The sequence below is a fragment of the Ralstonia mannitolilytica genome, from assembly GCF_905397375.1.
GTDB lineage: Bacteria > Pseudomonadota > Gammaproteobacteria > Burkholderiales > Burkholderiaceae > Ralstonia > Ralstonia mannitolilytica.
Window position 1 is genome coordinate 225,888 of sequence record NZ_CAJPVG010000003.1, and the last position, 55,623, is coordinate 281,510.

General features: G+C 65.7%; 54 protein-coding genes and 1 pseudogene (2 of these 55 running past the window's edge). 16 read left to right on the forward strand and 39 right to left on the reverse strand.

Annotated elements, in window-relative coordinates:
• Positions 1-24: the start of a sterol desaturase family protein gene (locus tag KHN96_RS09145; protein WP_045786814.1), read on the reverse strand. The gene continues 879 nt to the left of window position 1, outside the view; the window shows 24 of its 903 coding nt (coding positions 1-24); its start codon is at positions 22-24; its stop codon lies beyond the left edge, outside the window.
• 106 nt (positions 25-130) lie between these two features.
• On the opposite strand from KHN96_RS09145, the gene KHN96_RS09150 reads away from it, so the two are divergent.
• On the forward strand, positions 131-1,036 hold the full coding sequence (locus tag KHN96_RS09150) for a LysR family transcriptional regulator (protein WP_062739196.1): 906 nt from the start codon (positions 131-133) through the stop codon (positions 1,034-1,036).
• Here the strand turns inward: KHN96_RS09150 and KHN96_RS09155 are convergent.
• Together KHN96_RS09155 and KHN96_RS09160 are read right to left on the reverse strand one after the other, a co-directional pair.
• Positions 1,026-1,478 (reverse strand): GNAT family N-acetyltransferase, encoded by a 453-nt coding sequence (locus tag KHN96_RS09155; protein WP_045786812.1) that lies wholly within the window; start codon positions 1,476-1,478, stop codon positions 1,026-1,028. The two genes, KHN96_RS09150 and KHN96_RS09155, sit on opposite strands and share 11 nt — an antisense overlap.
• A 39-nt stretch (positions 1,479-1,517) precedes the next feature.
• Entirely contained in the window at positions 1,518-2,504 is a 987-nt protein-coding gene (locus tag KHN96_RS09160; protein ID WP_045786811.1) for an alpha/beta hydrolase, read from the reverse strand.
• Between the two features lie 101 nt (positions 2,505-2,605).
• On the opposite strand from KHN96_RS09160, the gene KHN96_RS09165 reads away from it, so the two are divergent.
• The gene (locus tag KHN96_RS09165; protein ID WP_045786810.1) at positions 2,606-3,754 is read left to right on the forward strand and encodes an iron-containing alcohol dehydrogenase; all 1,149 of its coding nucleotides are present in this window, start codon (positions 2,606-2,608) and stop codon (positions 3,752-3,754) included.
• Between the two features lie 10 nt (positions 3,755-3,764).
• Here the strand turns inward: KHN96_RS09165 and KHN96_RS09170 are convergent, their stop codons facing one another.
• The 12 genes from KHN96_RS09170 to KHN96_RS09225 all read right to left on the reverse strand — a co-directional run bounded on the left by KHN96_RS09170 (position 3,765) and on the right by KHN96_RS09225 (position 17,497).
• A complete protein-coding gene (locus tag KHN96_RS09170) occupies positions 3,765-4,691 on the reverse strand; it encodes an alpha/beta fold hydrolase (protein WP_062739195.1) in 927 nt (308 codons plus the stop codon).
• Between the two features lie 28 nt (positions 4,692-4,719).
• Positions 4,720-5,622 carry an SDR family oxidoreductase gene (locus KHN96_RS09175; RefSeq protein WP_045786808.1) on the reverse strand — a complete coding sequence of 301 codons (903 nt, stop codon included), beginning with the start codon at positions 5,620-5,622 and terminating at the stop codon, positions 4,720-4,722.
• Between the two features lie 52 nt (positions 5,623-5,674).
• Positions 5,675-6,631, reverse strand: coding sequence for a glutathione S-transferase family protein (locus tag KHN96_RS09180; RefSeq protein WP_115043933.1), 957 nt, complete (start codon positions 6,629-6,631; stop codon positions 5,675-5,677).
• 30 nt (positions 6,632-6,661) lie between these two features.
• On the reverse strand, positions 6,662-7,510 hold the full coding sequence (locus KHN96_RS09185) for a class II aldolase/adducin family protein (RefSeq protein WP_045786806.1): 849 nt from the start codon (positions 7,508-7,510) through the stop codon (positions 6,662-6,664).
• Positions 7,511-7,612: 102 nt separating this feature from the next.
• A complete protein-coding gene (locus KHN96_RS09190; protein ID WP_062739193.1) occupies positions 7,613-8,623 on the reverse strand; it encodes an NADP-dependent oxidoreductase in 1,011 nt (336 codons plus the stop codon).
• A 44-nt stretch (positions 8,624-8,667) separates the two neighbouring features.
• Positions 8,668-10,059: a serine hydrolase domain-containing protein gene (locus tag KHN96_RS09195; protein WP_045786804.1), complete on the reverse strand. Its 1,392-nt coding sequence runs from the start codon at positions 10,057-10,059 to the stop codon at positions 8,668-8,670.
• A 90-nt stretch (positions 10,060-10,149) separates the two neighbouring features.
• Positions 10,150-10,584, reverse strand: a complete 435-nt coding sequence (locus KHN96_RS09200) for a PaaI family thioesterase (RefSeq protein WP_045786803.1) — start codon at positions 10,582-10,584, stop codon at positions 10,150-10,152.
• 32 nt (positions 10,585-10,616) lie between these two features.
• Positions 10,617-11,399, reverse strand: a complete 783-nt coding sequence (locus KHN96_RS09205) for an SDR family oxidoreductase (RefSeq protein WP_062739192.1) — start codon at positions 11,397-11,399, stop codon at positions 10,617-10,619.
• A gap of 33 nt (positions 11,400-11,432) precedes the next feature.
• Positions 11,433-13,301, reverse strand: coding sequence for an acyl-CoA dehydrogenase (locus KHN96_RS09210; RefSeq protein WP_062739191.1), 1,869 nt, complete (start codon positions 13,299-13,301; stop codon positions 11,433-11,435).
• Between the two features lie 203 nt (positions 13,302-13,504).
• A complete protein-coding gene (locus KHN96_RS09215) occupies positions 13,505-14,683 on the reverse strand; it encodes an acetyl-CoA C-acyltransferase (protein WP_045786800.1) in 1,179 nt (392 codons plus the stop codon).
• Between the two features lie 57 nt (positions 14,684-14,740).
• Positions 14,741-15,382 carry a bifunctional nicotinamidase/pyrazinamidase gene (pncA, locus tag KHN96_RS09220; RefSeq protein WP_062739190.1) on the reverse strand — a complete coding sequence of 214 codons (642 nt, stop codon included), beginning with the start codon at positions 15,380-15,382 and terminating at the stop codon, positions 14,741-14,743.
• Positions 15,383-15,415: 33 nt separating this feature from the next.
• Entirely contained in the window at positions 15,416-17,497 is a 2,082-nt protein-coding gene (locus tag KHN96_RS09225; RefSeq protein ID WP_115043935.1) for a 3-hydroxyacyl-CoA dehydrogenase NAD-binding domain-containing protein, read from the reverse strand.
• Positions 17,498-17,855: 358 nt separating this feature from the next.
• Here KHN96_RS09225 and KHN96_RS09230 point away from each other — a divergent pair, with 358 nt between their 5' ends.
• Positions 17,856-19,394, forward strand: a complete 1,539-nt coding sequence (locus tag KHN96_RS09230) for an amino acid permease (RefSeq protein WP_062739188.1) — start codon at positions 17,856-17,858, stop codon at positions 19,392-19,394.
• 74 nt (positions 19,395-19,468) lie between these two features.
• Entirely contained in the window at positions 19,469-21,019 is a 1,551-nt protein-coding gene (locus tag KHN96_RS09235) for an amino acid permease (protein WP_062739187.1), read from the forward strand.
• Between the two features lie 79 nt (positions 21,020-21,098).
• On the opposite strand, the gene KHN96_RS09240 is transcribed toward KHN96_RS09235, so the two are convergent.
• The 7 genes from KHN96_RS09240 to KHN96_RS09265 all read right to left on the reverse strand — a co-directional run bounded on the left by KHN96_RS09240 (position 21,099) and on the right by KHN96_RS09265 (position 26,979).
• Complete coding sequence (locus KHN96_RS09240; protein WP_045786795.1) at positions 21,099-22,721, reverse strand: ABC-F family ATPase; 1,623 nt, start codon at positions 22,719-22,721, stop codon at positions 21,099-21,101.
• Positions 22,722-22,830: 109 nt separating this feature from the next.
• Positions 22,831-23,757, reverse strand: a complete 927-nt coding sequence (gene ldcA, locus KHN96_RS09245) for a muramoyltetrapeptide carboxypeptidase (protein WP_062739186.1) — start codon at positions 23,755-23,757, stop codon at positions 22,831-22,833.
• Positions 23,754-24,302 carry a tRNA adenosine(34) deaminase TadA gene (gene tadA, locus KHN96_RS09250; RefSeq protein ID WP_045786793.1) on the reverse strand — a complete coding sequence of 183 codons (549 nt, stop codon included), beginning with the start codon at positions 24,300-24,302 and terminating at the stop codon, positions 23,754-23,756. The genes ldcA and tadA overlap by 4 nt, the downstream gene beginning before the upstream one ends.
• Positions 24,303-24,321: 19 nt before the next feature.
• On the reverse strand, positions 24,322-24,798 hold the full coding sequence (gene queD / locus KHN96_RS09255) for a 6-carboxytetrahydropterin synthase QueD (protein WP_009238193.1): 477 nt from the start codon (positions 24,796-24,798) through the stop codon (positions 24,322-24,324).
• 78 nt (positions 24,799-24,876) lie between these two features.
• A complete protein-coding gene (queE, locus tag KHN96_RS09260) occupies positions 24,877-25,515 on the reverse strand; it encodes a 7-carboxy-7-deazaguanine synthase (RefSeq protein WP_062739185.1) in 639 nt (212 codons plus the stop codon).
• Positions 25,516-25,636: 121 nt separating this feature from the next.
• The gene (locus KHN96_RS22925) at positions 25,637-25,765 is read right to left on the reverse strand and encodes a hypothetical protein (RefSeq protein WP_258558383.1); all 129 of its coding nucleotides are present in this window, start codon (positions 25,763-25,765) and stop codon (positions 25,637-25,639) included.
• Positions 25,762-26,979, reverse strand: coding sequence for an MFS transporter (locus KHN96_RS09265; RefSeq protein ID WP_062739184.1), 1,218 nt, complete (start codon positions 26,977-26,979; stop codon positions 25,762-25,764). Before KHN96_RS09265 ends, KHN96_RS22925 begins: the two co-directional genes overlap by 4 nt.
• Positions 26,980-27,127: 148 nt before the next feature.
• Here KHN96_RS09265 and KHN96_RS09270 point away from each other — a divergent pair, with 148 nt between their 5' ends.
• The 3 genes from KHN96_RS09270 (at position 27,128) to KHN96_RS09280 (ending at position 30,187) form a co-directional block, all read left to right on the forward strand.
• Positions 27,128-28,072 (forward strand): LysR substrate-binding domain-containing protein, encoded by a 945-nt coding sequence (locus KHN96_RS09270; RefSeq protein WP_062739183.1) that lies wholly within the window; start codon positions 27,128-27,130, stop codon positions 28,070-28,072.
• 65 nt (positions 28,073-28,137) lie between these two features.
• Positions 28,138-28,824, forward strand: a complete 687-nt coding sequence (locus tag KHN96_RS09275) for a 2-hydroxychromene-2-carboxylate isomerase (protein WP_062739182.1) — start codon at positions 28,138-28,140, stop codon at positions 28,822-28,824.
• A 160-nt stretch (positions 28,825-28,984) separates the two neighbouring features.
• Entirely contained in the window at positions 28,985-30,187 is a 1,203-nt protein-coding gene (locus KHN96_RS09280) for an MFS transporter (protein WP_062739181.1), read from the forward strand.
• Here the strand turns inward: KHN96_RS09280 and KHN96_RS09285 are convergent.
• Positions 30,180-31,082, reverse strand: coding sequence for a LysR family transcriptional regulator (locus KHN96_RS09285; protein ID WP_062739180.1), 903 nt, complete (start codon positions 31,080-31,082; stop codon positions 30,180-30,182). The genes KHN96_RS09280 and KHN96_RS09285 overlap by 8 nt on opposite strands.
• A 109-nt stretch (positions 31,083-31,191) precedes the next feature.
• On the opposite strand from KHN96_RS09285, the gene KHN96_RS09290 reads away from it, so the two are divergent.
• Together KHN96_RS09290 and KHN96_RS09295 are read left to right on the forward strand one after the other, a co-directional pair.
• Entirely contained in the window at positions 31,192-32,073 is an 882-nt protein-coding gene (locus tag KHN96_RS09290) for an MBL fold metallo-hydrolase (RefSeq protein ID WP_062739179.1), read from the forward strand.
• Positions 32,074-32,098: 25 nt separating this feature from the next.
• Positions 32,099-32,794 (forward strand): DsbA family protein, encoded by a 696-nt coding sequence (locus tag KHN96_RS09295; RefSeq protein WP_062739178.1) that lies wholly within the window; start codon positions 32,099-32,101, stop codon positions 32,792-32,794.
• Between the two features lie 11 nt (positions 32,795-32,805).
• Here the strand turns inward: KHN96_RS09295 and thpR are convergent, their stop codons facing one another.
• From thpR to pcaH, 3 genes are all read right to left on the reverse strand, one after another.
• Positions 32,806-33,474: an RNA 2',3'-cyclic phosphodiesterase gene (thpR, locus tag KHN96_RS09300; protein ID WP_082062967.1), complete on the reverse strand. Its 669-nt coding sequence runs from the start codon at positions 33,472-33,474 to the stop codon at positions 32,806-32,808.
• 61 nt (positions 33,475-33,535) lie between these two features.
• Positions 33,536-34,231, reverse strand: a complete 696-nt coding sequence (gene pcaG / locus KHN96_RS09305; RefSeq protein WP_004626744.1) for a protocatechuate 3,4-dioxygenase subunit alpha — start codon at positions 34,229-34,231, stop codon at positions 33,536-33,538.
• Complete coding sequence (gene pcaH, locus KHN96_RS09310) at positions 34,231-34,980, reverse strand: protocatechuate 3,4-dioxygenase subunit beta (RefSeq protein WP_062739176.1); 750 nt, start codon at positions 34,978-34,980, stop codon at positions 34,231-34,233. Before pcaH ends, pcaG begins: the two co-directional genes overlap by 1 nt.
• A gap of 93 nt (positions 34,981-35,073) precedes the next feature.
• Here pcaH and pcaQ point away from each other — a divergent pair, with 93 nt between their 5' ends.
• Positions 35,074-36,018 carry a pca operon transcription factor PcaQ gene (gene pcaQ / locus KHN96_RS09315; RefSeq protein ID WP_045786783.1) on the forward strand — a complete coding sequence of 315 codons (945 nt, stop codon included), beginning with the start codon at positions 35,074-35,076 and terminating at the stop codon, positions 36,016-36,018.
• Between the two features lie 62 nt (positions 36,019-36,080).
• On the opposite strand, the gene KHN96_RS09320 is transcribed toward pcaQ, so the two are convergent.
• Positions 36,081-37,469, reverse strand: coding sequence for an L-cystine transporter (locus KHN96_RS09320; protein ID WP_045786782.1), 1,389 nt, complete (start codon positions 37,467-37,469; stop codon positions 36,081-36,083).
• A 111-nt stretch (positions 37,470-37,580) separates the two neighbouring features.
• On the opposite strand from KHN96_RS09320, the pseudogene KHN96_RS23005 reads away from it, so the two are divergent.
• Positions 37,581-37,688, forward strand: a pseudogene (locus KHN96_RS23005) (altronate hydrolase); the annotation flags it as partial.
• Positions 37,689-38,016: 328 nt separating this feature from the next.
• Here the strand turns inward: KHN96_RS23005 and KHN96_RS09325 are convergent.
• Positions 38,017-38,895, reverse strand: coding sequence for an SDR family oxidoreductase (locus KHN96_RS09325; protein ID WP_062739175.1), 879 nt, complete (start codon positions 38,893-38,895; stop codon positions 38,017-38,019).
• Positions 38,896-38,977: 82 nt separating this feature from the next.
• Between KHN96_RS09325 and KHN96_RS09330 the strand changes: the two genes are divergently transcribed.
• The gene (locus KHN96_RS09330) at positions 38,978-39,883 is read left to right on the forward strand and encodes a helix-turn-helix transcriptional regulator (RefSeq protein ID WP_062739174.1); all 906 of its coding nucleotides are present in this window, start codon (positions 38,978-38,980) and stop codon (positions 39,881-39,883) included.
• A 229-nt stretch (positions 39,884-40,112) separates the two neighbouring features.
• Here the strand turns inward: KHN96_RS09330 and guaA are convergent, their stop codons facing one another.
• From guaA to guaB, 3 genes are all read right to left on the reverse strand, one after another.
• Positions 40,113-41,732: a glutamine-hydrolyzing GMP synthase gene (gene guaA, locus KHN96_RS09335; protein WP_045786779.1), complete on the reverse strand. Its 1,620-nt coding sequence runs from the start codon at positions 41,730-41,732 to the stop codon at positions 40,113-40,115.
• Positions 41,707-42,285 carry a hypothetical protein gene (locus tag KHN96_RS09340; RefSeq protein ID WP_045786778.1) on the reverse strand — a complete coding sequence of 193 codons (579 nt, stop codon included), beginning with the start codon at positions 42,283-42,285 and terminating at the stop codon, positions 41,707-41,709. Before KHN96_RS09340 ends, guaA begins: the two co-directional genes overlap by 26 nt.
• Positions 42,286-42,407: 122 nt before the next feature.
• Positions 42,408-43,871, reverse strand: a complete 1,464-nt coding sequence (guaB, locus tag KHN96_RS09345; RefSeq protein ID WP_045786777.1) for an IMP dehydrogenase — start codon at positions 43,869-43,871, stop codon at positions 42,408-42,410.
• Positions 43,872-44,052: 181 nt separating this feature from the next.
• On the opposite strand from guaB, the gene KHN96_RS09350 reads away from it, so the two are divergent.
• A complete protein-coding gene (locus tag KHN96_RS09350; RefSeq protein ID WP_062739160.1) occupies positions 44,053-44,994 on the forward strand; it encodes a DMT family transporter in 942 nt (313 codons plus the stop codon).
• Positions 44,995-45,148: 154 nt separating this feature from the next.
• Complete coding sequence (locus KHN96_RS09355; RefSeq protein WP_062739159.1) at positions 45,149-45,685, forward strand: DUF4124 domain-containing protein; 537 nt, start codon at positions 45,149-45,151, stop codon at positions 45,683-45,685.
• A 7-nt stretch (positions 45,686-45,692) separates the two neighbouring features.
• Here the strand turns inward: KHN96_RS09355 and KHN96_RS09360 are convergent, their stop codons facing one another.
• Entirely contained in the window at positions 45,693-46,046 is a 354-nt protein-coding gene (locus KHN96_RS09360; RefSeq protein WP_045786774.1) for an RnfH family protein, read from the reverse strand.
• On the reverse strand, positions 46,033-46,470 hold the full coding sequence (locus KHN96_RS09365) for a type II toxin-antitoxin system RatA family toxin (RefSeq protein ID WP_045786773.1): 438 nt from the start codon (positions 46,468-46,470) through the stop codon (positions 46,033-46,035). Before KHN96_RS09365 ends, KHN96_RS09360 begins: the two co-directional genes overlap by 14 nt.
• 133 nt (positions 46,471-46,603) lie before the next feature.
• Between KHN96_RS09365 and smpB the strand changes: the two genes are divergently transcribed.
• On the forward strand, positions 46,604-47,050 hold the full coding sequence (smpB, locus tag KHN96_RS09370) for an SsrA-binding protein SmpB (RefSeq protein WP_045786772.1): 447 nt from the start codon (positions 46,604-46,606) through the stop codon (positions 47,048-47,050).
• Between the two features lie 27 nt (positions 47,051-47,077).
• Here smpB and KHN96_RS09375 read toward each other — a convergent pair whose 3' ends face one another.
• The 3 genes from KHN96_RS09375 to ppsA all read right to left on the reverse strand — a co-directional run bounded on the left by KHN96_RS09375 (position 47,078) and on the right by ppsA (position 51,006).
• Positions 47,078-48,004, reverse strand: coding sequence for an SPFH domain-containing protein (locus tag KHN96_RS09375; RefSeq protein WP_045786771.1), 927 nt, complete (start codon positions 48,002-48,004; stop codon positions 47,078-47,080).
• Between the two features lie 29 nt (positions 48,005-48,033).
• The gene (locus KHN96_RS09380; protein ID WP_062739158.1) at positions 48,034-48,459 is read right to left on the reverse strand and encodes an NfeD family protein; all 426 of its coding nucleotides are present in this window, start codon (positions 48,457-48,459) and stop codon (positions 48,034-48,036) included.
• 159 nt (positions 48,460-48,618) lie between these two features.
• The gene (ppsA, locus tag KHN96_RS09385; RefSeq protein ID WP_062739157.1) at positions 48,619-51,006 is read right to left on the reverse strand and encodes a phosphoenolpyruvate synthase; all 2,388 of its coding nucleotides are present in this window, start codon (positions 51,004-51,006) and stop codon (positions 48,619-48,621) included.
• Positions 51,007-51,234: 228 nt separating this feature from the next.
• Between ppsA and ppsR the strand changes: the two genes are divergently transcribed.
• On the forward strand, positions 51,235-52,098 hold the full coding sequence (gene ppsR, locus KHN96_RS09390; RefSeq protein WP_045786768.1) for a posphoenolpyruvate synthetase regulatory kinase/phosphorylase PpsR: 864 nt from the start codon (positions 51,235-51,237) through the stop codon (positions 52,096-52,098).
• 63 nt (positions 52,099-52,161) lie between these two features.
• Here the strand turns inward: ppsR and KHN96_RS09395 are convergent, their stop codons facing one another.
• The 3 genes in view from KHN96_RS09395 to KHN96_RS09405 are tightly spaced (at most 32 nt apart) and all read right to left on the reverse strand, a layout consistent with a single transcriptional unit that may run on beyond the window.
• Entirely contained in the window at positions 52,162-53,058 is an 897-nt protein-coding gene (locus tag KHN96_RS09395; protein WP_062739156.1) for a metal-dependent hydrolase, read from the reverse strand.
• 32 nt (positions 53,059-53,090) lie between these two features.
• Positions 53,091-54,890, reverse strand: a complete 1,800-nt coding sequence (locus tag KHN96_RS09400; protein WP_062739155.1) for an SDR family oxidoreductase — start codon at positions 54,888-54,890, stop codon at positions 53,091-53,093.
• Positions 54,891-54,908: 18 nt separating this feature from the next.
• Positions 54,909-55,623: the 3' portion of a M24 family metallopeptidase gene (locus KHN96_RS09405; RefSeq protein ID WP_045786765.1), read on the reverse strand. 161 nt of this gene lie beyond the right edge of the window; only the last 715 of its 876 coding nucleotides appear in the window; its start codon lies beyond the right edge, outside the window; its stop codon occupies positions 54,909-54,911.

A 55,623-nucleotide genomic window follows, 5' to 3' on the forward strand; every position in this document is an offset into this window, starting at 1 on the left:
GGCGTGCTCCACCTGGGAACTCATCGCGGTGTCTCCTCACGTTGAATGGTTGTGAAGACGATGCTAGGCGTGGCGCTTCAATGCGTCTAATGCATAATCGACATCTGCTCAATGCACGGAACGCAATGCCATGGATCTACGCCGCCTGGGCCATGTCGTCGCCTTGGCCGACACGCTGCACTTTGCACGGGCGGCGGAGCAGGTCCACCTCAGCCAGCCGGCCTTCAGCCGCAGCATCCAGGCGGTGGAAGACGATCTCGGCATCCGCCTGTTCGACCGCGAGACCGGCGACGTACGTCCCACGCCTGCGGGCGCCTTCGTCATCAAGCGCGCGCGCCAACTGCTGTTCGAGGCGCGTTGCCTGCAGCGCGATGTTGAGCTCTACCGTGACAGCCATCTGGGCGACACCGCCTTCGGGGTCGGGCCGCTGTTGACGGCCACGCTGATGCCGCAGGCGCTGCGCGAGTTGCGCCAGCAGCATCCGCAGGTGGCGCTGCGCATGGAGGTGGGCAACTGGGCGCAGCTGCTCCAACGCCTGCGCAGCGAGAACATCGAGTTCTTTGCCGCGGACGTGCGCGACATGCCGGCAGACGCCGCGCTGGATGTCCAGCCGATCGGCGGCCAGCCGCCGCATCTGTATGCGCGGGCGGGCCATCCGCTGGCCGGGCGCAAGGCGACGCTGCGCGAGGTGTGGGAATACGGCGTTGCCGTGCCCAAGCTGCTGAGCCCATCCAAGATGGATCTGGCGAAGCTGCTCGGGCTGCCAGCGGGCCAGCAGGCGACCATCGCGCTGGAATGCGACAACTACGGCGTGCTGAAGACGGTGGCGCTCACCACCGACACCATCCTGGGCGCCACGGATGCCGCCGTGCGCGAAGAGCTGGAGGCCGGCACGCTAGTCCGGCTCACGGTGAAGGGCTGGCTCTCGCAGCCGTCCACCACGGGCATCGTGCGCTTGCGCGGCAGGACGGCATCACCCGCAGCGCAGGCGGCCATCGCAGCCATCGTGCGGGCCGCCGAGGCCATCAACGTGTGAGCACGCGGCGCATGGTCCGGTGCGGGATGCCGGCTTCTTCAAATTCCCCGCCCTCGGCCGTGAAGCCGGCGCGCGCATAGAACGGCATGGCGTGCGTTTGCGCGTTGAGGATCAGCTCCCGATACCCGAGCGACTGTGCCTTCGCGATCAGCGCTTCGAGCACGCGCGCGCCCACGCCCGTACCGCGCGCCTCCTTGCGCACCGCCATGCGGCCGATATGCCCGTCGGGCAGCAGGCGGCCGGTGGCCACGGCGCGCCCGGCGGTATCGCGCGCCAGTGCGTGCCAGCATTGGTCATCCCACTCGTCCCATTCCAGCTCGACGGGCACGCCCTGCTCGATGACGAACACGTCGTAGCGGATGGCGCGGGCTTCTTCGCGCACGGCGTCCCAGCGGTCGACTTCTACGCCGGCCAGCGGGCGGACAGATTCAGGAGCAGTCATGTTCGGGTTTCAATACTTGAACGTTGAAGAGGGGTTCGGCTATTCGGTCTCAGTGCCGAAGGCGCGGCGCAGCGCGCTGGCGGCATCGCGGTGCGCATCTTCCACGGCCGGCACGAAGCGGCCGATCTTGAAGAAGTCGTGGATCATGCCTGCATACAGCTTGAGTTCGACCGGCACCTCGGCCGCGCGCAGCTTGTTGGCGTAGCCGATGCCGGCGTCGCGGATGGGGTCGAAGCCGGCCACGGCAATCCACGCGGGGCACACGCCGGTCACATCGGCGCCGTGGCCGCCGGCGTCGAGCGGGGCGAAGCGCCAGTCGTCGCGGTCGGCGTCGCTGCGCAGGTATTGCGAGAAGAACCAGCGGATCATCTCCTGCGTGAGCAGGTAGCCCTCGGCGAATTCGCGGTGCGAAGGCGTGCTCTCTCGCGCCGTGGTGCCGGGGTAGATCAGCAGCTGCAGCACGGGAGCGAGGCCCCGGTTGCGCGCCTCGATGGCGCACACGGCGGCGAGCGTGCCGCCCGCGCTGTCGCCACCGAAGGCAATGCGCGCCGGGTCTGCGCCGATGCTGGCGGCTTCATCGAAGACCCACTGCATCACGTCGAAGGCGTCCTCGGCGGCGGTGGGGAACTTCCACTCGGGCGCGAGCCGGTAATCGACCGACAGCACCATCGCCCCGGATTTGGCGGCGAGCGACCGGCACAGCTGGTCGTGCGTCTTGATGCTGCCGACCGTGAAGCCGCCACCGTGGAAGTACACGAGCAGCGGCAGCGGGTCGGCCCAGCTTGCCGCGCGGGCAGCGTACGTGCGAATGGGAATCGGGAAACCATCGCGCGCCGTGACCGTCAGGTCGTGCACCGACTCCAACGGAATGGCCGGGATGTCGACAATGGGGCTGCTCTTTTCGTAGGCGATCTTGGCGTCGGCCGGGTCGAGCGCATTGAGCGGCGGACGCTTGGCACGCGCCACGAGATCAAGCAACTGGGCGACGTGCGGGTCGAGATGCGGGTGCGGCGTTGGGTGCTGCATGCAGGGGAACTGAACGATCGTTCTAATATGGCTATCATCGGAGTATCCATCGAACCACGCCCGCGCCACAAGACGGGCACACAGACACCACCGGAGACAGCATGGCCCTCATCTACTACCTCACCCACGTCCACCTCGGCTTTGGCACGATCGACGAACTGAAAAGCGAATGCGCGCGCGTGGGCATCCGCCGCCCGATGGTCGTGACCGACAAGGGCGTGGCCGCCGCCGGGCTGGCGCAGCGGGCCATCGACGCCACGGGCGGGCTGCCCGTCACCGTATTCGACGAGACGCCGTCCAACCCCACCGAAGCGATGGTGATGAAGGCCACCGCGCAATACAAGGACGCCGGCTGCGATGGGCTGATCGCCATTGGCGGCGGTTCGTCGATCGACCTCGCCAAGGGCATCGCGATTGCCGCAACGCACCCGGAGCCGCTCACCACGTACGCCACCATCGAAGGCGGCAGTGGCAAGATCACGGAAGCCGCGGCGCCGCTGATCGCCATTCCCACGACGGCCGGCACCGGCAGCGAAGTGGCGCGCGGCGCGATCATCATCCTGGAAGACGGCCGCAAGCTCGGTTTCCACTCGTGGCACCTGTTGCCAAAGTCGGCGATCTGCGATGCAGAACTGACGCTGGGCCTGCCGCCGATGCTGACCGCCGCCACGGGGATGGACGCCATCGCGCATTGCATCGAGACTTTCCTCGCGCCAGCCTTCAATCCGCCTGCCGACGGCATCGCGCTGGACGGTCTGGAACGGGCGTGGGCGAACATCGAGCGCGCCACGCGTGATGGCGCCGACCGCGATGCGCGGCTGAACATGATGAGCGCGTCGATGCAGGGCGCGATGGCGTTTCAGAAGGGGCTCGGGTGCGTGCATTCGCTGTCGCACCCGCTGGGCGGCGTGAAGGTCGACGGCAAGACGGGGCTGCATCACGGCACGCTCAATGCGGTGGTGTTGCCGGCGGTGCTGCGCTTCAACGAGACGGCAGAGACGGTCGTGCGCGACAACCGCTATGCCCGCATGCGCCGCGTGATGAACCTGCCGGCCGGCGCTGACCTTGCGCAGGCGGTGCATGACCTCACCGCGCGCCTGGGCCTGCCCACGGGCCTGCGCCAGATGGGCGTGCCGGAAGACGCGCTCGAACACGTGGTCGAGGGCGCCCTGCTCGACCACTGCCACAAGACCAACCCGCGCATCGCCACGGCGGACGACTACCGCCGCATGCTGGCGGAATCGATGTAACGCGGGCGGGTCAAGAAACGAACGACCGGATCAGCGCGGCAATGCGCTCCGGTTGTTCGTGCACGACCCAGTGCGTGCCGTCGGGAATGCGCTCCAGGCGCATGTCCGGAATGAACCGCTCTAGCCCGTTGAGCAGGCTTTTCGGCAGCGCCATGTCCATCTCGCCCCAGATCACGAGTGTGGGCACCTTGACGACGAACGCCTCGGGCGGCATCTGGTCGATGCGCAGCGGCGCCGTGCCTTCGGTGGGCGGGTGCAGCGGCGAGGCGCGGTAGTAATTCACGCCGCCTGTCAGGCCATGCGAGCCGCCTTCGCCCGGCCGGCTCCAGGCCGCGTGATAGCGCGCCCGCACCTCGGGCGTGAACCATTCGGCCACGGGCTGGCCCATGCCGCTGAAGAAGCCTTCGAGCTTTTCGAAGTCGTTGGCGGCCAGCGCCTCTTCCGAGCCGGGCTTGCGCAGCCAGTTCATATACGCCGACGAAGCCTGCTGTGCCGGATCGCTCAGCAGCGCATTCGCAAACACCCAAGGGTGTGGCGAGTTGATGATGACCAGCCGCTCCACCCGCTCCGGATGCTGGATGGCAAGGTTCCAGCAGATCGCCCCGCCCCAGTCGTGCGCGACCACGATCGCGCGCTCATAGCCCAGCGCCGCGATGAACTGCTCCAGATCCTGCACGAGCATCTTCGGGCGGTACGCATCGACCGCGGCCGGCTTGCTCGACAGGTTGAAGCCGCGCATGTCGGGGGCCACCGCAAAGTGCGTGTCACCAAACGCGGCGAGCTGCGCCTCCCACTCGTACCAGAACTCCGGGAAGCCATGGACAAACAGCATGAGCGGCGCACCGCGCTGGCCGGCGCTGGCGTAATGCAGCCGCGTGCCGTTGGGCAGGTCGGCGAATTGCGATTCGGTGATGGCGGCAGTGGGTGCGGCGGTCATGGCAGTCCCGGAAGTCTTGGAGGTGTGATCACCCGCGCAGGGCATCGACCAGACGCGCACGCACGTCGGGCTTGCCATCGAACGGGTCCGACGGGTTGCGCTGCGAGATGATGTCTTCAAAGCGGCGCTGCACCGGTGCCAGCGCGTGCGGGTGCGAATAGATGTAGAAGCCCGCGTTGCGGATGGCGTCGAAGGTCATCTTGCCGACCTGCTCGGCCGTCACCTTGCCGGAACTGACAGCCTTCTCCGACATGGCGCGCGAGACGAGCTGCGACTTGGTGGGCGGCGCCGTATTGGCGAGATCCTGCGGGCGGTTGCGGTCCGACTGCGTGATGCCGGTCGGCACGAAATACGGGCACAGCACCGAGCAATGAATCTGCTCGGTCACCAGGCTCAGATCCTGGTACAGCGATTCGGACAGCGCCACCACCGCATGCTTGGACACGTTGTAGATGCCCATGGCCGGCGCATTCAGCAGCCCCGCCATCGACGCCGTATTGACGATATGGCCCTCGTACGACGGATCCTTCCTGGCGGCTTCGAGCATGAGCGGCGTGAAGATGCGCACGCCGTGGATCACGCCATGCAGGTTCACACCAAGCACCCAGTCCCAGTCGCGCTCGGTGTTCTCCCAGATCAGACCGCCCGCGCCCACGCCCGCGTTGTTGAACAGCAGGTTCACCTTGCCGAACGTCTTCATGGCCGCATCGGCCAGCGCCTGCACGTCTTCCACCTTCGACACGTCGACGCGCAGCCCGATCACTTCCACGCCCTGCGCCGTGAACTCGGCCACGGCGGCATCCAGCGCATCCTGCTGGATATCGGCCAGCACCAGCTTCATGCCCAACCCGGCCGCGTTCTTGGCGAACTCCTTGCCGAAACCCGACGCACCGCCCGTGATGACGGCCACACCGCCTGCGAATTGCTTCATACGTGTCTCTCTCGTGTTGTTGTCATGAAATGCGATGGCGTTGGCAACGCCGTCAGTCTGCCGTCTCGACCTTGCGCACGGCGTAACCCACGCGCGGGAAATGCACCACCACCTGCCCGACACGCGCATCTTCACGCAGCACGCCCACGGCGTCGCGCGTGGAGACGATCAGCTCGCCTTCGAGCGGGTCCACGCCGTAATCGACAGCGGCCACCGTCACGCGTGTGCCCTTGGGCAGGCCGTAGCGGTCGTCGAAGGCCGCCTTCGTGTCCGTCAATGCGCGCGGCGTGGCGGCCTTTGCAATATCGAGCGCTTCGGCGGGCGTCATCGGCTGCGCCTGCGAATGGCCCAGCGCCGCGACCCGGTGCATCCATGCCACCACGTCGGGATGGGCATCCAGAATGCCCGCCACCGCCGCCGCGCGGCGAATGAACCACAGGCAGTGGTAGACGGAGAAATCGGCCACGGTCGGCTGCTCTCCGAACAGGAAGATGTGCTCGCCGGTCGCGAGCTGGCGCTCGAGCTGCGCCAGGAAGACGTGCAGGGTCGACGTCGCTTCCGGCAGCGGCGTGCGCAGGCCTGTGCCGCCGGCGCGCATCGCCTTGCGGTCTTCCACGAACGCCTTGACGAATGCCTCGGGCGCGCCGCCGAACAGGCTCTGGAAACCGGCCGGCTGCGTGACGTAGGTGGCCGTCGCCCAGAACAGCGTCGTGTCCGCCCATTGCGCCATGGCGAACACGGCCGCCGCATGCTCCGACGGCACCAGCTTCGGCAGCGGGTGGATCGATTCGAGCACCTGCGCGATCAGCGCCGTATCGCAGTAGATATCCGCGCCGATCTGCAGGAACGGCGTGCGCCGGTAGCCGCCCGTGAGCGGCATCACGTCGGGCTTGGGCAGGATGGAGGGCACCGTGACGGACTTCCACGGCTGGTCCTTGTAGCCGAGGATCAGCCGCACCTTCTCCGAAAACGGCGAGGTGGCGTAGTGATGCAGGATCAGATCCGTCATGGGCATTCCTGGTGGTTTCGTGGGCGCCGATCAATCGAGCAGATCGGGTTGCTCTTTGACGATGCGCGCATAGAGCGGCTGGAACTGGAACCACCCCGCCTGCGCCGAGCCCACGATGGAATACGCCTGGCGCGCAGCCGCATCGGAAATCGTGCGCGGTGCCTCGCCCGTGCGCGCGGCAGCGGCTTCGGCCAGCAGCTGCACCTGGCACGAGCGCTCCATCGTGATGAACCACCACGCCGCCTCGTCGACGGTCTTGCCGACTGTCAGCAGGCCGTGGTTCTGGAGGATCGCGGCCTTGTTGTCGCCGAGCGCCTCGGCAATGCGCTGGCCTTCGTCCAGCTCGACTACCACGCCGCCGAAATCGTCGTACACGGCGTGGTCTTCGTAGAACGCGCAGACGTCCTGCGTGAGCGGATCGAGCTTGCGCCCGAGTGTCGACCACGCGCGGCCGTATGTGCTGTGCGAATGCGCCGCGGCCACCGCGTCGGGCCGTGCCTGGTGCACGCGGGAGTGGATCGCAAACGCTGCGGCATTGACCGGGTAATCGCCTTCGACCACGTTGCCGTGGTGATCGCAGCGGATCAGGTTCGACACCTTGACCTGGCTGAAGTGCACGCCGAACGGGTTCACCCAGAAGCTGTCCTGGTGCTCGGGGTCGCGCGCGGTGATGTGGCCGGCCACACCTTCATCGAAACCGAATCTGGAGAACAACCGGAACGCTGCAGCCAGCCGCTGCTTGCGGTGCAGGCGCTCTTCTTCAACGGTGGCGAATTGCGGCGGACGCGGCAGGTTGCGATAGCGGGCGGCGGCCTCGGGGCTGAGGCTGGCGCTCATGCTGTCGGGCCGCTTGGCGTGTGCGGTTTCAGGTGCATTCATGGTGTCTCCTTCACGCAGTCATTGTGGGTGGGGCCATTCTGTGGCGGCCCCTGCCCGGCGGACTGTCAATGGCTTGACAGTCCGTGCAGCCACATCAAAACGTCAGACCAGCTTGACGAGCTGCTTGCCGAAGTTCTTGCCCTTGAGCAGGCCCATGAAGGCTTCCGGCGCGCTCGCCAGGCCCTGCGCCACGCTCTCGCGGAACTTGAGCTTGCCCTGTGCCACGTAGCCGCCGAGTTCGCGCAGTGCTTCCGGCCACACGTCCATGTGTTCGGAGACGATGAAGCCTTCGATCGTCAGGCGCGACACCAGGATCAGCTGCGGGTTCTGCATCGGCAGCGGCTGGCCGTCGTAGCCGGCGATCATGCCGCACATGGCGATGCGCCCGAACGGGTTCATGCGCGAGAGCACGGCGTCGAGGATCGTGCCGCCGACGTTCTCGAAGTACGCGTCGATGCCGTCCGGCGTGGCCTCCTTGAGCATCCTGTAGAGCTCTTTCGGGTCCTTGGCGGCCTTGTAGTCGATACAGGCGTCAAAGCCGAGTTCGTTGACCACGTAGTCGCACTTGTCCTTGCCGCCGGCAAAACCCACGGCGCGGCAACCCTTGAGCTTGGCCAGCTGGCCGACCACGCTGCCCACGGCGCCCGAAGCGGCGCTCACCGCCACGGTCTGGCCAGGCTTCGGGTGCATGATCTTGTTCAGGCCGTACCACGCCGTCACACCGGGCATGCCCACCGCGCCCAGGTATGCCGACAGCGGAATGTGACGCGTGTCGACCTTCTGGATGCCGCGGCCATCGGAGATGCCGACCTCCTGCCAGCCGAACATGCCGACCACGCTGTCGCCGACGGCAAACGACGGGTTCCTGGACGCCTCCACCACGCCCACCGTGCCGCCGATCATCACTTCATCGAGCGGCTGCGGCTGCGCATACGACTTGCTGTCGTTCATGCGACCGCGCATGTACGGGTCGAGCGACAGGAAATGGTTGCGCACCAGCACCTGGCCGTCCTGCAGTTCCGGCAGATCCACCGTCTCCAGGCGGAAGTTCTCGGGCGTCACGGCCCCCTGGGGGCGCGAAGCCAGAACGATGCGCTGATAGGTCTTCGACATGAAAAACGCTCCTGAATATCGGATATCGGTGTTGGGTCGGGGTGTTACTTGTGTTGCATGAAGTACTCGGCCAGCGCCGCAAATGCCCGATGCGTGACCGGATCATTGGCCGCATTGGCAGCGACCGGGTGCGAGGCATAGCGCACGATCGTCATCTGGGCCACCGGATCAATATAGATGCGCTGGCCGTGGATGCCGCGCGCTTCGAACGTGTGGTGATCATTGCTCGAAACCCACCACATGTTGCGGTACGAATAGCCGGGCAGCGTCGTGTAGCCTGCCTTCGCAAACTTGGCCGGGTCGCCGCCGCGGCGGATGTCGTCGATCACGCTTTTGGGCAGGATCTGCCTGCCGTTGAAGCGGCCGTCGTTGCGAATCATCTCGCCAAAGCGCGCCAGGTCGCGCAGCGTGGTGTTCAGGCCACCGCCGCCCGATTCCGTACCGATGCTGTCGACCGAGAAGTACGCATCGTCCTGTGCGCCCATCGGCTGCCAGATGCGCTCGGACAGCAGCGCCGCCAGCGATTTGTTCGACGCACGGCGCACGATCCACGCCAGCGTTTCGGCGTTGACGGTCTTGTACGCGAATTCCGCGTCGTGCTCGCCTTCCTTGCGCAGCGTCGTGAGGTAGTCGTAGAAGTTGTCGGGGCCCTTGTAGCCCGGCGGGCGCGGCAGCATGCCGCCGGCGCGGGCGTAGGCCCAGACATCGGCGTTCGGGTCGGCATAGTTCTCGGAGTAACGCACGCCCACGGTCATGTCCATGACCTGGCGCACGGTGGCGTCGCCATAAGCGGTGTCCTTCAACTCCGGCACGTACTGCGTCACCGGCGCAGCCGGATCGAGCTTGCCGTCCGCCACGAGCATGGCGGCCAGCGTGCCAACAAACGATTTTGTGACCGACATGGCGATGTGCGGCGTATGCGCATCGAGCGCACCAAAGTAACGCTCGTAGACCACCTTGCCCTTGTGCATGACGAGGATGCCGTCGGTGTAGGTCAGCTTGAGCGCCTCGGCAAACGTGCGGCGCGTGCCGTTCGGATCGGTAAACAGCACGCCGCTGATGTCGCGCTCGGCGCGCGGCAGCTTGCTGACGGGGCCGTCACCGCGCCAGACCGCGCGCGTCGGCACGAACTCGCGCACGTGGCTGTAGCCGTAGCGCGTGCGCGGGAACATGTTGCCCGCCAGGTCAAAGCGGATGATGCGATCGGGCGGCGGCGGGAAGCCCTGCATCCAGCCCATCTTGTTCGGGTCGGATTCGTCGGCCGTCAGCGGCTTCTGCGCCGGCGGGTTCGGTGCAGGGGGTGCTTGCACGGTGGCCGGCGCATCGGCCGCCGGGGCCGGATGGGAAGCGCATCCTTCGAGGGTCATGGTCAGTCCGGTGGCGCAAAGCAGCGTGATGGCAAGGGCGGACACGGCCCGCCGCGCAGGTTGTTGCATCGTCATCTCCTAGATGGTTCTTCTTATGAGCCGAACCGGATTCGGCCTGCCACCCGGCATGGCTGTACTGCGGACTTCATTGCAGGCAGATCAGCCGTCCGCGCCCGGCTCAGGTGTGCGCGGCGGCGGCATCCGCTTGACGAACTTGAACGTGCCTGAGCCGCGTGCCACCAGCTTGCCGTCGCCATCGCGCACCTCGCCTTCGCAGAAGGCCATGGTGGTCGACTGGTGCACGCAGCGCGCGCTCGCCGTGAGCGTGCCGCGTCCGGGCTGCATGAACGCCGTCTTCATCTCGATCGTCACCACGCCGCGGCCGTGTGCGTCTGCCGAGCGGCCCGCCATGGCCATCGCCACGTCGAGCATCGTCATGGTCACGCCGCCGTGGGCCATTTCCCAACTGTTCATGTGCTGGGCTTCAAGGGCGAGTTCGACGATGCCCTCGCCGCCCTCGGCCTTCAGGCAGCGCATGCCGAGAAGCTTCAGGAAGGGAATGTCGATCGGAAAACCGTTGTTGTCTGCGCTCATGCTGCGTTCAAGAGAGTGGAAAGCAGCCGAAATTAGACCACGCTCACGCCGCCGTCGACGGCCAGGATCTGGCCCGTGATGTGCTTCGAAGCGTCTGACGCGAAGAGCGCCGCCACCCCCTTGAGGTCTTCGTCATCGCCAATGCGACGCAGCGGCGTGCGCGCGGCGAGTTTGTCGACGCCCAGCTTTTCCAGCGAACCGCGCGTCATCTTCGAAGGGAAGAAGCCCGGCGCGATGGCATTGACAGTGATGTTGTACTCGCCCCATTCGCCCGCCAGCGCACGGGTGAAGTTGACCACCGCGCCCTTGCTGGTGTTGTAGGCGATCGTGTCGAGCGTGCCCGGCGCATTGCCCTTCAGGCCGGCGATCGACGCCACGTTGATGATCTTGCCGTACTTGCGCGGGATCATCGATCGCTTGCCGATCTGCTGCGAGAGCAGGAACAGGCCGCGGATGTTCAGGTTCATCACCTTGTCCCACGCCTCCACCGGGTGGTCTTCGGCCGGTGCGCCCCACGTGGCGCCAGCGTTGTTGACGAGGATGTCGACGTGGCCGAGCTTGGCAAGCGCCCCGTCGGCCAGGCGCTGGATGTCGGCTTCGACGGCGCCATCGGCGGCAATCCAGTCGGCCTCGATGCCGAGCGACTTCAGGTGCGCCTGCGCTTCCTTCAGCTCATCGGCCTTGCGGGCCGACAAGACGATGCGTGCGCCCTGCTCGCCCAACGCTTCGGCAATCTGCAGGCCAAGCCCGCGCGAGCCGCCCGTGACCAGCGCGGTCTTGCCCGAGAGATCGAACAGCGATTTCAGCGTACCCATGGTGTCTCCTGTCTCGTTGTTGTTTGCGATGGCCTAGAACCAGGCGTCCTGCATATCCAGCGTGGTCGTGTCGAGCGAGCCCAGCAGCGCGATCTGCGGGTCGATCTTCGGCAGTTCCCACTGGAAGAAGTAGCGTGCGGCCTGCAGCTTGCCGCGGTAGAAGTCAGCGTCCTCGCCATGGGCATCCGGCAAGGCCCTGGCGGCGGACAGCGCCTGCTCCAGCCAGATCCACGCGATGACGACGTGGCCGAACGCTTCCAGATACACCGATGCGTTGGCCAGCGTGACGCGCGGATCGCCGGCGGCCCACAGCGTCTGGGTGACCTTGGCGAGCTTCTGCGCAGCCATGCCGAGTGCACGGCCGTGGCCGACCAGCGTTTCGTCGTCGGTTTCCAGCGCGCGCCCGACGGTGGCCTGCACGCGCTCGCCAAGGGCCGTGAACGCGGCGCCGTCGTGCATGACGACCTTGCGGCCGAGCAGGTCCAGGCCCTGGATGCCGTGCGTGCCTTCGTGGATCGGGTTCAGGCGATTGTCGCGGTAGAACTGCTCGACGTTGTATTCGCGCGTGTAGCCGTAGCCGCCGTGCACCTGGATCGCCAGGCTGTTGGCCTCCAGGCACCACTGCGACGGCCAGCTCTTCGCGATCGGGGTGAGGATGTCCAGCAGCAGGCCAAGCTTGGCGCGCTTGGCGGCATCCGTCTCGCCGCGCTCTTCGTCGACCAGCTTGGCGCAATACAGGTTCAGGCCGAGCGCGCCTTCCACGTACGCCTTCTGCGCGAGCAGCATGCGGCGGACATCGGCGTGGTCGATGATGCGGATCTGCGGGGACGCGGGGTCCTTGCCCGACGGCCCCACCGGACGCCCCTGCGGGCGGTTGCGCGCGTAGTCCAGTGCGTGCAGGTAGCCCGTGTAGCCGAGCATCGTCGCGCCCATGCCGACGCCGATGCGCGCCTCGTTCATCATGTGGAACATGCAGGCGAGCCCCTTGTGCGGCTCGCCGACGAGGTAGCCGACGGCACCGGCGCGCGGCTGGCCGTCAGCACCCTTCGGACGGAACTGCGTGCCTTCGCCAAAGTTCAGCAGACAGTTGGTCGTGCCGCGATAGCCCATCTTGTGATTCAGGCCGGCGAGCACCACGTCGTTGCGCTCGCCGAGCGAGCCGTCTTCGTTGACGAGGAACTTCGGCACGATGAACAGCGAAATGCCCTTCACGCCGGGAATCAGCTTGCCGTCCGGGCCAGGGATCTTTGCCAGCACGAGGTGGATGATGTTCTCCGACAGCTCATGCTCGCCGGCGGAGATCCACATCTTGTTGCCGGTCAGGCGGTACTGGGGGCCGAGCCGCGATTCGCCTTCGTACTCCGCGCGCGTGACGATGTCCGACAGCGACGACCCGGCCTGCGGCTCCGACAGGCACATCGTGCCGTAGAAGCGGCCTTCCATCTCGGGCTGCACGAACGTTTCGATCTGCTCCGGCGTGCCGTGCGCGAGCAGCAGGTTCGCATTGCCGATGGTGAGGAACGGATACGAGCTGGTGCCGACGTTGGCGGCCTTGAAGAAGCCGAAACCGGCTTTCTCGACCACGGTGGGCAGTTGCATGCCGCCGAGCTGGAAATCCTGCCCCGCGGCCATCAGGCCGGCCTTGTTGAAAGCGTCCAGCGCGGCCTTCACCTCGGGGATGATGTGGACCCGGGTGCCGTCGAAATGCGGTTCCTGCTGATCGTTCTTCTTGTTATGCGGGGCGAAAAGGTCGGTGGCGATGCGCTCGCAGGTGTCGAGGGCGGCATCGAACGTTTCGCGGGAATGGTCGGCATAACGCGGAATGCGTGTGAGCGATTCGACGTTGAGCCATTCGTAGAGCAGGAAGCTGAGGTCGCGGCGGGATAGCAGTTTCGAGGACATGATGTTGGTGGTGCATCCTGTGTTTCGTGCCCTGCCCGGGCGAGGGCTTTGGGTCAACCCCTTGTTTCGTGCCGTGCCGGGCCCGACTCACCCTCTTCGTCTTGCCAAAGAAAGCAAGCAAAGAAAGGCGCGCGCGAGATGGCGATCAGGCCAGCGCTGCCAGAAACAAAACAGGCTCCCGTTTTGAGCGGGAGCCTGTCTGTTCAGAGCACCTCGAACAGGCCGGCTGCGCCTTGGCCGCCGCCGATGCACATGGTCACGACCACGTACTTGACGCCGCGGCGCTTGCCTTCGATCAGCGCGTGGCCGACCAGGCGTGCACCCGACACGCCGTACGGGTGGCCCACGGCGATGGCGCCGCCGTTGACGTTCAGGCGGTCCATCGGGATGCCAAGCTTGTCTGCGCAGTACAGCACCTGCACGGCGAACGCTTCGTTCAGTTCCCACAGGCCGATGTCTTCCACCTTCAGACCCGCCTTCTTCAGCAGCTTGGGCACGGCAAAGACGGGGCCAATGCCCATTTCGTCCGGCTCGCAGCCGGCCACGGCAAAGCCGCGGAACACGCCCAGCGGCTGCAGGCCCTTGGCGGCTGCCACCTTGCCGTTCATCACCACCGCGGCCGATGCGCCGTCGGAGAACTGGCTGGCGTTGCCGGCCGAGATCACGCCGCCGGGCATGGCGGTGCGGATCTTCGTCACCCCTTCGAGCGTCGTGTCCGGACGAATGCCTTCATCAGCCGAGATCGTGACTTCGCGCGTCATGATCTGCCCGGTCTTGGCATCGGCCACGCCCATGACGGTCGTCATCGGGACGATCTCGTCGTTGAACTTGCCGGCGGCCGCAGCGGCGGCGGCGCGTTGCTGGCTCTGCACGCCGTATTCGTCCTGGCGCTCCTTGCTGATGTTGTAGCGCTTGGCGACGTTCTCGGCGGTCTGCAGCATGCTCCAGTAGATTTCGGGCTTGTGCTTGTTCAGCCAGCCTTCCTGCAGCATGTGGCGGTTCATCTCCTGCTGCACGCACGAGATGGACTCCACCCCGCCGGCCACGAAGATGTCGCCCTCATCGGCGATCACGCGCTGCGCGGCCATCGCGATGGTCTGCAGGCCCGACGAGCAGAAGCGATTGACGGTCGCACCCGGCACGGTCACGGGGCAGCCGGCGCGCAGGGCGATCTGGCGCGCGATGTTGGCGCCCGTCGCGCCTTCCGGGTTCGCGCAGCCCATCAGGACGTCTTCCACCTCGCCCGGCTCGATCTTGGCGCGGGCGATGGCGTGCTGCACTGCGTGGCCGCCGAGCGTGGCGCCGTGCGTCATGTTGAAGGCGCCCTTCCAGCTCTTGGCCAGGCCCGTACGTGCGGTGGAAACGATGACTGCTTCGGTCATGGTGTTGCTCCTCGTATCTGGTGGGGGCGCAGCTTCGGCTGCGCCCGTGGTATTCCGTTATCCGTTCAAGATCGCGTGCGACTGCAACCGCGCGATGCCCGCATCCGTCATGCGCTGCCACGCCTGCGCCAGCGAACCGTTGAGGTCGATCGCGCGGCAGGCATCTTCGATGACGGCGACTTCCAGCCCCGCAGCACGCGCATCCAGTGCCGACCATGCCACGCAGAAATCCGTGGCGAGCCCGACGCAGAACACGCGCTGGACCCCAAGCTCGCGCAGGTAGCCCAGCAGGCCGGTCGGCGTCTTCCGATCCGCTTCAAAGAATGCGGAGTAGCTGTCGATGTCCGGGTGATAGCCCTTGCGGACGATCAACTGCGCATGCGGCACGTCCAGCCCCTCAGCGAGCGCGGCGCCCGTGCTGTGCTGCACACAGTGCACGGGCCACAGCACCTGCTGGCCGTACGGCAGGTCGATCGTGCCGAACGGCTGCGTGCCCGCATGGTTGGCCGAGAACGACACGTGCTCGCGCGGGTGCCAGTCCTGCGTCAGCACCGTGCGCGCAGCGGGCCCGAAGGCCTTGGCGAGCCGGTTGACGACCGGGATGACCTGGTCGCCGTCCGGCACGGCCAGCGCACCGCCGGGCAGAAAGTCGTTCTGCACGTCGATGATCAGCAGGCAGTCGGTGGGCGTGAGTTGCATGGCGGTGATCGCGTCGATGAATTGGCCGCTTATTCAGCCATTGAAGGCCTTGCCCTCGTCGGCCAGCTTCTGCAGCAGCGGGGCGACCTGCCATGCTTCGCCGTGGTAGCCCTTGCTGTAGCGCCGCATGGCTTGCACGACGTTGTACAACCCGACGGTGTCTGCGTAGAGCATCGGGCCGCCACGGAACAGCGGGAAGCCGTAGCCGGTCAGGTACACCATGTCGATATCGGAAGCCTTGGAGGCAATGCCCTCTTCCAGGATCTTCGCGCCTTCGTTGACCAGCGCGAACACCAGGCGCTCCACGATTTCCTCGTCCGAAATCTTGCGGCGCGTGATGCCCAGATCCTTCGAGTGCTGGACGATCATGTCATTGACCTGCTGGTTCGGATACGGCTTGCGGTCACCTGCCTTGTAGTCGTACCAGCCGCCGCCCGTCTTCTGGCCGAAGCGGCCCATCTCGCACAGCAGATCGGCCGTCTTCGAATAGACGATGTCCGGCTTGTCCACGGCGCGGCGCTTGCGGATGGCCCAGCCGATGTCGTTGCCGGCCAGGTCGCCCATGCGGAACGGGCCCATGGCAAAGCCGAATTTTTCGATCGCCCTGTCGACCTGCTCGGGCAGCGCGCCTTCGTCCAGCAGGTAGCCGGCCTGGCGGCTGTATTGCTCGATCATGCGGTTGCCGATGAAGCCGTCGCACACGCCGGAAACGACCGCCGTCTTCTTGATAGCCTTGGCCAGCTTCATGACGGTGGCCAGCACGTCCTTGGCGGTGTCCTTGCCGCGCACGACTTCCAGCAGCTTCATCACGTTGGCCGGGCTGAAGAAGTGCATGCCGACCACGTCCTGCGGGCGCTTGGTGAAGCTGGCGATCTTGTCGACGTCCAGCGTGGAGGTGTTCGACGCCAGGATCGCGCCCTGCTTGACGACTTCGTCGAGCTTCTTGAACACGACCTCCTTGACGCCCATTTCTTCAAAGACGGCCTCGATGACGAGGTCGGCGTCCTTGATGTCGTCGTAGGACAGCGTCGGCTTGAGCAGGGCCATGCGCTGCTCGACCTTCTCTTGCGTGAGCTTGCCCTTCTTGGCGCTGTTCTCGTAGTTCTTGCGGATGGTCGCGACGCCGCGGTCCAGCGCTTCCTGCTTGGTTTCCAGGATCGTCACCGGAATGCCGGCGTTCAGGAAGTTCATCGAGATGCCGCCGCCCATCGTGCCGGCGCCGATCACGGCCACCTTCTCGACCTTGCGCACTGGCGTGTCTTCCGGCACGTCGGGGATCTTGCTCGCAGCGCGCTCGCCGAAGAACGCATGGCGCAGCGCGCGCGATTCAGGCGTGTTCACCAGCTCGATGAACAACTCGCGCTCGAACTTGATGCCGTCGTCGAAGCGTTTTTCGACGGCGGCCTGCACGGCGTCCACGCACTTGCCCGGCGCGGGGAAGTTCTTTGCGACGGCTGCGACCGTGTTGCGCGCGAATTGCAGGAAGCCTTGCGGATTGTCGTGCTCGACCTTGCGATCGCGCAGCTTGGGCAGCTTGCCCTCGGCCGCGGCCTTCAGCGCGAAATCGATGGCGCCGGCCATCAGGTCGCCTTCGATCATCTGGTCGAACAGGCCGCTCTTGGCGAGCTTTTCCGACGGGATGGCGTTGCCGGACACGATCATGTTCAGCGCCGGCTCCAGGCCGATGGCGCGCGGCAGACGTTGCGTGCCGCCTGCGCCCGGCAGGATGCCCAGCTTCACTTCGGGCAGCGCGATCTGCGCGCCGGGTGCGGCCACGCGGAAGTGGCAGCCCATCGCCAGTTCCAGTCCACCGCCCATCGCCACCGAGTGGATGGCCGCGACGACCGGCTTGGTGCTCGACTCGACCGCCTTGATGACAGCGTGCAGCGTCGGCTCCTGGGTTGCCTTGGGGGTGTTGAACTCGCGGATGTCGGCGCCGCCCGAGAAGGCCTTGCCAGCGCCGGTGATCACGATGGCCTTGACGCTCGGGTCGTCGCCCGCCTTGACCATACCTTCAACGATGCCCAGCCGCGTGGAATGGCCAAGGCCGTTGACGGGCGGGTTGCTGAGCGTGATGACGGCAACGCCGTCCTGGACCTTGTACTCCGCAGTCATGCTGGTTCCTTTGGTGATGCGAGGGCCGGCAGATCAGGCGCACCGTGCCTCGCGGTTGAACTGTCTCTCGAATGTCGTTTTTTTAACGCGCGGTAAGGCCGCGACTCGACACAGAATACACAAAATAGCACGGTCGTTCAATTTTTATTTTTGCGCTGCACGGCGCCGTCTGGCGGGCGATGCGGCACGCCTCGGCGGGTTCAAACCGTGTGCTGCAGCACGGATTTTTTGCCCGCTACGTGACGGTTTTGATAGAGTCGCGCATTTCGTTCGCCAGGTGCCCATCAGGCACGGGGACGTCTCGTCACATTTCGTCGATTTGATTCGCGATCCGAGCAAAATCGACCACTCTGTATCCATGTCAGAACACGCTACCCCGTCCTCAGAGACGCCGGGCTTGCGCCGCACATTGCGCGCGCGCCATCTCACCATGATCGCCATCGGCGGGTCGATCGGCACCGGGCTCTTCGTGGCCTCGGGCGCGTCGGTCTCGCAGGCCGGCCCCGGAGGCGCCCTCGCCGCCTACATCCTGATCGGGGCGATGGTCTATTTCCTGATGACCAGCCTAGGCGAGCTTGCCGCCTATATGCCGGTTTCGGGGTCGTTTGCCACCTACGGTGCGCTGTACGTGGACGAAGGCTTCGGCTTCGCGCTCGGCTGGAACTATTGGTACAACTGGGCCGTGACGATTGCCGTGGAGCTGGCGGCCGCGCAGCTCGTCATGCATTACTGGTTTCCCGATGTGCCGGGCGTGCTGTGGAGCGCCGTGTTCCTCGCCGTCATGTTCCTGCTCAACGCCATCTCGGTGCGCGGCTTTGGCGAGGCGGAATACTGGTTCGCGCTCATCAAGGTCGTCACGGTCATCTTCTTCATCGGCATTGGCCTGGCGATGATCTTCGGGATCATGAAGGGCGGTCCGCAATCGGGCCTGCAGAATCTGACGATCGGTGATGCGCCGTTTGTGGGCGGACTGCCGGCGATGATCGGCGTGGCGATGATCGCGGGGTTCTCGTTTCAGGGGACGGAGCTGATCGGCGTGGCGGCTGGCGAATCGGCCGACCCGGCACGCACCATTCCGCGTGCGGTCAAGCAGGTGTTCTGGCGCATCCTGCTGTTTTATGTACTGGCCATCTTCATCATCGGCGTGCTGGTGCCGTACACCGATCCGAATCTGCTGTCGACGGAAGTCACCAACATTGGCGTGAGCCCGTTCACGCTGGTGTTCAAGCATGCCGGCCTGGCGTTTGCGGCGGGGTTGATGAATGCGGTGATCCTGACGGCCGTGCTGTCGGCGGGCAACTCGGGCATGTATGCATCCACGCGGATGCTCTACAACCTGGCGACGGAAGGCCGGGCGCCGCGCATCTTTGCGCAGCTCTCCCGGAACGGTGTGCCGCGCAATGCACTGCTGGCCACAACGGCCGTGGGCGCGCTGTGCTTCCTGAGCTCGCTGTACGGCGACAAGACGGTCTACCTGTGGTTGCTCAACACGTCCGGCATGACCGGCTTTGTGGCGTGGCTCGGCATTGCCGTCAGCCACTACCGCTTTCGCAAGGGGCTGGTGGCGCAGGGGCATGATCCGTCGCAACTGCCGTATCGCTCCAAATTCTTCCCGTACGGACCGCTGTTCGCGTTTGCGCTGTGCCTGGTCATCACGCTGGGCCAGAACTATCAGGCGTTCACCAGCGGCACGATCGACTGGCCGGCGGTGATCGCCACCTATATCGGCATCCCGATCTTCTTTGCGATCTGGTTCGGTTACCGGCTCGTGCGCGGCGGCGGCATCGTGCGCTACCAGGACATGCACTTCCCGCGCCCGCCCGTCACGCGCGACCCGCTGGCCGGCCAGGATGCCGGCCCCGAACTTCCGACCGTCTCCACCCGCGCGCCGCAATAACCCTGCCCGCCTGCCGATCGCTTTGCGCCGGCGGGCGTTTTGATTGTTGGACGCCCGACCACGGCTTCACTGTCATGCATACACCCATCACCCCCACCGGGCTCGAGGCTCAATCCCAACTGCGCCGCCGCCTGCGCTCGCGCCACATCATGATGATCGCCCTGAGCGGCGCCATCGGCACGGGCCTGTTCGTCGCGTCCGGCGCGTCGATTGCGCAGGCCGGCCCGGGCGGCGCCCTGCTCACCTACACGCTCATCGGCGTCATGGTCTATTGCCTGATGACGAGCCTCGGCGAGCTGGCGGTGCATCTGCCGGTGTCCGGCTCGTTTGTGACCTACAGCCGGCTGTATGTGGAAGAAGGCTTTGGCTTTGCGCTCGGGTGGAACTACTGGTTCTCATTGGCCGTGACGGTGGCGGTTGAGCTGGCGGCGGCCCAGCTGGTGATGAAGTACTGGTTTCCGGGGGTGTCGGGCATCGTGTGGAGCGCCGCGTTCCTGCTGCTCATGTTCATGCTCAACGCCTTCTCGGTGCGCGGCTTTGGTGAAGCGGAATACTGGTTCTCGATGGTGAAGGTAGTGACCATTGTCGTGTTCCTGCTGATCGGGCTGGCCATGGTCTTCGGCATCATGCACGGCGGGCCGGCTTCCGGCTGGCACAACTTCACTGTCGGCGACGCGCCGTTCGTGGGCGGCGTACCGGCCATGGTGGGCGTGGCGATGATCGCCGGGTTCTCGTTCCAGGGCGTGGAGACCGTGGGCGTGGCGGCCGGCGAGGCGGAGAACCCTTCGCGCACGATCCCGCGCGCGATCCGCCAGACGTTCTGGCGCATCCTGCTGTTCTATGTGCTGGCGATTCTCATCATCGGCGTGCTGCTGCCGTACACCGATCCGAACCTGCTGCGCAATGAAGCCACCGACATCGGTGTGAGCCCGTTCACGCTGGTGTTCCAGCATGCCGGCCTCGCGTTTGCCGCCGGGATGATGAACGCGGTGGTGCTGACTGCGCTGCTGTCGTCGGGCACCTCGAGCCTTTATGTATCGACGCGGATCCTCTACGACCTCGCGCTCGAAGGCCAGGCGCCGCGCTGGTTTGCGAAGGTGTCGGGCAACGGCGTGCCGCATCGGGCGCTGGTCGTCACGTCGGCCGTGGGCGCGCTGTGCTTCTTCAGTTCACTGTTTGGCGACCAGGTCGTCTACCTGTGGCTGCTGAACACGTCTGCGGTCACGTGCTTCATCGCCTGGTTCGGCATCGCCCTGGCGCACTACCGCTTCCGCAAGGGTTTCGTGAGCCAGGGCCATTCGGTGAGGCAGCTGGCCTATCGGTCGCCGTTCTTTCCGTTCGGGCCGATCATGGTGGCGATCCTTTGCGTGGTGATCATCCTCGGGCAGAACACCAAGGCGCTGCTTGCGCCGGTCGAGAACCTTGGCGCGTTCCTGTCGACGTATTGCGGTGTGTTCGTATTCGTGGCGATCTGGCTCGTATACCGCTGGAAGTTCAAGACGCGGTTTGTGCCGTATGCGCAGATGCAGTTCAGCACTGCGCACCTGGCGGCCGAGGCGGCGGATGCGCCTGCAGGGGCTCAGGGGGATGCGCGGCCCTCTTCGGCCGTCTCCGGCAAGGCCTGAGCGCCACGGTGCGCAAGACACCGTGAACAAAAAAAAGGCGGCACATTGGCCGCCTATCTTCTTGCCCGCCGACTGAGAATCAGACTTCCACGCCCTGGCTCTGCAGGTACTCGTCGTACGTGCCAAGGTAGTCGGTCAGCGTGCCGTCGGTACGCACTTCGATGATGCGTGTTGCCAGCCCGCTGACGAATTCGCGGTCATGCGATACGAAGATCAGCGTGCCTTCGAACTTGTCGAGCGCGATCTGCAGCGATTCGATCGACTCCATGTCCATGTGGTTGGTCGGCTCGTCCAGCGCCAGCACGTTGTGGCGGCCCAGCATCAGCTTGCCCCAGATCATGCGGCCCTTCTCGCCGCCCGAGAGCACCTTGACGCTCTTCTTGATGTCGTCGGCCGAGAACAGCAGACGTCCGAGCGTGCCGCGCAGCGACTGGTCGTCATCGCCGGCCTGCGTCCACTGGCTCATCCAGTCCATCAGGTCGCGGTCTTCGGGGAATTCTTCGTAGGTGTCCTGCGGCATGTAGCCGACGTTGGCGTGCTCGGCCCACTTGACGGTACCGCCGTCCAACTCGATGCCGCGCTGCACGCCGGTCTTGACGGCGCCGTTGAGCAGGCAACGCAGCAGCGTCGTCTTGCCCGCGCCGTTCTCGCCGATGATGGCGATCTTTTCGCCGGCGCGCACGGCCATGGTCAGGCCGTCGAAGATCGTGCGGTCGTACCGCTTGCGTGCGTTCTCGGTTTCCACGGCCAGGTTGTGCAGCTTCTTCTCGAACTCGAAGCGGATGAACGGGTTCTGGCGCGACGACGGCTTGATGTCTTCCACCTTGATCTTGTCGATCTGCTTGAGGCGCGACGTGGCCTGGCGTGCCTTGGACTTGTTGGCCGAGAAGCGGCGCACGAAGTCCTGCAGGTCGGCAATGCGCTCCTTGGCGCGGGCGTTGGCCGCCATCTGGCGTTCGCGCGCCTGCATGGAGGCTTCCATGTAGTCGTCGTAGTTGCCCGGGTAGACCTTCAGCGTGCCGTAGTCCATGTCGGCCATGTGCGTGCAGACCGAGTTCAGGAAGTGGCGATCGTGGGAAATGATGATCATGGTGGAATTGCGCTCGTTGAGCACCGATTCCAGCCAGCGGATCGTGTTGATGTCGAGGTTGTTGGTCGGTTCGTCCAGCAGCAGGACATCGGGGTTCGAAAACAGCGCCTGCGCCAGCAGCACGCGCAGCTTCCAGCCCGGGGCGACCGCGCTCATCGGGCCGTTGTGCTGGTCGGTCGGGATGCCGACGCCCAGCAGCAGTTCGCCGGCGCGGGCTTCGGCCGTGTACCCGTCGTATTCGGCGTACTTCGCCTCCAGTTCGGCGGCCTTCATGTAGTCTTCGTCGGTCGCTTCCGGGTTGGCGTAGATGGCGTCGCGCTCCTGCGCGGCGGCCCACATCTCGGTGTGGCCCATCATCACCACGTCCAGCACGCGCATGTCTTCGTAGGCGAACTGGTCCTGGCGCAGCTTGCCCAGGCGGACGCCCGGTTCCAGCATCACGGTGCCCGAGCTCGGCTCCAGATCGCCACCCAGGATCTTCATGAAGGTCGACTTGCCGCAACCGTTGGCGCCGATCAGGCCATAGCGATTGCCCTCGCCAAACTTGACCGAGATGTTCTCGAACAAGGGCTTGGGCCCGAACTGCATGGTGATGTTGGCGGTGGAAAGCACGTGAAGACCTTGATTGGAAAGCGGTGAGCCGGCGCCGCGCACACATTGCGGACACCGTTTGGGAAACCGGAGATTTTACCACCCGCCGGTGATGCGGATGGCCGTGTGGTCAGGCCCTGAGCGTCGGATAGCCCGACAGGTGCAGCGTAAAGCCCGTGGCGTCCACGTCGAGCGTCGCCTGCGCGCCAATCGGCAGCGTCGCCTTGGTCGGGCAATGTCCGAACGGCAAGCCCGTCAGCACCGGAATCGACAGATGCTCGGCCAGGTAAGCCCGCATGGCGTCGAAGTCGTAGCCGGCATCATACGGCGTGGTGCGATAGCCGGAGAAATCGCCCAGCACCAGCGCCTGCTGGGTATCGAGCACGCCAGCCTGCTGCAGCTGCAGCAGCATGCGCTCGATGCGGTACGGGTGCTCGTTGATGTCCTCAACGAAGAGAATGCCGTCACGGATGTCGGGCAGATACGGCGTACCGACCAGGCTGGACAGCATCGCCAGGTTGCCGCCCCACAGCGTGCCGGCATAGCGCCCCGGATGCGCGCATTCCTTTGGCTGCGGCACATCCACGCGCAGCGTGTACGTCGGGCTGCGCAGGACGCCCCAGAAGTGCTCGAGCATGAACGGATCAACCGTTTCCAGCCCGAAATCGGAGCACACGTGCGGGCCGGCAAACGTCACGCCGCCCGTGGCCGCGAGGTACGCGAGCGAAAACACGGTGAAATCGCTGTGCCCAACGATGATCGCGTTGGTGGCCTGCGCGCGGCGGCCGATGTCGATGAAATCGATGCGGTCCAGCAGCCGCGTGAGGCCGTAGCCGCCGCGGATAGCCATGGCGATTTCCTGGCCGCTGCCGGCGCCGATCTGGTGCAGGTCGGCCAGACGCGCAAGTTCGCCGCCGGCAAAGCGCTGATGGCGGCGATGCAGGCATTCACGGTTGACGATCGTGCAGCCCTGGCCTTCAAGAAACGCCACGCCGCGCTCGGCGACGGCCGCATCGTTCGGGTAGCCGGAAGGCGCAATCAGGCGAACGGTAGTCATGTCGTGGGGTCGTTGGGCTCAATGGAGGCCAGTCGCGCAGCCTTTTGGCTCGCGCGGCGCTCGGCAAAGAAGGCGCGCAGCATGTCGCCGCATTCCTGCGCGAGCACGCTGCCGGTGATGGCGGTCTGGTGGTTCAGCCGCGTCTCGGCAAACAGGTCGAGGATGCTGCCCGCGGCGCCCGTCTTGGGGTCCGGCGCGCCGTAGACGACGCGCGCCACACGGGCATGCAGCATGGCGCCGGCGCACATCACGCACGGCTCCAGCGTCACGAAGACTTCGCAGTCGGGCAGGCGGTAGTTGCCCAGCTTCTCGGCGGCCTGGCGCAGGGCGCGCATCTCGGCATGCGCCGATGGGTCGTGCGTGCCGATCGGCGCGTTGTAGCCAACGCCGACGATCTCGTTGCCGCGCACGACCACTGCGCCCACCGGCACCTCGCCCTGCCCCCATGCGAACTTGGCCTGCACGAGCGCCTGCTGCATCCAGTAACCGTCGCGCTCGTGGGCGGACATGTCGGCGGGCGGGGTCAGGACGTGCGGTGTGGTCATGCGATCCGGCGCTGTCGAATCAATCCTGCTCGTGCGGGCGCGCGAGCTTCACGTCGGCCCAGCAGTTCGGGGTTTCGTACAGCACGAGCTTGGACAGGCGCAGATGGTGCCCGAACGTGTTACGGAACACCGGCTCGAGAATGTCGAAGGCCACCTGCGCGAGGTTCTCGACGGTGGGCACGTCATTCAGCACGACGGTCTTATGACCGCCTTCCATGTCGTTCAGGAATTCAACGAGCTTGGTGTCGCCGCGATAGACGAGGAAAGCGTGATCCCACAGGTCGACGAGATGCTTGTTGGCGAGCTGCTTGACGTCGCCGAAGTCGAGGATCATGCCGTCGTCGGCGGCTTTGTCGTTGTGCAGAACTTCGCCGGTCAGCGTGAGTTCGAGCTGATAGCGATGGCCGTGCAGGTTGCGGCACTGGCCGGCATGGCCCGGGATGCGGTGGCCGGCGTCGAATTCGAGCCGGCGCGTAATGGAAACGGTCTTGGTCATGGAGCAAGGTGGCGGCAGCGGGCGCCGCGAAACGGCTGGAACCGGCAGAAAACCGGGGACAAAGTGCTGCGGCCCGCCTTAGCGGATGCCCAGCATCTTATGGGTTTGCAGCGACAGGCGCCAGCGCGGCCGGCGCTGGCACAGCTCAACGGCAGCCGCCGTATTTTGCCGGGCGAGCGGGCCGTCCATGGCCTGCAGGAAGAAATGCTGGAAATCCAGCCGTTCGTATGCGTCGAGGTCTTGCCCGTCTTGCGGGATCACCACCTTCAGCTCGTCGCCGCGCGTGACGACAAGTTCAGAGCCCATCTTGGGGCTCACGCACACCCAATCGATGCCCTCCGGCACGGCGATGGTGCCGTTGGTCTCGATGGCGATTTCGAAGCCGCGTGCGTGCAGCGCGTCGATCAGCGGCTTGTCGAGTTGCAGCAGCGGCTCGCCGCCGGTGCAGATGACGAGCGGCTTGCCGCCCGTGGCGCTGGCCGGCCATTCGGCGGCAACGGTATCGGCGAGTGCGTCGGCGGTGGCGTATTTGCCGCCTTGCGTGCCGTCCGTGCCGACGAAGTCGGTGTCACAGAACTGGCAGACGGCGGTGGCGCGATCGGCTTCGCGCCCACTCCAGAGATTGCAGCCGGCAAAGCGGCAGAAGACAGCTGCGCGGCCGGTGTTGGCACCCTCGCCTTGCAGCGTGTAGAAGATTTCCTTGACGGCGTAAGTCATGTCTGAACGGTGGCATTCACAGGAGAACGACGCAGAAGCGACGTAATTCCCGCGCAAACCGTACCAGTGCCCACTAGTGATTAACCCGATATTGTTTCACAAATCGGGCTCGTGCGTCGCCCTACCCGCAGAAGGACGCCAACGTCACAAAAGAAAATGCACCTTCCGGCGTCAGCCACGCCGCAAAGACCAGGGCAGCGCCGGCCGCCGCCAGCGTCCACACCGCCCATCGATTGAGTCGATCCTTCATGCCGGTAGCGCCATCGGCGTGCGCGCAAGTTGGCGATCGTCGATCGGCCAGTGCAGCAGCGCGGCCACCACGCCGAGCACCATCGCGCCAAACCAGATTGCATCGTAGGAATGCAGGCGGTCGTACACCACGCCGCCCAGCCACACGCCCAGGAAGGCGCCGACCTGGTGACCGAGGAACACGAACCCGAACAGCGTGCCGATATAGCGCACGCCAAACACCTGCGACAGCAGCCCATTCGTGAGCGGCACCGTGCCGAGCCACAGCAGGCCCATCACGATGGCAAACGCATACAGCGTTGCCGGCGACAGCGGCAGCAGGATGAACAGCGCAATCGCCCCCGTGCGGATCAGGTACAGCAAGGACAGCAGATACTTGCGCCGGAATAATCCCCCCAGCACGCCGCAGCAATACGTGCCGACGATGTTGGCGGCAGCGATGAGCGCCAGCGCCACCATGCCGTGCCGGCCTGTCAGGCCCTTGTCGAGCAGATATGCCGGCATGTGCGCGCCGATGAAGGCGAGCTGGAAGCCGCACGTCAGGAACCCGAGGTTCAGCAGCCAGAAGCCCGGATGTGCAAACGCTTCACGGATCGCCGCGCCCATGCTCTGGTGCGCGCCCGGCACTGCGGTGGTGGACGCTCTCTCGCGCAGCGGCGCCGCCAGCGGCAACGACAGCGCCATCACCGCCGCCAGGATCACCAGGGCCATCACCCACCCGGCGGTGCCCAGCAGCCCCTGCGCCGTCGGCACCATCACGAACTGGCCGACGCCGCCCACCGCGCCCGCCACGCCCAGCGCCCAGCTGCGCCGCTCGGGCGGCGTCAACCGGCTGATCGCGCCATACACCACGCCGAACGACGTGCCTGAGAGCCCCAGCCCGATCAGCCCCCCGGCCGAGAGCGTGAAGCCCAGCGGCGTGCCCGCATGTGCCATCAGCAGCAAACCGAGCGCATAGACGACGATGCCGGCCACCACCACCTTGGCGGCCCCGTAGCGGTCGGCCAGCATGCCCGAAAAAGGCTGTGCCGCGCCCCAGATGAGGTTTTGCAACGCGATCGCCAGGCCGAAGGTTTCGCGTGTCCAGCCATGGCCCATCGTGACGGGCACGAGGAAGAGCCCTTGCACGTGCCGAATGCCCAGCGCCACGCCGATCACCGCGCCGCCGGCCAATACCGGCAACCAGGGCGATTGCGTGAGAGATTTCGAGGTCATGAGCGTTTTTCTCCGATGTGACTGACATTCCGGCTTCGCAAGCGTGGGGAGCGTGCATGAGACTGGAATGTCGTCCGATGGCTTATTAAACTTCGCCCTATCCAGCTTCTCAATTGATCTTTGAGAACGCCTTGCATGAGGAAAGCGCATGTCGACTCCCCTGGTTCGATTGGCCTCCCTGGACTTGCTGCGCGGCTTCGTGGCGGTAGGCCGGCGCATGAGCATCACGCTCGCGGCCGATGATCTGTGCCTGACGCAATCGGCGGTGAGCCGGCAGGTGTCTGCATTGGAAGAGGCGCTGGGTGTGAAGCTGCTGGTACGCGGGCACCGCTCGATTGCGTTCACGCCCGAGGGCGAACGCCTGTTCCGCAGCGCCGACAGCGCCGTGCAGCAGTTGCAGGACGCCATCGGCGCCATTCGCGTGGCGGCCGAACGGCGGCCGGTCACGATCACCGCCAGCATCGGCGTCACCGGCCTGTGGCTGCTGCCGCGCCTCGCTCGCTTCCAGCAGCAATACCCCGACATCGACGTGCGCGTGGCCACCAACAACCGCCTCGTCGACCTGAAGAACGAAGGCATTGAACTTGCCATCCGGTATTGCCCACCGAGCGATGCGCCGCCCGGTGCAATCCGGCTGTTTGGGGAGACCGTGGCGCCGGTCGCGCATCCGTCGCTGGGACTGCGCTCGCTGGATTCCGCCGATGCGCTGGCCGGCCAGACCCTGCTCGACTTCGACGACCGCGACCTGCGCCGCCCCTGGCTCCAATGGACCGACTGGCTGGCCGCCGCCGGCTGGAGCCACGCCAAACCCCGCACCGTGCTGCGCTTCAACCAGCACGACCAGATCATCCATGCGGCGATGGCCGGCCAGGGCATCGCACTCGGCCGCCTGGAGCTGATCGCGCCGCTGCTGGCCGCCGGCCGGCTGGTGACCATTCCGACCACCGCGCCGGGGGTACGCAACGCGCATGCATATTGGCTGGTCCAGGCCGAGCCGAACCCCCGCAAAGACGTGCGCAATGTGGCCGAGTGGATCCGCGCGGAAGCCGCCGAGCAGCATTCGCATGCGCCAGGCGCATCCGAACTTGCGTGAAACGCGTTTGAGCCCGGGCGGCGCGGCCCGTCTAATGCACCCAACGACATCACGTTGGAGATGGCATGGACACCCGTTCACGCTCGCCAGACGCGGCGTACCGCACGCCTTACAACCCAACCTGGGAGCCGCTCGTCCCCACGCCGGCCGTCGAGTTCTGGTTCGATTTCGGCAGCAACTACAGCTACCTCAGCGCGATGCGCATCGAAGCCGCGGCTGCGCGCCTCGGCGTCCGCGTCGTGTGGAGGCCTTTTCTGCTGGGGCCGATCTTCCGGTCGTTCGGCTGGAACAGCTCGCCCTTAGTGCTGCAGGAGGCCAAGGGCCACTACATGTGGCAGGACATCGCACGCGAATGCGCGAAGTACGGCGTGCCGTGGGTGCGGCCCAGCACGTTTCCGCGTAACGCCGTGCTGCCGGCGCGCGTGGCGCTGCTCGGCGCGCACGAGCCATGGATCGGCGCGTTCTGCCAGCACATGATGCTGCGCAACTTCGCGCAGGACCAAGACATCCACACCGCCGAGGTCGTCGGCGAAGCGCTCGCCGCCCTCGGCTTGCCCGCTGAAGAGATCCTCATCCTGGCGCAGTCCGGGGCCGTCAAGCAGGCGCTGCGCGAACAAACGGGCGCGGCACAGGTTCGCGGCATTTTTGGCGCGCCGACCTTCTTTGTCGGCAATGCGATGTTCTGGGGCAATGACCGCCTGGACGATGCGCTGGCATGTGCGGCGGCACATCGCGCGCATGTGGCCGCTTGATATCGCTGATCCGCGATGTGGTGCGTCGATCCCCGTTGATCGATATTCCGGGCGTGGCGCACCGCGTCGGCCGTCAGGCGCCGTATCGGCGGGCATCGGAGGCGCCGTCTGCGGTGTACGCTCGCGGGCACCGCGCTTTGACACTAACTGGCGGACACCCATGCCCCCTACTCCACGACCCGACATCCTCAGGCAGATTCCGGCCGGCATCTGGGTGCTCGGCTGCGTCAGCCTGCTGATGGACATTGCCTCCGAGATGATCCACAGCCTGCTGCCGCTGTTCATGGTGTCGGCGCTGGGCGCAAGCGCCCTGTCGGTCGGGCTGATCGAGGGCCTGGGCGAGTCGACTGCGCTCATCGTCAAGATCTTCTCTGGCACGCTGAGCGACTACCTCGGCAAGCGCAAGGGCCTGGCGGTCTTCGGCTATGCGCTGGGCGCGCTGTCCAAACCGTTGTTCGCCATTGCGCCCACCGCGGGCATCGTGCTGACGGCGCGCCTGCTGGACCGCGTCGGCAAGGGCATCCGCGGGGCGCCGCGCGATGCGCTGGTCGCCGACATTGCCCCGCCTGCACTGCGCGGCGCGGCCTTTGGGCTGCGGCAGTCGCTCGATACCGTGGGCGCGTTTCTGGGGCCGCTGCTGGCGGTCGGCCTGATGCTGCTGTGGGCGGATGATTTTCGCGCCGTGTTCTGGGTGGCCGTGGTGCCGGGACTGCTCTCTGTTGCGCTGCTGATGTTCGGCCTGCGGGAGCCCAAAACCCACAACGGCGCCCGCCGCGCCAACCCGATCCGCCGCGACAACCTGCAGCGGCTGAACAGCGCGTACTGGTGGGTGGTGATGATCGGCGCGGTCTTCACGCTCGCGCGGTTTTCCGAAGCGTTCCTGGTGCTGCGGGCACAGCAAGGCGGCATTCCGCTGGCGCTGGTGCCGCTGGTCATGGTGGCGATGAACGTCGTCTATGCGCTGGCGGCGTATCCATTCGGCAAGCTCTCTGACCGCATGAGCCACACGAAGCTGCTCGCGCTTGGGCTGGTGGTTCTGATTGCCGCCGATGTGGTGCTCGGCCTGTCCGCTCACTGGAGCGTGGTCATCGCAGGCGTGGCGCTGTGGGGCGTGCACATGGGCATCACGCAGGGCTTGCTGGCAACCATGGTCGCCGACACCGCACCGGCCGACTTGCGCGGCACCGCTTACGGCATGTTCAACCTCGTAAGCGGGCTGGCGATGTTGGCTGCGAGCGTTCTGGCGGGCTTGTTGTGGGACAAGCTCGGCGCAGCCGCGACATTCCATGCGGGGGCGGTGTTCTGCGTGCTGGCGTTGGGCCTGTTGGCCATGCGAGGTAAGTCTTCCGGCCCAATCACGTGACGTTCGCCTGCACGCCGAACCAGTCCACCAGAAAATCGAGCATCGCCCGCAGCGCCGCCGGCATCTGCCTGCGCGAGCTGTACACGCCGTGAATGCCCAGCGCCTGCGGCACGTGGTCGGGCAACAAACGCACGAGTTGCCCGCTGGCGATCAGCGGCGCGGCAGCAAACACCGGCTGCAATGCAATCCCCGCGCCCTCCCGCGCCGCTGCCAGCAGGACCATCGATTCATTCGCACTCAGATTGCCGCCCACCGGCACGTCTGATGGCGCGCCCGTCTTCGCCTCGGTGAACTTCCACAGGCTCTTGCCGAAGTACGAATACGTCAGGCAGTTGTGAACGGCCAGGTCTTGCACGCGGCGCGGCGTACCGTGCGCGGCCAGGTAAGATGGTGCCGCCACCACGACGGATTCGCACATGCCCAGCGGCCGCGCAATCAGGTTCGGATCCAGATCGTTGGTGATGCGCACGGCCAGGTCGATGCGTTCTTCCACGAGGTTGATGGTGCGGTTGTCGACCACCAGATCGACGGCCGTTTGCGGATAGCGCCGCAGGTAGGCCGTCACCGCCGCGCTCAACGTCTGCTGCGCCAGGGACTGCGCGCAGGCAATGCGCAGGAGCCCGCGCGGCGTGTCGGCTTCGGGGCCATCCGCCATGGCCATCTGCGAAGCGATTTCCAGCATCTGGCGGCAGCGTGCAAGCGTGGCCTCGCCGGCGGGTGTCAGGCCGATGCGGCGCGTGGTCCGGTGCAGCAGCCGCGCGCCGGACCACGCCTCCATCTGCGCCAGGTAACGCGTGACCATCGCGCGCGACATGTCGAGCGCTTCGGCGGCGGCGCTCAGGCTGCCGCGCTCGACAATCGCCACAAACACTTCGGCCGACGTGATGCGATCCATATTTGATCGATTGGAGAAACAAATATGCGCATCTTAGGGGGTTTTTCGATCGGATCAAGCAACCTACAGTGGCGACATTGCACGCATTTCATCCGACTGGAGAAACCCGATGTCCCTGCTCCGCACCCTGCTTGCCGCCGGCCTGGTCAGCGCCGGCCTTGCTGCTCACGCTGCTCCGCCTGCCCCCTTGCATCTCGAGGTCTACAACCCCGGCGCCAAGGGCATCTTCCCGGTGTCGTCGGAAATCATCAGCGGTGCGCACGAAGCGATCCTGATCGACGCGCAATTCCAGCGCAGCGATGCAGAGGCGCTCGTGCAGAAACTCAAGGCCAGCGGCAAGACGCTCACCACGGTCTACATCAGCCAGAGCGATCCGGATTACTACTTCGGCCTCGAGGTCATCCGCGCTGCCTTCCCCAACGCGAAGATCGTGGCAACACCGCAAACCGTGGCCGCCATCAAGGCATCAATGAACGGCAAGCTCGCGTACTGGGGCCCGATCCTCAAGGACAACGCGCCCAAGACGCTCGTGCTGCCCGACGCGCTGAACGCCGACCACCTCACGCTCGAAGGCCGCACCATCGAGATCAAGGGCCTGAACGGCCCCGACGCGGCACGCACGTATCTGTGGATCCCATCGATCAAGACCGTGGCCGGCGGCGTGGTTGTCAACAGCGGCGACCACGTTTGGGTGGCCGACGCGCAGACGCGCGAATCGCGCCTGGGCTGGTTGCAGACGCTGGACAACATCACAGCGCTCAAGCCGACGACCGTGGTGCCCGGTCACTTCACGGGTGCAATGCCAAAGGGGCTGGACGCGGTACGCTTTACCGCGGATTACCTGAAAACCTTCGAGGTACAGGCCGCCAAGGCGAACAACTCGGCGGAGCTGATCAAGGCGATGAAGGCGGCCTATCCGACGCTGCCCGGCGATGCATCGCTGGAGCTGAGCGCCAAGGTCATCAAGGGAGAAATGAAGTGGCCGCAGTAAGCTGGTCTGCCACCGAGGAAACAACATGACGACGTTGCATTACATCTACGACCCGCTGTGCGGCTGGTGCTACGGCGCCGCGCCGCTGGTGGAAGCCGCGCGCACGGTGCCTGGCCTCACGATCGCCTTCCACGGCGGCGGCATGCTTGCAGGCCCGAACCGCCGTACGATCACGCCCCAATGGCGCGACTACGTGATGCCGCACGACCACCGCATTGCCGAGTTGACCGGCCAACCCTTCGGCGAGCCCTACTTTGAAGGCCTGTTGCGCGACACCACGGCCGTGATGGATTCGGAGCCGCCCATTACCGCCGTGCTTGCAGCCCAGGCGCTCGGCCGCCGCGGGCTGGACATGATCCATCGCATCCAGCGCGCGCATTACGAACAAGGCCGTCGCATTGCAGATGTGCCGGTACTGCGCGCGCTGGCAGCCGAGATCGGCCTATCGCCCGAAGCATTCGATGCGGAATACGCGCGGCAAGCCGGTGCGCTCACGCAGCAGCACATCGCCCAAAGCCGACAGTGGCTCGATCGAGTGGGCGGTCAGGGGTTTCCGACGTTTGCGCTGGAAGATGCCGATGGCCAACTGGGCATCATCGACGTTGGCCCGTGGCTCGGCAAACCGGAACCCTGGGCTCAGGCGCTGACGCAGCACATCGGCGCGCCTTCCCCAATGAACCAAGCCGATGGCCCTGTCTGCGGGCCCGACGGCTGCGCATAACAACCTGGCGCTCAGCCTTTGAGCGCCCAGCGGCCGAGTTCGTCGTAGCGCGTTTTGCCGAGCCAGCTATGGATGAGAACGAACTCGCGCACGGTCCACGTGATGGGCTCGACCGCTTTCGGCGCAAAGCCGCCGCGGTCATACAACAGCGTGATGTGCGGCTTGAAATGCCCACGCGGCACCGGCACGGCGGCATGCTGGAGCGCCTCGCCCAGCGCCGCCTGAAACGCCATCAGGCCGCCCACGCCTTCGTCGCCCAGCAGCACGAACGGCCGATGGTCGCGCCGGCCATGAAAGCTCACCACCTGGTTGAACGTGGCGTCGAATGCCGGCAATGCGAGGCCGGCCGCTGCTGCACGCACACGCGCCACGACATCGTCAGGCGGCGGATGAACGAAATCGCCAAGGTGATGCAGCGTGACATGCAGGCGCTCCGTACGCAGCGCCTTGCCCTTGAAGCCCACGACGGGCCGCAATTGCTGGATCAGCCGCGCGATGCGCTCGGCGGTATCCACGTCAGGCTTGATCGCCAGAAACAGGCGATGCGCGGGCAATTGCGGGGTGGCTTCGAATCCGGGAAGAGTGAGCTGGGTCACGGCAGGGTCGTCAAACGCCGGGCTGGCGATCCACCCATTATCGACGCCCGCATGACGTCCCGCTGAAAGTCGTGTTGCTCGCATCAAAAACAACGCCCGGCGGGGTGAACCTGCCGGGCGTGGCCTCTCGGATGTGATGCGGCGATCAGATATCGAAGAACACCGTCTCCGCGCCGCCATCCGGCGTGTCTTGCAGGCGCACGTCGAAGGTGTAGACCACCTCGCCGTTACGCTCGCTGCGCTGGGCAATCAGCGTCTTGCGGCGCACTTCCCACTCGATGCCGTTCAGCACCGGGTCCGTGCCGTTGGCCGCGGCCTCATCGCTGAAGTACACGCGTGTGTGCAGGCCGAGGTTGATGCCGCGGGCAAACAGGATCATGCAGATATGCGGTGCCTGCGTGGTTCCGCTGCGGCCGGCCACGGCGCCCGGCTTGATCGTGTCGAAGCGATAGACGCCCGTATCGAAATCGGCGCCGGCGCGGCCCCAGCCGCGGAATGCCGGGTCGACAGGTTTGTCTTGCCGATCGGCCGGATGGGCGTACTTGCCGTCCGCGTTGGCTTGCCAGATCTCGATCAGCACGTCGCGCACGAGCGAGCCCGAGCCATCGTAGACGCGGCCTTCCAGCGCAATGCGTTCGCCGCGTGTGGCGGGCGTCGTCAGGACGCTGCCGAATTCCTTGTCGTAGATGTCGAAGCCGGCCTGGCGCGGTGCAAGACCGATGTGCACGTATGGGCCGCCCGTCTGCGATGCGGTCTCGTTGAAATGCGCGAACGGCGGCGTTGTCGTCATGGCCGTTGCCTGGGCACGTTCGAGCGATTCACGCAGTGTGGTCGTGGTCATCACTTGGCTCCTTGCAGGGCGGGCACGGCGTTTTCGAAATGCGTGGCACGGCGGCCGCGCAGCGTGATGTCGAAGCGGTAGCAGCGGCTGTCGAGGGGCACGTGGTTCGCCGTGTCGTGCAGCGCGATCAGACCGCGCACCTGCTCTTCGCTCGGGATGGTCTTGATGATGGGGCACTGCGCGATCATCGGGTCGCCCTCGAAGTACATCTGCGTGATCAGGCGCTGCGCCCAGCCATCGCCCGAGAGCGAGTAATGGATGTGCGACGGGCGCCAGTCGTTGATGCGGTTGCGCCACGGATACGGGCCGGGCTTGATGGTGCGATAGACGTAGTAGCCGTTGGCATCCGTCAGCATGCGGCCGCAGCCGCCAAAGTTCGGGTCGATCGGCGCGATGTACTGGTCTTTCTTGTGGCGGTAGCGGCCGCCGGCGTTGGCCTGCCACACCTCCACCAGCGCGTTCGGCACGGGGCGGCCGAACTCGTCGCGCACGTAGCCGTGGACGATGATGCGCTCGCCGATCGGCAGGCCTTCCTTGGCGTAGTTGAGGATCAGGTCGTTGTCGAGCGCGCCCAGGTCGTCGGCATGGAACACCGGTGCGGTGGTTTCCGACAGGGTATTCAGGGTGGAGATGAGCGCGTTGCGCGGCGAGCGCAGCACGCTGGTCTTGTAGCCGGGGGTCAGTGCGGGCGGATGCAGCGCGGTGTTGCGCTGGGCGAATTCGCCGGTGCCGGAAAGCGGCAGGGTCATGGGGCGTCTCCTTATGAAATCGTGCAGAGACTGTATCGCCGACAAAAAGTGAAGTAAATTGACTTATTATCGGAAAATCGATAACCCCAAGTTATGGAAAGCGCCTTCTCAGCGGATTTGCCGTCCCGCATCCGGTTTCGCCATCTGAGCTGCTTTGTCGCCATCGCGCAGGAGCGCAACCTGCGGCGCGCCGCCGAGCGGTTGCATCTGAGCCAGCCGGCGGTGTCGAAAACGCTCGGTGAGCTGGAGGCGCTGGCCGGTGTGCAGCTCGTGGAGCGCGGCCGGCAAGGCGCGCGGCTCACCGCGGCCGGCGAGCAATTCCTGCGGCATGCAGTGGGCGTGACGCAGGCGCTGGAATCGGCCACCGCCGCGCTGATGGGATCGACGGACGCTTCCGCGCCGGTCGTACATGTGGGCGCCCTGCCGACGGTGGCCAGCAGCCTACTGCCCCAGGCGATTGCCCATTTGCACGCGCAGCGCCCGCATGCCGGCGTGCGGTTGCGCACCGGCACCAATGTCGAGCTGCTGACCGCGCTCAAGGCCGGCGAGCTCGATTTCATCGTCGGCCGCATGGCCGAGCCCGACCGCATGCAGGGGCTGTCGTTCGAGTTGCTGTATGCCGAGCCGCTGGCGCTGGTCGTGCGGCCCGGGCATCCGCTGCTGACGCAGGCGGGCGCGTCGGCCTCGCTGCAGGCGGTGCTGGATTACCCGCTGGTGATCGCCACGCCGGGCACGGTGCCGCGCCATCACACCGAAGCGCTGTTCCAGACGCACGGGCTGCGCTTGCCGGCGGGCGTGACGGAAACGCTTTCGGTGTCCGTCGCACGGTTGCTGGCGTGCCGATCCGATGCGGTGTGGATCACCCCCGAGCGCGCCGCCGCCGACGACCTGGCGCATGGTCAACTCGCCCGTCTGGACATCGTCACGTCGGGCACCCAGGAGCCCGTCGGCCTGCTGCGCAGAAGCGCCGCCACGCCAAGCGAACTGGCCAGCGCCTTCATGGAACTGCTGACGGAGCTGGCGCAGACGCCCGGCTGAGCCGCCCTGCGCTCAAAAAAATGCCGACCCCATGGCCGGCATTTTTCGTTTCGACGCGCAGATCAGCGGTGTGCCATCTCCACGTCATCAGCAGCATCGAAGACACTGCGATCGGTCTGCCCCAGCAACTGGCTGGTGATCGTCCCGGCGGTCATCGAGCCGTTGACGTTGAGCGCGGTACGGCCCATGTCGATCAGCGGTTCGATGGAGATCAGCAGTGCCACGAGCGTCACCGGCAAGCCCATCGCCGGCAGCACGATCAACGCTGCAAATGTGGCGCCGCCGCCCACACCCGCCACGCCGACCGAGCTGAGCGTGACCACCGCCACGAGCGTTGCAATCCATACAGGATCGAACGGGTTGATGCCCACGGTGGGCGCCACCATCACTGCCAGCATGGCGGGATACAGGCCTGCGCAGCCGTTCTGGCCAATGGTCGTGCCAAACGATGCGGCGAAGCTGGCGATCGACTCCGGCACGCCGATGCGCCGCGTCTGCGCCTCGATGCTCAGCGGAATGGTGGCCGCACTCGACCGGCTCGTGAACGCGAACGACAGCGCCGGCCAGACCTTGCGGAAGAAGCGAAGCGGATTGATGCCGTTGAGCGTGAGCAGCACGGCATGCACGCCGAACATGATCGCCAGGCCCAGGTAAGACGCCACCACGAAACCGCCGAGCTTGATGATGTCCTGCACGTTGGACACAGCCACCACGTTCGTCATCAGCGCCAGCACGCCGTAAGGGGTCAGGCGAATGACGAGCCGCACGAGCTTCATCACCCAGGCCTGCGCGGTGTCGATGGCGGTCAGCACGCGCTCGCCCTTCACCGCATCATCCTTGAGCAGGTTCAAGGCAGCCACGCCGAGGAACGCCGCAAAGATCACCACGCCGATGATGGACGTCGGCTTGGCACCGGTCAGCTCGGCAAACGGGTTCTTCGGAATGAAGGACTGCACCAGCTGCGGCACCGACAGGTCGGCCACCTTGCCGACATAGTTGTCCTGGATGGCGGTCAGCCGGGCGGTTTCCTGCGCGCCCTGCACCAGCCCTTGCGCCGTCAGGCCAAACAGGTGGGTGACGAACACGCCGACCAGCGCCGAGATCAGCGTCGTGAGCAGCAGCGTACCGATCGTCAGCACACTGATCTTGCCCAGCGACGCCGTGCTGTTGAGCCTGGCGACCGAGTTCAGCACTGACACCAGCACGAGCGGCATGACGATCATCTGCAGCAGCTGGATATAGCCGCCGCCAACGATGCCGAACCACGAGATCGACTGCTTGAGCGTCGCGCTGTCGTCGCCATAGATCAGGTGCAGCGCCAGTCCGAACACGATGCCCAGCACCATGCCCAGCAGCACACGCTTGGCCAGACTCCAGCTCGCGTTCACACGGCCGAGGGCAATCAGGATGACGACGAACGTCGCGAGATTGAGTAAGAGCGGAAGGTTCATGTTGCTTGTGGGTCGCACGCAGCGATCAAAAATCGAGCGGGCATCTTACGCCAGTTGCACAAAGGTTGCCGAGGCACGAAACGCATCGCAACTGCGGCTCCGCCTGGCGCAGAGGCGCTGTTCCAACTGGTGTTGGCCACGGCCTCCGGCACGCGCATCAAGAGCGGACTGGATGGTTTGGGCGCCAACCAGTTCGTGCCCTGGCAGCTTGGCGCGGTGATGCAAGACGTGTACCCGGCACCCCGCCGGGCGACGCGGCCCGCAGCATCAAGAGCAACCCAGCGCCGATCCCAACCGCGCCAATGCAGCGCGCCACGCGCTGTCCAGCTTGCGGCCATCACGCGGGCCGCTGAAGGCGCGACTCGGCGGGGCGGCGTAATGGCGCGCCTTTCCCGCCAATGAAAGAAGCCCGCGGTCATGCGGGCTTTTTCGTTTGAGTGGCGCGTTGCGCTCCCTCTCACTCAGTCATTCATAGCGACGACGTCATCTCTTTGCCTGCGTTCTTCAGTGCCGTGAGGCCAATGCCCACTCGCTTAGCCGCGATTGATCACGAGACATCAGCCCTTTCAAGATCGGCGATCAGCCCTGGCCCGGTCGGGTTCCAGCCGAGCGCCTTCCGCGTCTTTTCGCTTGACGCCACCAGGTCGCGGCCGGCAAATCGCGCCAACCAACCGAAATGCGCAGGCGCCTCTTCCGCGGAGACGGATTTGACAGGCACGTTCAGGCCGCGGCCGATCGCTTCGGCAATATCTCGCATCAGCACGCCTTCTTCGGCCACTGCATGATATTTCGCACCGGCTTCGTTCTTTTCCAGCACCAGTCTGTAAAGACGCGCGACATCCGAGATGTGCGCCGCTGCCCAGCGGTTGCGCCCTTCTTCCACATACGCGGACACGCCCTTCTCGCGCGCCATGGCAACCGCGTAGGTCAGCAGCCCTTGCCGCATCGTGTTGTGAACCTGGGGAAGCCTGACGATCGCGGCGCGCACGCCCTTCAGAGATCGCGCCGTCTGCTCGGAGACGCGGGGAAACGGGAAATCGGGCGGCACGTCGTCGTCCTCGGTCGCAATCCGGCCCGGCGCGGCTAATCCCGCCGTGCCCGCCGTCGCGATGAGTAGTTTGTCCGAACCTGCGAGGACGGAACCCAACGCTTCGATCGCCCGGCGATCGATTTCGCAGGACAGCGCAAAGTTCTCCCAGTCGTGGACAAAGCCCAGGTGAATAACGGCGTCGGCGGCGGCTGCGCCTGCCCGCAGGCTGTCGAGATCTTCGAGCGAACCGCGATGGACGTCTGCTCCAATGGCCGCCAGGGATTCCTCCCCTTCATCCGAACGCGCCATGCCGAGAACCTGATGTCCGGCGGCGATCAGCTCCTTGACGGTCGGCATGCCAACAAATCCGGTCGCGCCGGTGACGAAAACACGCATGATCTGGTCTCCAGTTTTTTCCTGGGAGACAAATCTAGGCGCCGCGACTATCCTGGTAAAGTAGTGACGTTATCATATTAAAATGGCTACCGGGATCGACCGACAACAGCCCAACGAAAACCTCCTCGGGACGTATCTGCGGGACCGGCGCATGAAGCTCGACCCCGCGGCGCTCGGATTTCCTCCGGGGCGCCGGCGCACGCCGGGCCTTCGCCGCGAGGAAGTGGCACAGCGCGCGAATATCAGTACGACCTGGTATACGTGGCTCGAACAAGGTCGCGGTGGCGCGCCTTCGGCCGATGTGCTGGACCGGATCTCGCAGGCGCTGATGCTGACGGACGTCGAGCGCGAACACCTCTTCCTGCTCGGCCTTGGGCGACCGCCCGTGGCGCGCTACCAGGAGAAAGACAGTGTCACGCCGCGTCTGCAGCGCGTCCTCGACGCGTTGGATCCGAGCCCTGCCCTCATTCGTACGGCGACCTGGAACGTCCTCGCGTGGAATCGGGCGGCCACCGTGATGCTGGGCGACTATGGCGCGCTGCCGCCGCACCAGCGCAATGTGCTGCGCACGATCTTCCTTGACCCGCGTGCCCGTGCCGTGCAGTACGACTGGGAGAGCGTCGCGCGCCACGTCATCGGTGCCTTCCGCGTGGATGCCGCACGCGCGGGCGCGGCAACGGAGGTGGAACCTCTCGTCGACGAGTTGTCCCGGCTCAGTCCGGAGTTCAGGGCGATGTGGCGTGACAACGTTGTCCGCGAGGTCCACGGCGAGGCCATCAAGCGCATCCGCCATCCGGTGCTGGGGCCGCTCGCTTTTGAATACTCGACCTTCTCGGTCGACGGCCGGACGGATCTCAGCATGTGCGTCTACAACCCCGCGACGCCAGCGGATGCGGAGAAAATCGCATCGCAGATCGGCTTGGCCTCAACAACGCTCGCGGCGGCTGTCGATGAAGGGCGCCGCAGCGGAAGCCGACGGGCCCGATAACCCGGGCTGAGATTGCAGAAAAGAGGTCTTGCGCAGAGACCTTTACCGTCGAAGATGGATTTGCAAGACAGTGAGCCGGACGACCTTCATCCGGCTCTCGATGCTTACCGCGCGCGCTACCGCCGGGCTATCCTGCTGGCCGGCGATAGCGGCTGACGGCAGTCGTGACGCAACGTCGCTCGAATCGACACGTCACGACAGTTTCGCGACAGTCCGCGACGGACTCGTTTCACTCCCACTCGATCGTCGCAGGCGGCTTGCCCGACACGTCATACACGACCCGGTTCAGCCCGCGCACTTCATTGATGATGCGGTTCGACACCCGGCCCAGCAACGCGTACGGCAGGTGCGCCCAGTGGGCGGTCATGAAGTCGGTCGTCTGCACGGCGCGCAGCGCGGTCACATAGTCGTACGTGCGGCCATCGCCCATCACGCCGACGGACTTGACGGGCAGGAACACCGCAAACGCCTGGCTCGTCAGGTCGTACCAGCTCTTGCCGACATCGCCCTCGCCGCACAGGCCCGCTGCGGCGTCTTGCGCCGTCGCCTTGGTGCCGCGCAGTTCTTCGATGAAGATCGCATCGGCACGGCGCAGCAGGTCGGCGTATTCGCGCTTGACCTCGCCCAGGATCCGCACGCCCAGGCCCGGGCCCGGGAACGGATGGCGATACACCATTTCGTGCGGCAGGCCGAGCGCCACGCCCAGCTCGCGCACCTCGTCCTTGAACAGGTCGCGCAGCGGTTCGAGCAGCTTCAGACCCAGCGTTTCCGGCAGGCCGCCCACGTTGTGGTGGCTCTTGATGGTCGTGGCCTTCTTGGTCTTGGCGCCGCCCGATTCGATCACGTCGGGGTAGATCGTGCCTTGGGCGAGCCACTTGGCATTCGTCAGCTTCTTGGCCTCGGCCTGGAACACCTCGACGAACTCGCGGCCGATGATCTTGCGCTTGGCTTCCGGATCGGTCACGCCGGCCAGATGGCCGAGGAACTGCTCCGACGCGTCGACGTGCACGACCTTCGCGTGCAGGCGGCCGGCGAACATGTCCATGACCATCTTGCCTTCGTCCAGGCGCAGCAGGCCGTGGTCGACGAACACGCAGGTCAGCTGATCGCCGATGGCGCGGTGAATCAGGGCTGCCGCCACCGACGAATCCACACCGCCCGACAGGCCCAGGATGACCTCTTCATCGCCGACCTGTTCGCGGATCGCCTTGACGGCTTCCTCGATGTGGTCGCGCATGATCCAGTCGGGCTTGGCGCCGGCGATCTCCAGCACGAACCGCTCTAGCATCGCGCGGCCCTGCACGGTGTGCGTGACTTCCGGGTGGAACTGCACGGCGTAGTAGCCGCGCGCCTCGTCAGCCATGCCGGCGACCGGGCAACTCGGCGTGGACGCCATCAGCTTGAAGCCCGGCGGCAGTTCGGTGACCTTGTCGCCGTGGCTCATCCACACCTTGAGCATGCCGTGGCCTTCGGGCGTGGAGAAATCCTGGATGTCCTTGAGCAGGCGGGTGTGGCCGTGCGCGCGCACCTCGGCATAGCCGAATTCGCGGTGGTCGCTCCACTCCACCTTGCCGCCCAGTTGCACGGCCATGGTCTGCATGCCGTAGCAGATGCCGAGCACCGGCACGCCCAGGTCCCACACCGCTTGCGGCGCGCGCAGCTGGTGGTCTTCATAGGTACTGGCATGGCTGCCGGACAGGATGATGGCCTTGGGCGCGAACTCGCGCACAAAGGCGTCGGACACGTCGTTCGGATGGATTTCGCAGTAGACGTGGGCTTCGCGCACACGCCGCGCGATCAGTTGCGTGACCTGCGAGCCGAAATCAAGGATGAGGACTTTGTCGTGCATGTTGTGGAGGGAGGGAATCGGCGATCGTGTCGACTTCAGTGCCGGGGCCGTAGCCGGGCGGCGGCATGTAAGCGGGTTCTTTGCGTTGGACTTTCTCTGCGCGCTCTCGTTCGCGGGCGGCAAAGGCCTCTTCCTTGGCCTTCTGCGCGCGCACGCGCTCGTTGGTGCGCACGCGGCGCGACGCAGGAATCTGCACGGCGGAGAATGCGGCCAGCACGGCAGCAAACGTGGGCAGCCAGATGCGTCCTGCACCTTCCACCGGCAGGTGGAAGAACAGCAGCCACGCGATCACGAGCACGGCCACGGCCAGGTTCACATGGCCGATCACCTGCGCCACGGCACTGGTGAGCTGCCCGTTGACGGTGGCGTACCACAGCAGCCAGGCCAGGCCGACCAGCACAACGCCGAGGAGCTGGCCATACATGGCCGGATCCGGCTGCGGCAGTTGCAGCGCGCCGAAGATCGATGTCATCGGCGAGGCCAGCAGGACGAGACCGACGCACAGTGCGACAGCCGCATCCAGAAACAGAACGATTCGCAGAAGCGCTTTCATCATCCTCTCCAGTTGCGGGCGGCCGCCCGTGCCTCGGCCACCGGTTGATTCCATGGATCGGCCGGAGCGCCCGCGCGCCCCGGCGGCAGTACTGCTTGCCTTCTATCTTGTGGACGACCGGATCAGTCGCGGTGATAGTTCGGCGCTTCCTTCGTGATCTGCACGTCGTGCACGTGTGATTCGCGCATGCCGGCGGCGGTGATCTCGACAAACTGGCTCTTCTCGTGCCATTCGGCAATCGACGCGCAGCCGCAGTAGCCCATCGACGAGCGGATGCCGCCCGTGAGCTGGTGCACGATCGGCAGCACCGAACCCTTGAACGGCACACGGCCCTCGATGCCTTCCGGCACGAGCTTGTCGACGTTGGCGGTGTTGTCTTCCTGGAAGTAGCGGTCGGCCGCGCCATCCTTCATGGCGCCCACCGAGCCCATGCCGCGGTAGCTCTTGTACGAGCGGCCCTGGTACAGGAACACCTCGCCCGGGGCTTCTTCCGTGCCGGCGAACATGCCGCCCATCATCACGGTGTGCGCACCGGCCGCGAGCGCCTTGGCGACGTCGCCCGAGTAGCGGATCCCGCCGTCGGCAACGAGCGGCACGCCGGTGTTCTTCAGCGCCTCGGCCACGTTGGAGACCGCCGTAATCTGCGGCACGCCGACGCCGGCAACGATCCGGGTCGTGCAGATCGAGCCCGGGCCAATACCCACCTTGACGCCATCCGCGCCGTGGTCGACCAGCGCCTTGGCGGCTTCAGCCGTGGCGATGTTGCCGCCGATCACCTGCACTTGCGGGTAGTTGTCCTTGATCCAGCGCACGCGGTTGAGCACGCCCTGGCTGTGGCCGTGCGCCGTGTCGACGACAATCACGTCCACGCCGGCCTTGACCAGCAGTTCGACGCGCAGATCATTGTCCGGCCCGACGCCGACCGCGGCGCCCACACGCAGCGAGCCCCGCTCGTCCTTCGAGGCAAGCGGGTATTCGGTGGCCTTCTGGATATCCTTGACGGTGATGAGGCCGCGCAGCTCGAAAGCGTCGCCCACCACCAGCACACGCTCCAGTCGGTGCTTGTTCATCAGGCGCTTGGCTTCTTCCAGCGAGGCGCCTTCCTTGACGGTGACGAGCTTCTCGCCCGGCGTCATCTTGGCGCGCACCGGGGCGTCCAGCTCCTCTTCGAAACGCAGGTCGCGGTTGGTGATGATGCCCACCACCTTCTTGCCTTCCAGCACCGGGAAGCCCGAGATGCCGTGCTGGGCCGACAGCGCCATCACGTCGCGGATCTTCATGTCCGGACCGATGGTGATCGGGTCGCGCAGCACGCCCGATTCAAAGCGCTTGACCTTGGCGACTTCGCGCGCCTGTTCTTCCGGCTTCAGGTTCTTGTGGACGATACCGATGCCACCTTGCTGCGCCATGGCGATGGCGAGCCGTGCTTCCGTGACCGTATCCATGGCGGCGGACACGAGCGGAATGGCGAGTTCGATTGAACGGGTGAGCTTGGTGCGAAGAGACGTATCGCGGGGCAGGACGGCCGAGTAGGCCGGGACGAGCAGCACATCATCGAACGTGAGTGCTTTCTGGACAAGACGCATAGCAATTTCCTCTAGGCGCAAAATCGGATTATACGGGAATTCGCCCCACGATTGTAGAGACCCGTGCTATGCTCGATAAATTTTTCTTCGCGCACGCACCGATTGGTGCCCTGCGCCGCCAGCGGCCGCTCTTGTGGGGAGGCCCCGTATGGCGAGGGTGCCGGCTCCGCGCGTCTTCGAAATGGGAATTGGCGTATTGTGCGCCCTTCTGGCAGGGGCCATGTGGGGCATGGTCTTCATTGCGCCCCGGGCGCTGCCGGCGTTCTCGCCGTGGGAACTGACCCTCGGCCGCTACCTCGCCTACGGCGCCATCGCAATCATTGCCACCGCGCCGCAGCTTGCGCGCATTGCCCGCAAACTCACCCGCGCCGATTGCCTCGCGCTGGTGCGCCAGTCCTGCGCAGGCAACCTCGTCTATTACGTCCTACTGGCCTTTGCCGTCCAACTGGCCGGCGTCGCGCCTGCATCGCTCATCATCGGCGTCCTGCCCATTACCGTGACGGTGCTGGGCCGCGGCGACCACGGCGCCGCGCCCCTCTCCCGGCTGATCGGGCCGCTGGCCGTGGTGGCCGCCGGCATCGTCTGCATCAATGTCGACGTGTTCGGGCAGGCGGCCGCGGCAGCCGACCCTGCCCGCCCGGTATGGCAGCGCATTGCCGGTATCGCGTGCGCGGTCGGCGCGCTGTGCAGTTGGACGTGGTACGCCGTGGACAACGCCCGGTACCTGCAGCGCAATCCGCATTTCTCGGGCAACGAATGGTCGGCGCTGTACGGCATGTCGACCGGCGTGCTGTCGGCCGCATTGACGGTGATCGCGCTGCTGGTGGCCGGCACAGCCTGGGCCAGCGGCGGCGGGCGCGTCTGGACCACGTTCTGGGTAGTCAATGCGGCTGTCGCCCTGGGGGCGTCGCTGATCGGCAACAACCTGTGGAACGTCGCGTCACGGCGCCTGCCGCTCACGCTGTCGGGCCAGATGATCGTGTTCGAGACGCTGTTCGCCCTGGCATACGGCTTCGTGTACGACGGCCGCTGGCCGCGCCCGCTCGAGATTGCCGCCATCGCGCTGCTGATCGTGGGTGTCGGCTGGTCGGTGCGCTTGCACGCCGAAGACAAGTCTGCATAAACTGGGCGCCTTGCCGGGGGGCGAGTCAACAGGCGCGGCCATGCCGTCGGCCTGGATCATCGAGTGGCGATCACGCCACCGGCCTCCGTGCGCGCCGTGGGGCCGTCGTCGGGTCGGCCAGCGCGCCGCCGGCAGTCCATCGAACGAGAACTCCATGAAACGACTGCACGTCTTGCTGCCTGCCGCTGCCACCCTGATCGCCATCGCCTGCCCGGCCGCCTCTGCCCAGTGGGCGTGGCAATGGCGCGACGAGAAGGGACAGATGGTCTACAGCGACGCCGCGCCGCCGCCCTCCGTTCCACCCAGCCGCATCATCCGCAACCCGAACAGCCGCACGGCGACGGCGTATGAGGCACTTCCCGCCGCGGCGTCGAGCGCCAAGGCCGCCGACGCCGCCACGGCGAAGCCGGGCCAGCCGGCTTCTGCCGTGGCCGCGTCCAACCCCGACGAAGAACTGCGCAAGCGGCTGGCCGATCGGGCCAAGAAGGAACAGGAGGAAGCCAGGCAGGCCGAAGCCGCACAGCGCAAACAGGCAGAATGCCAGCGGCTGCGCAACGAGACGGCTTATATGCAGGAAGGCCGCCGCGTCGGCACCGCGCAGGCCGATGGCTCGATCGCGTACATGGACGACAACCAGCGCGCCGCCGCGGTTCAGCGCAACCAGGCCGCGATCAGCGCGAACTGCAGCTGAGCGCGCGTCATTCCACGACGTCGCCCTTGGGCGCCTCGTTGCGCAGCCATTTCAGTCCTTCGCGCGTGCCCGTGGCACGCACCTTCTGCACGCGGCGGCGACGCGCGGTCTTCGGGTCGGCAATCAGCGGCCCGAGGATTTCCACGCGGTCGCGCGCGTGCAACGGCGCATCGGGCGTCGTGCGCTTGCCGTAGACCGCCAGCCGGCACGCGTCCGATGCGAGTTCCGATTCGTTGAGCAGGCCGGACACGCGCACCGCGTCGGCCACCGTCGCGCGGGCAGGCACCCGCACATGGACGAGCCTCGGCGGCACGACCGTCGCCAGGCAGACCATCACGTCGATGCAATCAGGATTCGCCATAGACCGTCTCGGCGCGCTTGACGAACGAATCGACAAAGGTGTTGGCGATCATGCTGAACACCGGGCCGATCAGCTTTTCCAGGATCACGCTGGAAAATTCGTAATGCAGGTGGAAGTTGATCTTGCAGGCATCGGCGCGCAGCGGCGTAAAAATCCAGAAACCGGTGAAGGCCTTGAAAGGCCCGTCGGCGAACGTCATATCGATGCGTGTCGGCCGTGTTTGCGTGTTGCGCGTGCGGAAGAACTGGTGGATGCCCTTGAAAGCGATGTCCACGCGCGCGTCGAGCGACGTTTCGGTCTGCTCGTAGATTTCCACCCCGCCGCACCACGGCAGGAAGTTCGGATAGTCCTTGACGTTGGTCACCAGGTCGAACATCTGTTCGGCCGAGTAGCCGATCAACACGGTTTTTTCAACGTCTGCCATGCGTCATCCGGAAGCTTTGCGCGCCGCTTGCCCCTTGCTGATCGGGACTTGCGGCGGATTTGTTAAACTCGCCATTTTATCGCAGCGCACATGGAAGCCGCTTCCCTGATGCGCCCACCGCACATTCCAACGTATGACCATCGCCGACAACAAGAAAGCCTTTTTCGATTACTTCATCGAAGAGCGCTACGAGGCGGGCATCGTACTCGAGGGCTGGGAGGTGAAGGCCATCCGCGCCAACCGCGCGCAGATCAAGGAAGGCTACGTCGTGATCCGCAATGCGGAGCTGTTCCTGATCGGCGCCCACATCAGCCCCTTGCAATCGGCCTCCACCCACGTCAAGCCTGATCCCGTGCGCACCCGCAAGCTGCTGCTGCATGCCGAGGAGATCAAGAAGCTCATCGGCAAGGTCGAGCAGCGCGGATACACGCTCGTGCCGCTCAACCTGCACTACACGCGCGGCCGCGTGAAGTGCGAAATCGGTCTGGCCAAGGGCAAAAAGCTCTTCGACAAGCGCGAAACCGAAAAGAACCGCGACTGGCAGCGCGAAAAGGCGCGCCTCATGCGCGAAAAGGCCTGAGCCCTCGCGCATTCCTTTCACTGCGCTTCAGGCGCTGGGCCGCTGCTGCTTCACGATCGTCAATGCTGACGCAATCATCGTGCTCAGGTCGCCCATGTTGCCCGGCACGATGAGCGTGTTGCCCTGCTTGGCCAGGTTGCCGAACGCGCTCACATACTCCTCCGCCACCTTCAGGTTGACCGCGTCGATACCGCCTTCGGTGCGGATCGCCTGACCGATCTTCTGGATGGCCTGCGCGTTGGCCTCGGCCACGGCAAGAATGGCTGCCGCCTCGCCCTGCGCCTTGTTGATGGCCGCCTGCTTCTCGCCTTCCGACTTCTGGATCGCGGCCTCGCGCGCGCCGGACGCCAGGTTGATCTGCTCCTGGCGCTTCCCTTCCGATGCCGCGATCAGCGCACGCTTTTCGCGCTCCGCCGTGATCTGCGCCTGCATGGCGTGCAGGATCTCCTTCGGCGGCGTCAGATCCTTGATCTCATAGCGCAGCACCTTCACGCCCCAGTTCGAGGCCGCCTCGTCCAGCGCGTTGACCACGCTGTGATTGATGAAATCGCGCTCCTCGAACGTCTTGTCGAGCTCGAGCTTGCCGACCACGGAGCGCAGGGTCGTCTGCGCGAGCTGCGTGATAGCGATCACGAAATTGCTCGAACCGTACGAGGCCCGCATCGGGTCGGTCACCTGGAAGTACAGGATGCCGTCCACCTGCAGTTGCGTGTTGTCCTTGGTGATGCAGATCTGGCTCGGCACGTCGAGCGGGATTTCCTTGAGCACGTGCTTGTAGGCGACCCGGTCGACAAACGGCAGCACGATATTGAGCCCCGGCGACAGCGTTGCGTGGTACTTGCCCAGGCGCTCCAGAATCCAGGCGTGCTGCTGCGGCACGATCTTGATGCCCTGCGCGATGAGCACAATGGCCGCAAACAGGACGATGATCGCGAGAGTCCCCAGCTCGAACATAGAACCTCCGTGGTTGGGCGTGTGGGTTGTTATTTGGGGGCAACGACAAGCACGTTGCCGCGGACTTCAACAATGCGGAATTCACCGGCCGACGCCGCTGCATCGGGTGCCAACTCAACGTCCCATGCGGCACCGCGGTATTGCACGCGCGCACGGTGCTCGGGCGACCACGCATCGACCCGCAGCACCTCCCCGATATCCAGATTGACGTTGCGGTTGCGAGCGGCATCTTCGCGCGGGATACGGCCGTAGCGCGACCGCCGCAGCGCCACGATGCCGAACACCGCGATGATCGCCGCGACCACGGCCTGGGCGGGGAATGCCAGGCCGGACAGCGCCGCCAGGCCGCCAGCCACCAGGCCCATCGCGACCATCAGCAGATAGAACGTCCCCGTCATCAGCTCGCCGATGACGAGCAGCACGGCAAGCACGAACCAGACGGTCTGAGCCGACATACTCCCTCTCCCTGAATCCCAGAAAAAAGCCCCCGCGACGCTGCACGTCTGCGGGGGCATGTCGCTCGGCCCCCGCCAGCATCTCGCGCTGCCGGGCACTTCGCGTTCTTGTTGGCGCGCACCCCGAAGGATACGCACCTTGTCTTACAACACTCTAGCTCAGGCCGAGCCCAGCTTCTGCCAGGTTTCGATCACCGAATCCGGGTTCAGCGAGATCGACGAGATGCCTTCCTTGGCCAGCCACTCGGCAAAATCCGGATGATCGGACGGGCCCTGACCGCAGATGCCGACGTACTTGTTCATCGACAGCGCCGTGGAGATCGCGCGCTGCAGCATGAACTTGACCGCCGGATCGCGCTCATCGAAATCCTTGGCCAGCAGCTCCATGCCGGAGTCCCGGTCCAGGCCCAGCGTGAGCTGCGTCAGGTCGTTCGAACCGATCGAGAAGCCGTCGAAGTACTGCAGGAACTGCTCGGCCAGGATCGCGTTGGACGGCACTTCGCACATCATGATCAGGCGCAGGCCGTTCTCGCCGCGCTTCAGGCCGTACTTGGCCAGCAGCTCGACAACCTTCTCGGCCTGGCCGAGCGTGCGCACAAACGGGACCATCACCTCGACGTTGGTCAGGCCCATCTCGTCGCGCACGCGCTTCATGGCGCGGCATTCCATCTCGAACGCTTCGGCAAAGTCCTCGGCGATGTAGCGCGAGGCGCCACGGAAGCCCAGCATCGGGTTTTCTTCGTCCGGCTCATAGCGCGAACCACCGATCAGCTTCTTGTACTCATTGGACTTGAAGTCCGACAGGCGCACGATGACGGGCTTCGGATAGAACGCGGCGGCAATCGTCGCCACGCCCTCGGCCAGCTTGTCGACGTAGAACGCGCGCGGGCTGGCATGGCCGCGGGCCACGCTTTCCACGGCCTTCTTCAGGTCGCTGTCGACCTGGGGATAGTCGAGAATCGCCTTTGGGTGGACGCCGATGTTGTTGTTGATGATGAATTCCAGACGGGCCAGGCCCACGCCGCCATTCGGGATCTGGCAGAAATCGAACGCCAGTTGCGGGTTGCCGACGTTCATCATGATCTTCGTGCTGATCGTGGGCATTTCGCCCCGCTGCACTTCGGTCACTTCGGTTTCCAGCAGGCCGTCGTAGATCTTGCCTTCGTCGCCTTCGGCGCAGGAAACGGTCACCAGCGTGCCGTCCTTCAGCACGTCGGTGGCATCGCCGCAGCCGACCACGGCCGGCACGCCGAGTTCACGCGCGATGATGGCTGCGTGGCACGTACGGCCGCCACGGTTCGTGACGATGGCGGAGGCGCGCTTCATCACCGGCTCCCAGTTCGGGTCGGTCATGTCGGCGACGAGCACGTCGCCCGGCTGCACGCGTTCCATCTCGGCCGGATCGTTGATCACGCGCACCGGGCCCGTGCCGATCTTCTGGCCAATGGCGCGGCCGGTGGTGAGCACCGGTGCCGAACCCTTCAGGCGGAAGCGCTGCTCGACCTTGCCGGCAGCCTGGCTCTTCACGGTCTCGGGGCGGGCCTGCAGAATGTAGATCTTGCCGTCCTTGCCGTCCTTGCCCCACTCGATGTCCATCGGGCGGCCGTAGTGCTTCTCGATGATGACGGCGTACTTGGCCAGCTCCGTCACGTCGTCGTCGGTGATCGAGTAGCGGTTGCGCAGCTCACCCGGCACGTCGACGGTCTTCACACGACCGGCTTCGCCTGGCGCGGTGAATTCCATCTTGATCAGCTTGGAGCCGATCGAGCGGCGGATGATCGGGTACTTGCCCGCCGCCAGCGTCGGCTTGAAGACGTAGAACTCGTCCGGGTTCACGGCGCCCTGCACCACCGTTTCGCCCAGGCCGTAGCTGGAGGTGATGAAAACGACATCCTGGAAACCCGATTCGGTATCGATCGTGAACATCACGCCCGAAGCGCCGCAATCGGAACGCACCATGCGCTGGATACCGGCCGACAGTGCCACCACGTCGTGGGCGAAGCCCTTGTGGACGCGGTACGAAATCGCGCGATCGTTGTACAGCGAGGCGAAGACGTGCTTGATCTTGTCGAGCACATCGTCGATACCGAGCACGTTGAGATAGCTCTCCTGCTGGCCGGCGAACGACGCGTCGGGCAAGTCCTCGGCGGTGGCGGACGAACGCACCGCGAAGGAGGCCTCGGCACCTTCGCGCTTGGACACGCGCTCGTAGTGCTCGCGGATTTCCTGCTCCAGGCGCGGCTGGAACGGCGCGGTGGCGACCCACTCGCGGATCTCCTTGCCGGCGGCGGCCAGCGCTTTGACGTCATCGACGTCGAGGCTGGCCAGGCGCTTGGAGATGCGCTCGGTCAGGTTGTTGTGTGCAAGGAAATCGCGGAACGCCAGTGCCGTGGTGGCAAAACCGCCCGGAACGCGCACGCCGGCGCTGTCCAGCTGGGAGATCATCTCGCCCAGCGAAGCGTTCTTACCACCAACGACCTCGACATCGGTCATCCGCAATTGCTCGAACGGCAGCACATAGGCGCCGTCTTGCGACAGGTTAGTCATACAAGCCCCTAAACTAAGTGAAAAACCGGTCGGATGCGCGCGGGCTTTGCTCTTGTCGTCTGGCCGCACGAATCGCTTGGCTAAGCCATCCGCAGCGGCGCCGCGGCGGCGGCTCTGACATTGTCTGACGCCGGACGGGCCCGAATTGCTTAGCTAAACGATCGCCGCTATTCTACCGTGCCGCAGCACGAATTCCTGCCGGCGTGCTGGAAAAACCCCTCCTTTTCGATGACTGACCTCGCCGCCTCATCTGGCACCCCCGCTGCCGCCCGCGCGCCCGTCCGCACCGTGTTCATCGTGTCGGATGGCACCGGGATCACCGCTGAGACCTTCAGCCATTCGATCCTGGCCCAGTTTGAAATGAAGTTCCGCCAGGTGCGGATTCCGTTTGTCGACACGATCGACAAGGCGCATGTTGCGGTCGCCAAGATCAACGAGGCATTCCACGCCGAAGGGGTGAAGCCGATCGTCTTCACCACGCTGGTGGATGCGGAGGCCAACGAGATCGTCCATCGGGCCAAGGCCACCATCCTGGACATGTTCCAGACCTTCATCGAGCCGCTCGAGAAGGAACTCGGCCTGAAGTCGACCCACGCCATCGGCCGCTTCCACCAGAACGCCGATACCGAGGCGTACAAGAACCGCATCGAGGCAATCAACTTTTCACTTGCGCACGATGACGGTCAGTCACACAAGAACCTGGCGGAGGCCGATGTGATCCTGGTGGGGGTCTCGCGCAGCGGCAAGACGCCGACGAGCCTCTACCTGGCGATGCAATACGGCGTGAAGTCGGCCAACTACCCGCTCATCCCGGACGATTTCGAGCGCGGCAAGCTGCCCTCGGTGCTGTACGACTACAAGAGCAAGATCTTCGGGCTGTCCATCGATCCGCAGCGCCTGTCGGAAATCCGGAACGAACGTCGCCCAGGCAGCAAATATGCGGCCCTGGAAAACTGCCGCTATGAAGTGAACGAGGCGGAATCGTTGATGCGGCGCGAGGGGATCAAGTGGCTGTCGTCGACGCACAAGTCCATCGAGGAAATTGCCACGACGATCCTGCAGGACATCAAGATGGAGCACAACAACTACTGAACGCGACGTTCCCGAGGAAGACGGCCGGCATTGCACCGGCCGTTTTGCTTTTGCGGCGCCCGGTCAGGCTCCGTTGCGCACCCAGTTGCCACCGTGGGCAGCGGCTTGCGCCGCGGGCGAGCTCGCCAGATATGCCAGTGCCTGCTCGGTGGAGCCCTCGTGATGCGGCGTGTAGCTCGGCCGGAAATAGCGCAGCGCCGCCCCCAGCATCTTCCAGAACGACGGCAGGCAGCCTCGCCGCGAGCCGTGCCACCATCCGCGGATGAAGCCGGGAAAGCGCCTCGCGCCCGGATCGCGCTTGTACATGAAGCGGAAGCCCGTGACCAGGAAATACAGCAACAGCAGGATCGTGGTCAGCATGTGGAAGCAGCGCTCGGCGTACGTCCCACCCATGTGGCGGAAGATGTCGAACGCCACGGTGCGGTGCTCGACTTCCTCGGCGCCGTGCCAGCGCAGGAGGTCGAGCATGACCGGATCGGCGTGGGCGGCATCCAGCCCCTTTGCGTTGAGCACCCAGTTACCGAGATAGCCGAAGAAGTGCTCCAGCGCGGCGATGATGCCGAGCTGCTGTCGCAACCAGAAACGGGTGTGGCCGATCTTCAGGCCGAGCGGCCGTTCGCCGAGCACCTTCGAGAACAGCCAGTCCAGCCGTTGCGTGAAGGGTTGCGTGTCAATGCCGTGGTCCTTGTAGTAATGCGCAAGCACACCGCCATGCGAGCGCGAATGGACGGCCTCCTGCCGCAGGAAGCCCTCCGCGTCGGCGCGCAGCTTCGTGTCGGCAATCAACGGCAGGGCCTTGTTGTAGACGCGGCAGAACCACAACTCCCCAGCGGGAAACAGCAGGTTGAGGATGTTGATGATGTGCGTGCTGGACGGGTCGCCGGGAATCCACTGGATGGGCGTGTTCGCCCAGTCGAAGCGGACGTGGCGGGCCTTGATGTAATAGTCGGGCGCGGTCATGGCGGGTCTCCTGTCGTTCTCGTTCGCCGCACTCAATCACCGGTGATGCTCACACGCGCGATCAGCCTGCCGAGCCATGGCGCATAGCGGGAGATCAAGCGCGACGCATGCGCCTCGATGCCGATCGTGACGACGGGCTGGTTGCGCAGCACCGCGCGCAGCATCGCTTTGGCGACCATTTCGGGTTTCAGGCCGCGCAGCTGGTAGAGCCGGGTTGCGCGGGCGCGCAATTGCGCCTGCCGCGCCACGGTGGCACCGGCATAGACGGTCGAGGCCATGATCCCGGTCTGCGCAAAACCCGGGCAGATGGCCGAAACGCCGATGCCGTGCCCGGCGAGCTCGCCCCGCATGCATTCGGACAGCATCAGCACTGCGGCTTTCGTCGTCGCATAGGCCGCGAGATCGCGCGACGGAGCAAACGACGCGGCCGAGGCGGTATTCAGGATGTGCCCGCCCTGCCCACGCTCGACCATCTGCCGCGCGAACAGCCGTGCGCCGTGGATCACGCCCCACACGTTCACATGCAGGACGCGTTGCCAATCGCCCTCGGTGGTGTCGACAATGCCGCCGGCCATGCCGATGCCCGCGTTGTTGACGACGATGTCCGCGCCGCCAAGCGCCTTGCCGACCCACTCGACCAGCGCCTCCATCTGCTCCGCGCTGCCGACGTCGGCGGCGCGCGCCCACGCCACGCCGCCGCTGAGCCGGACCAGCGTGGCGGTGCGCTCGGCGTCTTCGGCCCGGATGTCGACGGCGACAATGGCTGCGCCCTGCTCGGCAAACTCGAGCGCCGCACACCGGCCGATGCCGCTGCCCGCCCCCGTGATGACGGCCAGCTTGCCCGCGAGTGGCCTGCGGTCGCCATGTTGGCGGGCGCGCTGCAGCGCTTCGGGCTCCGGCGCGCCTTCGATGTGGTCGATCAGCTCGCGCGCCAGCTCGGCCATGCGCCCCGCGTGCGTAACGGGCAGCCAGTGCCCCGCAACGACCTCCCGCCGCCAATACTGCGGCGCCCAGCGCGACAGGTCTTCCGACAACGCTGGGCTGACGTACTTGTCCAGCGTCGGCACGATGACCTGCACCGGCGCGTGTGCGACACGCTTGCGCGGCGCAAACAGGCTGCGGATGAAGTTGGCGCGATACAGCGACACGCCGTTCACGCCGTCTGCCGTCTGTGTCGCGCGCGGCGTGATGGCGGTCTTCTCCACGCGGCGAAGCACGCGTGGCCAGGCGCGGCCCAGCCACAGGCGCCAGCTCAGCTCCGGCACGATCGGCAGGTGGAACAGCAGCACGTACCACGAGCGCACGAGCTGCCCCAGCATCTTGCCCAGCGACGCCGGCGTCGGCCGCAGCAGCCGCGCGCGCATCCAATGCCCGACGTGGTCGAGGCACGGTCCCGAGCACGACGTGTACGACGCGATGCGCCCGCGCAGGCGTTCCTCCGTCACGAATTCCCACGACTGGATCGAGCCCCAGTCATGCGCGATGAGGTGGACGGGCTTGCCCGGGCTCAGTGTATCGATGACAGCGATGAAGTCCCCGGTGAGCCGCGCGAAGGTGTAGTGGCGCATCCCCCTGGGTGCGCTCGATCGCCCTGCGCCGCGCACGTCGTAGGCGATGACGTAGTAGTCGCGCGCGAGCAGCGGTGCCATGTCGTGCCAGACCTCGCTGTTGTCGGGATAGCCGTGGACGAGCACGACGGTCGGGCGCGCCGGGTCGCCCCACGTTTTGACGGCCAGCGTGACGTCGCCGGAGTGCACGGTGCGCTCGGCGCGCGGGAACGCCGCGGCCGGCTCGAACAGCGCCAGCGGGGCCTCTTCGAGAAGCGTCTGCATCGGAAACCTCCGGCGCCGTCAGGCCGCGCGCTGTTGTGTCATCTGGCGCTGCTGCCAGCGGCGCACGTGCGGCAGGTCGTCGTCGAGCCAATACGCATCGTCCTCCGTAATGACGAGCAGCTCCTCGAACTTGGCGCCAACGCCGTGGAAGCCCAGGTGAGGCTCGACCGCCCACAGGCCGGGCACCGGTGCATGTTCCGAGCGCCGGTCGATCGACCACAGCGGCGACCACCCCTCCTGCTTGCCGCTGCGCACCTGCTCGAGCATCAGGTTGCGCGTGGCGTTCAGCCCGAACCGCGCCACGAAGCGCGGCGTGGACGGCCTCTGCAGCTTTGCCACGCGATGCGCGAGCACCTTGAACGGATACGCCTTGTGGCGCGGTTCCACGCCCTGCTTCATGCAGAGCTGGTCCACCGCACGTGCCACATCCGCCATCGAGCGTCGCTCGCGGACCAGCCGCACGATGCGTTCGCGGTGCGCCATCAGGTCGTCCTGCAGTTGCTCGAGGATGGCGTTCTCCCCGAGGCACATGGCGTAGCCGACATCGGCAATCACGCCATTGCGCACCGGCGCCACGTCGAGGATGACGGGCATGTTCTCTTCCAGCCGCCGCGACGATGGAAAGAACGCCAGATTGAAGCCGCCCAAGTGAGCAAGGCCCGAAAAACCCTGGAACGCCGTGCGATCACCAAACCAGGCAAACGGCTTGTGCAGCCAGTCGTGTACGCCGCGA

Excerpts from the sequence above, each read along its gene's own strand:
- queD (WP_009238193.1), bottom strand. The coding sequence starts at position 24,798 with ATGACCAAGACCGTTTCCATTACGCGCCGGCTCGAATTCGACGCCGGC.
- KHN96_RS09320 (WP_045786782.1), bottom strand. The coding sequence starts at position 37,469 with ATGAACCTTCCGCTCTTACTCAATCTCGCGACGTTCGTCGTCATCCTG.
- KHN96_RS09170 (WP_062739195.1), bottom strand. The coding sequence starts at position 4,691 with ATGACCGCCGCACCCACTGCCGCCATCACCGAATCGCAATTCGCCGAC.
- KHN96_RS09280 (WP_062739181.1), top strand. The coding sequence starts at position 28,985 with ATGCCCCCTACTCCACGACCCGACATCCTCAGGCAGATTCCGGCCGGC.
- KHN96_RS09235 (WP_062739187.1), top strand. The coding sequence starts at position 19,469 with ATGCATACACCCATCACCCCCACCGGGCTCGAGGCTCAATCCCAACTG.
- KHN96_RS09330 (WP_062739174.1), top strand. The coding sequence starts at position 38,978 with ATGGCTACCGGGATCGACCGACAACAGCCCAACGAAAACCTCCTCGGG.
- KHN96_RS09175 (WP_045786808.1), bottom strand. The coding sequence starts at position 5,622 with ATGAAGCAATTCGCAGGCGGTGTGGCCGTCATCACGGGCGGTGCGTCG.
- smpB (WP_045786772.1), top strand. The coding sequence starts at position 46,604 with ATGACCATCGCCGACAACAAGAAAGCCTTTTTCGATTACTTCATCGAA.
- KHN96_RS09225 (WP_115043935.1), bottom strand. The coding sequence starts at position 17,497 with ATGACTGCGGAGTACAAGGTCCAGGACGGCGTTGCCGTCATCACGCTC.
- ppsR (WP_045786768.1), top strand. The coding sequence starts at position 51,235 with ATGACTGACCTCGCCGCCTCATCTGGCACCCCCGCTGCCGCCCGCGCG.
- KHN96_RS09355 (WP_062739159.1), top strand. The coding sequence starts at position 45,149 with ATGAAACGACTGCACGTCTTGCTGCCTGCCGCTGCCACCCTGATCGCC.
- KHN96_RS09295 (WP_062739178.1), top strand. The coding sequence starts at position 32,099 with ATGACGACGTTGCATTACATCTACGACCCGCTGTGCGGCTGGTGCTAC.
- KHN96_RS09165 (WP_045786810.1), top strand. The coding sequence starts at position 2,606 with ATGGCCCTCATCTACTACCTCACCCACGTCCACCTCGGCTTTGGCACG.
- KHN96_RS09155 (WP_045786812.1), bottom strand. The coding sequence starts at position 1,478 with ATGACTGCTCCTGAATCTGTCCGCCCGCTGGCCGGCGTAGAAGTCGAC.
- KHN96_RS09215 (WP_045786800.1), bottom strand. The coding sequence starts at position 14,683 with ATGACCGAAGCAGTCATCGTTTCCACCGCACGTACGGGCCTGGCCAAG.
- pcaG (WP_004626744.1), bottom strand. The coding sequence starts at position 34,231 with ATGACCACGACCACACTGCGTGAATCGCTCGAACGTGCCCAGGCAACG.
- KHN96_RS09275 (WP_062739182.1), top strand. The coding sequence starts at position 28,138 with ATGGACACCCGTTCACGCTCGCCAGACGCGGCGTACCGCACGCCTTAC.
- KHN96_RS09340 (WP_045786778.1), bottom strand. The coding sequence starts at position 42,285 with ATGAAAGCGCTTCTGCGAATCGTTCTGTTTCTGGATGCGGCTGTCGCA.
- KHN96_RS09350 (WP_062739160.1), top strand. The coding sequence starts at position 44,053 with ATGGGAATTGGCGTATTGTGCGCCCTTCTGGCAGGGGCCATGTGGGGC.
- tadA (WP_045786793.1), bottom strand. The coding sequence starts at position 24,302 with ATGACCACACCGCACGTCCTGACCCCGCCCGCCGACATGTCCGCCCAC.
- KHN96_RS09160 (WP_045786811.1), bottom strand. The coding sequence starts at position 2,504 with ATGCAGCACCCAACGCCGCACCCGCATCTCGACCCGCACGTCGCCCAG.
- KHN96_RS09290 (WP_062739179.1), top strand. The coding sequence starts at position 31,192 with ATGTCCCTGCTCCGCACCCTGCTTGCCGCCGGCCTGGTCAGCGCCGGC.
- ppsA (WP_062739157.1), bottom strand. The coding sequence starts at position 51,006 with ATGACTAACCTGTCGCAAGACGGCGCCTATGTGCTGCCGTTCGAGCAA.
- KHN96_RS09395 (WP_062739156.1), bottom strand. The coding sequence starts at position 53,058 with ATGACCGCGCCCGACTATTACATCAAGGCCCGCCACGTCCGCTTCGAC.
- guaB (WP_045786777.1), bottom strand. The coding sequence starts at position 43,871 with ATGCGTCTTGTCCAGAAAGCACTCACGTTCGATGATGTGCTGCTCGTC.
- KHN96_RS09285 (WP_062739180.1), bottom strand. The coding sequence starts at position 31,082 with ATGGATCGCATCACGTCGGCCGAAGTGTTTGTGGCGATTGTCGAGCGC.
- pncA (WP_062739190.1), bottom strand. The coding sequence starts at position 15,382 with ATGCAACTCACGCCCACCGACTGCCTGCTGATCATCGACGTGCAGAAC.
- KHN96_RS09190 (WP_062739193.1), bottom strand. The coding sequence starts at position 8,623 with ATGTCGAAGACCTATCAGCGCATCGTTCTGGCTTCGCGCCCCCAGGGG.
- pcaH (WP_062739176.1), bottom strand. The coding sequence starts at position 34,980 with ATGACCCTGCCGCTTTCCGGCACCGGCGAATTCGCCCAGCGCAACACC.
- KHN96_RS09180 (WP_115043933.1), bottom strand. The coding sequence starts at position 6,631 with ATGACGGATCTGATCCTGCATCACTACGCCACCTCGCCGTTTTCGGAG.
- KHN96_RS09325 (WP_062739175.1), bottom strand. The coding sequence starts at position 38,895 with ATGCGTGTTTTCGTCACCGGCGCGACCGGATTTGTTGGCATGCCGACC.
- ldcA (WP_062739186.1), bottom strand. The coding sequence starts at position 23,757 with ATGACTACCGTTCGCCTGATTGCGCCTTCCGGCTACCCGAACGATGCG.
- guaA (WP_045786779.1), bottom strand. The coding sequence starts at position 41,732 with ATGCACGACAAAGTCCTCATCCTTGATTTCGGCTCGCAGGTCACGCAA.
- KHN96_RS09205 (WP_062739192.1), bottom strand. The coding sequence starts at position 11,399 with ATGGGTACGCTGAAATCGCTGTTCGATCTCTCGGGCAAGACCGCGCTG.
- KHN96_RS09210 (WP_062739191.1), bottom strand. The coding sequence starts at position 13,301 with ATGTCCTCGAAACTGCTATCCCGCCGCGACCTCAGCTTCCTGCTCTAC.
- KHN96_RS09200 (WP_045786803.1), bottom strand. The coding sequence starts at position 10,584 with ATGAGCGCAGACAACAACGGTTTTCCGATCGACATTCCCTTCCTGAAG.
- KHN96_RS09360 (WP_045786774.1), bottom strand. The coding sequence starts at position 46,046 with ATGGCGAATCCTGATTGCATCGACGTGATGGTCTGCCTGGCGACGGTC.
- KHN96_RS09150 (WP_062739196.1), top strand. The coding sequence starts at position 131 with ATGGATCTACGCCGCCTGGGCCATGTCGTCGCCTTGGCCGACACGCTG.
- KHN96_RS09270 (WP_062739183.1), top strand. The coding sequence starts at position 27,128 with ATGTCGACTCCCCTGGTTCGATTGGCCTCCCTGGACTTGCTGCGCGGC.
- queE (WP_062739185.1), bottom strand. The coding sequence starts at position 25,515 with ATGACTTACGCCGTCAAGGAAATCTTCTACACGCTGCAAGGCGAGGGT.
- KHN96_RS09195 (WP_045786804.1), bottom strand. The coding sequence starts at position 10,059 with ATGCAACAACCTGCGCGGCGGGCCGTGTCCGCCCTTGCCATCACGCTG.
- KHN96_RS09265 (WP_062739184.1), bottom strand. The coding sequence starts at position 26,979 with ATGACCTCGAAATCTCTCACGCAATCGCCCTGGTTGCCGGTATTGGCC.
- KHN96_RS09365 (WP_045786773.1), bottom strand. The coding sequence starts at position 46,470 with ATGGCAGACGTTGAAAAAACCGTGTTGATCGGCTACTCGGCCGAACAG.
- KHN96_RS09230 (WP_062739188.1), top strand. The coding sequence starts at position 17,856 with ATGTCAGAACACGCTACCCCGTCCTCAGAGACGCCGGGCTTGCGCCGC.
- KHN96_RS22925 (WP_258558383.1), bottom strand. The coding sequence starts at position 25,765 with ATGAAGGATCGACTCAATCGATGGGCGGTGTGGACGCTGGCGGCGGCC.
- pcaQ (WP_045786783.1), top strand. The coding sequence starts at position 35,074 with ATGGAAAGCGCCTTCTCAGCGGATTTGCCGTCCCGCATCCGGTTTCGC.
- KHN96_RS09400 (WP_062739155.1), bottom strand. The coding sequence starts at position 54,890 with ATGCAGACGCTTCTCGAAGAGGCCCCGCTGGCGCTGTTCGAGCCGGCC.
- KHN96_RS09380 (WP_062739158.1), bottom strand. The coding sequence starts at position 48,459 with ATGTCGGCTCAGACCGTCTGGTTCGTGCTTGCCGTGCTGCTCGTCATC.
- thpR (WP_082062967.1), bottom strand. The coding sequence starts at position 33,474 with ATGCGAGCAACACGACTTTCAGCGGGACGTCATGCGGGCGTCGATAAT.
- KHN96_RS09375 (WP_045786771.1), bottom strand. The coding sequence starts at position 48,004 with ATGTTCGAGCTGGGGACTCTCGCGATCATCGTCCTGTTTGCGGCCATT.
- KHN96_RS09185 (WP_045786806.1), bottom strand. The coding sequence starts at position 7,510 with ATGAATGCACCTGAAACCGCACACGCCAAGCGGCCCGACAGCATGAGC.